This is a genomic window from Bradyrhizobium hereditatis (genome assembly GCF_020329435.1).
GTDB classification, from domain to species: Bacteria; Pseudomonadota; Alphaproteobacteria; order Rhizobiales; family Xanthobacteraceae; genus Bradyrhizobium; species Bradyrhizobium hereditatis.
In genome coordinates, this window is record NZ_JAGKJK010000001.1 from 54,743 (window position 1) to 111,460 (window position 56,718).

The 56,718-nt window shown below is 62.4% G+C and carries 57 protein-coding genes and 1 pseudogene (2 of these 58 only partly in view); 35 read left to right on the top strand and 23 right to left on the bottom strand.

What is annotated here, in order from left to right; translation table 11 throughout:
* Positions 1-266 (top strand): annotated as a pseudogene (locus tag J6524_RS00300) (glutathione S-transferase N-terminal domain-containing protein) (it extends 438 nt beyond the left edge of the window).
* Here J6524_RS00300 and J6524_RS00305 read toward each other — a convergent pair.
* Both J6524_RS00305 and J6524_RS00310 read right to left on the bottom strand, forming a co-directional pair.
* Positions 263-568, bottom strand: a complete 306-nt coding sequence (locus J6524_RS00305) for a hypothetical protein (protein ID WP_225668169.1) — start codon at positions 566-568, stop codon at positions 263-265. The pseudogene J6524_RS00300 and the gene J6524_RS00305 sit on opposite strands and share 4 nt — an antisense overlap.
* A gap of 246 nt (positions 569-814) precedes the next feature.
* Entirely contained in the window at positions 815-973 is a 159-nt protein-coding gene (locus J6524_RS00310; RefSeq protein ID WP_225668170.1) for a DUF5993 family protein, read from the bottom strand.
* Positions 974-1,072: 99 nt separating this feature from the next.
* Here J6524_RS00310 and J6524_RS00315 point away from each other — a divergent pair, with 99 nt between their 5' ends.
* Positions 1,073-1,444, top strand: coding sequence for an ArsC family reductase (locus J6524_RS00315; RefSeq protein WP_225668171.1), 372 nt, complete (start codon positions 1,073-1,075; stop codon positions 1,442-1,444).
* Here the strand turns inward: J6524_RS00315 and J6524_RS00320 are convergent.
* Positions 1,441-2,043 (bottom strand): PAS domain-containing protein, encoded by a 603-nt coding sequence (locus J6524_RS00320; protein ID WP_225668172.1) that lies wholly within the window; start codon positions 2,041-2,043, stop codon positions 1,441-1,443. The two genes, J6524_RS00315 and J6524_RS00320, sit on opposite strands and share 4 nt — an antisense overlap.
* Positions 2,044-2,411: 368 nt before the next feature.
* Between J6524_RS00320 and J6524_RS00325 the strand changes: the two genes are divergently transcribed.
* From J6524_RS00325 to J6524_RS00355, 7 genes are all read left to right on the top strand, one after another.
* On the top strand, positions 2,412-3,167 hold the full coding sequence (locus tag J6524_RS00325) for an ABC transporter ATP-binding protein (RefSeq protein WP_225668174.1): 756 nt from the start codon (positions 2,412-2,414) through the stop codon (positions 3,165-3,167).
* 7 nt (positions 3,168-3,174) lie between these two features.
* Positions 3,175-3,903 (top strand): ABC transporter ATP-binding protein, encoded by a 729-nt coding sequence (locus J6524_RS00330; RefSeq protein WP_376711976.1) that lies wholly within the window; start codon positions 3,175-3,177, stop codon positions 3,901-3,903.
* 38 nt (positions 3,904-3,941) lie between these two features.
* Positions 3,942-5,162 carry an ABC transporter substrate-binding protein gene (locus J6524_RS00335; RefSeq protein ID WP_225668177.1) on the top strand — a complete coding sequence of 407 codons (1,221 nt, stop codon included), beginning with the start codon at positions 3,942-3,944 and terminating at the stop codon, positions 5,160-5,162.
* 104 nt (positions 5,163-5,266) lie between these two features.
* On the top strand, positions 5,267-6,154 hold the full coding sequence (locus tag J6524_RS00340) for a branched-chain amino acid ABC transporter permease (RefSeq protein ID WP_225668178.1): 888 nt from the start codon (positions 5,267-5,269) through the stop codon (positions 6,152-6,154).
* Position 6,155: 1 nt separating this feature from the next.
* Complete coding sequence (locus tag J6524_RS00345; protein ID WP_225668180.1) at positions 6,156-7,124, top strand: branched-chain amino acid ABC transporter permease; 969 nt, start codon at positions 6,156-6,158, stop codon at positions 7,122-7,124.
* Between the two features lie 151 nt (positions 7,125-7,275).
* Entirely contained in the window at positions 7,276-7,920 is a 645-nt protein-coding gene (locus J6524_RS00350) for a DUF47 domain-containing protein (RefSeq protein WP_225668182.1), read from the top strand.
* A gap of 14 nt (positions 7,921-7,934) precedes the next feature.
* On the top strand, positions 7,935-8,939 hold the full coding sequence (locus tag J6524_RS00355; RefSeq protein ID WP_225668184.1) for an inorganic phosphate transporter: 1,005 nt from the start codon (positions 7,935-7,937) through the stop codon (positions 8,937-8,939).
* Here J6524_RS00355 and sugE read toward each other — a convergent pair.
* On the bottom strand, positions 8,931-9,254 hold the full coding sequence (gene sugE, locus J6524_RS00360) for a quaternary ammonium compound efflux SMR transporter SugE (protein WP_225668186.1): 324 nt from the start codon (positions 9,252-9,254) through the stop codon (positions 8,931-8,933). The two genes, J6524_RS00355 and sugE, sit on opposite strands and share 9 nt — an antisense overlap.
* Positions 9,255-9,407: 153 nt before the next feature.
* Between sugE and J6524_RS00365 the strand changes: the two genes are divergently transcribed.
* From J6524_RS00365 to J6524_RS00395, 7 genes are all read left to right on the top strand, one after another.
* Positions 9,408-11,027 (top strand): peptide chain release factor 3, encoded by a 1,620-nt coding sequence (locus J6524_RS00365; RefSeq protein WP_225668189.1) that lies wholly within the window; start codon positions 9,408-9,410, stop codon positions 11,025-11,027.
* Between the two features lie 274 nt (positions 11,028-11,301).
* Positions 11,302-12,027, top strand: coding sequence for a crotonase/enoyl-CoA hydratase family protein (locus J6524_RS00370; RefSeq protein WP_225668191.1), 726 nt, complete (start codon positions 11,302-11,304; stop codon positions 12,025-12,027).
* A 23-nt stretch (positions 12,028-12,050) separates the two neighbouring features.
* Entirely contained in the window at positions 12,051-12,644 is a 594-nt protein-coding gene (locus J6524_RS00375) for a TetR/AcrR family transcriptional regulator (RefSeq protein ID WP_225668192.1), read from the top strand.
* A 69-nt stretch (positions 12,645-12,713) separates the two neighbouring features.
* On the top strand, positions 12,714-13,316 hold the full coding sequence (locus J6524_RS00380) for a UCP034077 family protein (protein WP_225668194.1): 603 nt from the start codon (positions 12,714-12,716) through the stop codon (positions 13,314-13,316).
* 85 nt (positions 13,317-13,401) lie between these two features.
* Entirely contained in the window at positions 13,402-13,986 is a 585-nt protein-coding gene (locus tag J6524_RS00385) for an NnrU family protein (protein WP_225668195.1), read from the top strand.
* 2 nt (positions 13,987-13,988) lie between these two features.
* Positions 13,989-14,810 carry a 3-methyl-2-oxobutanoate hydroxymethyltransferase gene (gene panB, locus J6524_RS00390; RefSeq protein WP_225668196.1) on the top strand — a complete coding sequence of 274 codons (822 nt, stop codon included), beginning with the start codon at positions 13,989-13,991 and terminating at the stop codon, positions 14,808-14,810.
* A 12-nt stretch (positions 14,811-14,822) separates the two neighbouring features.
* Positions 14,823-16,418, top strand: a complete 1,596-nt coding sequence (locus J6524_RS00395; protein ID WP_225668197.1) for a class I adenylate-forming enzyme family protein — start codon at positions 14,823-14,825, stop codon at positions 16,416-16,418.
* Between the two features lie 8 nt (positions 16,419-16,426).
* Here the strand turns inward: J6524_RS00395 and J6524_RS00400 are convergent, their stop codons facing one another.
* Complete coding sequence (locus J6524_RS00400) at positions 16,427-17,287, bottom strand: hypothetical protein (RefSeq protein WP_225668198.1); 861 nt, start codon at positions 17,285-17,287, stop codon at positions 16,427-16,429.
* A gap of 241 nt (positions 17,288-17,528) precedes the next feature.
* Here J6524_RS00400 and J6524_RS00405 point away from each other — a divergent pair, with 241 nt between their 5' ends.
* Genes J6524_RS00405 through J6524_RS00420 form a run of 4 tightly spaced genes read left to right on the top strand, consistent with a single transcriptional unit; the run spans position 17,529 to position 21,417 of the window.
* The gene (locus tag J6524_RS00405) at positions 17,529-18,182 is read left to right on the top strand and encodes a tetratricopeptide repeat protein (RefSeq protein WP_225668199.1); all 654 of its coding nucleotides are present in this window, start codon (positions 17,529-17,531) and stop codon (positions 18,180-18,182) included.
* Positions 18,183-18,223: 41 nt separating this feature from the next.
* A complete protein-coding gene (locus tag J6524_RS00410) occupies positions 18,224-18,745 on the top strand; it encodes a hypothetical protein (RefSeq protein ID WP_225668200.1) in 522 nt (173 codons plus the stop codon).
* Between the two features lie 54 nt (positions 18,746-18,799).
* Positions 18,800-20,179, top strand: a complete 1,380-nt coding sequence (gene der, locus J6524_RS00415) for a ribosome biogenesis GTPase Der (protein ID WP_225668201.1) — start codon at positions 18,800-18,802, stop codon at positions 20,177-20,179.
* On the top strand, positions 20,176-21,417 hold the full coding sequence (locus tag J6524_RS00420; RefSeq protein ID WP_225668202.1) for a TCR/Tet family MFS transporter: 1,242 nt from the start codon (positions 20,176-20,178) through the stop codon (positions 21,415-21,417). The genes der and J6524_RS00420 overlap by 4 nt, the downstream gene beginning before the upstream one ends.
* An 81-nt stretch (positions 21,418-21,498) precedes the next feature.
* Here the strand turns inward: J6524_RS00420 and J6524_RS00425 are convergent, their stop codons facing one another.
* The 7 genes from J6524_RS00425 to J6524_RS00455 all read right to left on the bottom strand — a co-directional run bounded on the left by J6524_RS00425 (position 21,499) and on the right by J6524_RS00455 (position 30,207).
* Positions 21,499-22,725, bottom strand: coding sequence for an ABC transporter substrate-binding protein (locus J6524_RS00425; protein WP_225668204.1), 1,227 nt, complete (start codon positions 22,723-22,725; stop codon positions 21,499-21,501).
* A gap of 325 nt (positions 22,726-23,050) precedes the next feature.
* Positions 23,051-23,791 (bottom strand): SDR family NAD(P)-dependent oxidoreductase, encoded by a 741-nt coding sequence (locus tag J6524_RS00430; RefSeq protein WP_225668205.1) that lies wholly within the window; start codon positions 23,789-23,791, stop codon positions 23,051-23,053.
* 224 nt (positions 23,792-24,015) lie between these two features.
* Complete coding sequence (purF, locus tag J6524_RS00435; protein ID WP_376711962.1) at positions 24,016-25,530, bottom strand: amidophosphoribosyltransferase; 1,515 nt, start codon at positions 25,528-25,530, stop codon at positions 24,016-24,018.
* A gap of 25 nt (positions 25,531-25,555) precedes the next feature.
* Positions 25,556-26,185: a CvpA family protein gene (locus tag J6524_RS00440; protein ID WP_225668206.1), complete on the bottom strand. Its 630-nt coding sequence runs from the start codon at positions 26,183-26,185 to the stop codon at positions 25,556-25,558.
* Between the two features lie 166 nt (positions 26,186-26,351).
* A complete protein-coding gene (radA, locus tag J6524_RS00445; protein ID WP_225668207.1) occupies positions 26,352-27,815 on the bottom strand; it encodes a DNA repair protein RadA in 1,464 nt (487 codons plus the stop codon).
* 95 nt (positions 27,816-27,910) lie between these two features.
* A complete protein-coding gene (locus J6524_RS00450) occupies positions 27,911-29,308 on the bottom strand; it encodes an adenylate/guanylate cyclase domain-containing protein (RefSeq protein ID WP_225668208.1) in 1,398 nt (465 codons plus the stop codon).
* 176 nt (positions 29,309-29,484) lie between these two features.
* On the bottom strand, positions 29,485-30,207 hold the full coding sequence (locus J6524_RS00455) for a sulfite exporter TauE/SafE family protein (RefSeq protein ID WP_225668209.1): 723 nt from the start codon (positions 30,205-30,207) through the stop codon (positions 29,485-29,487).
* 237 nt (positions 30,208-30,444) lie between these two features.
* Here J6524_RS00455 and J6524_RS00460 point away from each other — a divergent pair, with 237 nt between their 5' ends.
* Positions 30,445-30,894, top strand: a complete 450-nt coding sequence (locus J6524_RS00460; RefSeq protein WP_225668210.1) for a hypothetical protein — start codon at positions 30,445-30,447, stop codon at positions 30,892-30,894.
* 183 nt (positions 30,895-31,077) lie between these two features.
* On the opposite strand, the gene J6524_RS00465 is transcribed toward J6524_RS00460, so the two are convergent.
* A complete protein-coding gene (locus tag J6524_RS00465) occupies positions 31,078-31,815 on the bottom strand; it encodes an adenylate/guanylate cyclase domain-containing protein (RefSeq protein ID WP_225668211.1) in 738 nt (245 codons plus the stop codon).
* Positions 31,816-31,970: 155 nt separating this feature from the next.
* Here J6524_RS00465 and J6524_RS00470 point away from each other — a divergent pair, with 155 nt between their 5' ends.
* On the top strand, positions 31,971-32,420 hold the full coding sequence (locus tag J6524_RS00470; protein ID WP_225668212.1) for a cupin domain-containing protein: 450 nt from the start codon (positions 31,971-31,973) through the stop codon (positions 32,418-32,420).
* A 105-nt stretch (positions 32,421-32,525) separates the two neighbouring features.
* Complete coding sequence (locus J6524_RS00475) at positions 32,526-34,793, top strand: spermidine synthase (protein WP_225668214.1); 2,268 nt, start codon at positions 32,526-32,528, stop codon at positions 34,791-34,793.
* A gap of 12 nt (positions 34,794-34,805) precedes the next feature.
* Here J6524_RS00475 and J6524_RS00480 read toward each other — a convergent pair whose 3' ends face one another.
* Positions 34,806-35,576, bottom strand: coding sequence for an exodeoxyribonuclease III (locus J6524_RS00480; protein ID WP_225668216.1), 771 nt, complete (start codon positions 35,574-35,576; stop codon positions 34,806-34,808).
* Between the two features lie 48 nt (positions 35,577-35,624).
* Here J6524_RS00480 and J6524_RS00485 point away from each other — a divergent pair, with 48 nt between their 5' ends.
* Positions 35,625-35,846, top strand: a complete 222-nt coding sequence (locus J6524_RS00485; protein ID WP_225668218.1) for a cysteine rich repeat-containing protein — start codon at positions 35,625-35,627, stop codon at positions 35,844-35,846.
* 201 nt (positions 35,847-36,047) lie between these two features.
* Here the strand turns inward: J6524_RS00485 and alr are convergent, their stop codons facing one another.
* The 3 genes from alr to J6524_RS00500 form a co-directional block, all read right to left on the bottom strand.
* On the bottom strand, positions 36,048-37,268 hold the full coding sequence (gene alr / locus J6524_RS00490) for an alanine racemase (protein WP_225668220.1): 1,221 nt from the start codon (positions 37,266-37,268) through the stop codon (positions 36,048-36,050).
* A gap of 48 nt (positions 37,269-37,316) precedes the next feature.
* A complete protein-coding gene (locus J6524_RS00495) occupies positions 37,317-38,819 on the bottom strand; it encodes a replicative DNA helicase (RefSeq protein WP_225668222.1) in 1,503 nt (500 codons plus the stop codon).
* A gap of 788 nt (positions 38,820-39,607) precedes the next feature.
* On the bottom strand, positions 39,608-40,858 hold the full coding sequence (locus J6524_RS00500; RefSeq protein ID WP_225668224.1) for a cyclopropane fatty acid synthase: 1,251 nt from the start codon (positions 40,856-40,858) through the stop codon (positions 39,608-39,610).
* A gap of 262 nt (positions 40,859-41,120) precedes the next feature.
* Between J6524_RS00500 and J6524_RS00505 the strand changes: the two genes are divergently transcribed.
* From J6524_RS00505 to J6524_RS00515, 3 genes are all read left to right on the top strand, one after another.
* Positions 41,121-42,155, top strand: coding sequence for a hypothetical protein (locus J6524_RS00505; RefSeq protein ID WP_225668226.1), 1,035 nt, complete (start codon positions 41,121-41,123; stop codon positions 42,153-42,155).
* 94 nt (positions 42,156-42,249) lie between these two features.
* Positions 42,250-42,855, top strand: coding sequence for a TetR/AcrR family transcriptional regulator (locus J6524_RS00510; protein ID WP_225668228.1), 606 nt, complete (start codon positions 42,250-42,252; stop codon positions 42,853-42,855).
* A complete protein-coding gene (locus J6524_RS00515; RefSeq protein WP_225668230.1) occupies positions 42,852-43,316 on the top strand; it encodes a PaaI family thioesterase in 465 nt (154 codons plus the stop codon). Before J6524_RS00510 ends, J6524_RS00515 begins: the two co-directional genes overlap by 4 nt.
* A gap of 39 nt (positions 43,317-43,355) precedes the next feature.
* Here the strand turns inward: J6524_RS00515 and rplI are convergent, their stop codons facing one another.
* The 6 genes from rplI to rpsF form a co-directional block, all read right to left on the bottom strand.
* Positions 43,356-43,955: a 50S ribosomal protein L9 gene (rplI, locus tag J6524_RS00520; RefSeq protein ID WP_225668231.1), complete on the bottom strand. Its 600-nt coding sequence runs from the start codon at positions 43,953-43,955 to the stop codon at positions 43,356-43,358.
* Between the two features lie 57 nt (positions 43,956-44,012).
* The gene (locus J6524_RS00525) at positions 44,013-44,981 is read right to left on the bottom strand and encodes a hypothetical protein (RefSeq protein ID WP_225668233.1); all 969 of its coding nucleotides are present in this window, start codon (positions 44,979-44,981) and stop codon (positions 44,013-44,015) included.
* Positions 44,982-45,279: 298 nt separating this feature from the next.
* Positions 45,280-47,166: a TRAP transporter permease gene (locus J6524_RS00530; protein WP_225668235.1), complete on the bottom strand. Its 1,887-nt coding sequence runs from the start codon at positions 47,164-47,166 to the stop codon at positions 45,280-45,282.
* Between the two features lie 10 nt (positions 47,167-47,176).
* Entirely contained in the window at positions 47,177-48,166 is a 990-nt protein-coding gene (locus tag J6524_RS00535; protein WP_225668237.1) for a TAXI family TRAP transporter solute-binding subunit, read from the bottom strand.
* A 388-nt stretch (positions 48,167-48,554) separates the two neighbouring features.
* Entirely contained in the window at positions 48,555-48,794 is a 240-nt protein-coding gene (rpsR, locus tag J6524_RS00540) for a 30S ribosomal protein S18 (RefSeq protein WP_011441353.1), read from the bottom strand.
* Positions 48,795-48,799: 5 nt separating this feature from the next.
* Positions 48,800-49,246, bottom strand: a complete 447-nt coding sequence (gene rpsF / locus J6524_RS00545; RefSeq protein WP_225668239.1) for a 30S ribosomal protein S6 — start codon at positions 49,244-49,246, stop codon at positions 48,800-48,802.
* Positions 49,247-49,540: 294 nt separating this feature from the next.
* On the opposite strand from rpsF, the gene J6524_RS00550 reads away from it, so the two are divergent.
* The 8 genes from J6524_RS00550 to mltG form a co-directional block, all read left to right on the top strand.
* Entirely contained in the window at positions 49,541-50,260 is a 720-nt protein-coding gene (locus tag J6524_RS00550; protein WP_225668240.1) for a TetR/AcrR family transcriptional regulator C-terminal domain-containing protein, read from the top strand.
* Positions 50,257-51,282, top strand: a complete 1,026-nt coding sequence (locus tag J6524_RS00555) for a fatty acid desaturase family protein (protein WP_225668241.1) — start codon at positions 50,257-50,259, stop codon at positions 51,280-51,282. Before J6524_RS00550 ends, J6524_RS00555 begins: the two co-directional genes overlap by 4 nt.
* A 63-nt stretch (positions 51,283-51,345) precedes the next feature.
* Complete coding sequence (locus J6524_RS00560) at positions 51,346-51,972, top strand: LysE family translocator (RefSeq protein WP_225668242.1); 627 nt, start codon at positions 51,346-51,348, stop codon at positions 51,970-51,972.
* Positions 51,973-52,083: 111 nt separating this feature from the next.
* Positions 52,084-53,037, top strand: a complete 954-nt coding sequence (gene fabD, locus J6524_RS00565) for an ACP S-malonyltransferase (RefSeq protein ID WP_225668243.1) — start codon at positions 52,084-52,086, stop codon at positions 53,035-53,037.
* A gap of 21 nt (positions 53,038-53,058) precedes the next feature.
* Positions 53,059-53,796 carry a 3-oxoacyl-[acyl-carrier-protein] reductase gene (gene fabG / locus J6524_RS00570; RefSeq protein ID WP_225668244.1) on the top strand — a complete coding sequence of 246 codons (738 nt, stop codon included), beginning with the start codon at positions 53,059-53,061 and terminating at the stop codon, positions 53,794-53,796.
* A gap of 303 nt (positions 53,797-54,099) precedes the next feature.
* Positions 54,100-54,339: an acyl carrier protein gene (locus tag J6524_RS00575; protein ID WP_002716125.1), complete on the top strand. Its 240-nt coding sequence runs from the start codon at positions 54,100-54,102 to the stop codon at positions 54,337-54,339.
* Between the two features lie 97 nt (positions 54,340-54,436).
* The gene (gene fabF / locus J6524_RS00580; RefSeq protein WP_225668245.1) at positions 54,437-55,702 is read left to right on the top strand and encodes a beta-ketoacyl-ACP synthase II; all 1,266 of its coding nucleotides are present in this window, start codon (positions 54,437-54,439) and stop codon (positions 55,700-55,702) included.
* A 127-nt stretch (positions 55,703-55,829) separates the two neighbouring features.
* On the top strand, positions 55,830-56,718 hold the 5' portion of the coding sequence (gene mltG, locus J6524_RS00585; RefSeq protein WP_225668247.1) for an endolytic transglycosylase MltG. 392 nt of this gene lie beyond the right edge of the window; only the first 889 of its 1,281 coding nucleotides appear in the window; its start codon is at positions 55,830-55,832; its stop codon lies beyond the right edge, outside the window.

The following is a 56,718-nucleotide window of genomic DNA, read 5'->3' on the forward strand; positions in this document are numbered from 1 at the left end:
AAGCGGCCGCTGGAGCGCTATGTCGCCGAATCGCGGCGCCTGCTTGATGTGATGGAGACGCGGCTCGCCGGGCGGCAATGGATCATGGACGATGAATATACCATCGCCGATATTTCCATGCTCGGCTGGGTGCGCAACCTGATCGGCTTCTATGGTGCGCGCGATCTCGTCGCGTTCGATACGCTGAAGCAGGTGCCGGCATGGCTGGAACGCGGCCTGGGCCGGCCGGCCGTGCAGCGCGACTTGACATTCCGAAGCGGTCTTAAGCCGCGCGCTTGAGCAGTTCATAAACGACGGGATTGTCGGCGCAGGCGCCGAAGCCGCATTCGAGCAGCGTCACTACATTGGCTGCCGTTAGCGCGATCACCAGCCACACGGCGGCCTGTGCGAAGGTGCCGCCGGTCGCCGGCAGCACCGCTTTATCTTCCTCGAACTGGCGATCGAACAGCAGCACGGCGGAAATCAGAACGATCGCGGCGATGAAGCCGATCAGCGCCCAGGTGTAATAATGATAGCCCAACAGCGCCGAACCATAGCCGGCGTCGCCGGGCAGGATGTGCAACAGCACCTGCCGGGTCGACGCGACAGCGCCCGCGACCGCCGCCAGCAGCGAGATTGCATAGTGGCTGGGACGGGGGCCGAAGCGGATATTGAGGATTGGCCCGACAGCCAGCGCCGCGAACAGGATGCGCTGTAGCAGGCAGAGCGCTCATTGAGGATGAACTGCGCCGCATAGGCCGCCGCCAGCGCCAGCGCCACCGCATAGAGGCTGAGTGCATTCAGCGTAATGGCGCGCGCTTGGGTCATACGTATCTCAGAACGACAGATTCAGCTTGTCGGTTGCGTGGTGCAGATAGGTTGCGACGCACGCGATCAGGACGGCGCCAAACAGGCCGAGCGCCAGCGGACGTGGCCCGCGCCAGGCGATCAGCATCGTGATGGCCGTGGCCAGAAACAAAAGGGTGAATTCCATCGGCGAGTCCCGGAAGAGATGCGCCAGTCTATGATAGATTCGCCGATCTGCTTAACTCTAATCCGGTCCGCAGGGCCGATACTCCGGAATACACCGAAAATGCCCATCACCATCTACGGCATCAAGAACTGCGACACGATGAAAAAGGCACGCGCCTGGCTTGACGATCATGGCGTGGCTTACGACTTTCACGACTACAAGCTTGCCGGGATCGCCAAGGACAAGCTCAAGCAATGGTCCGACGAAGTTGGCTGGGAAACGCTGCTCAATCGCGCGGGCACGACCTTCAAGAAGCTGCCGGACAGCGACAAGGAAGGCCTGAACGAGCGCAAGGCGTTGGCGCTGATGCTGGCGCAGCCCTCGATGATCAAGCGGCCCGTGCTGGAGCTCGGTGGCAAGCTGCTGGTCGGGTTCAAGCCTGACCTGTACGGCAAGGAGGTGCCGTCCAAATCGCGCGGGCGCCAAGCCTAGCTGAACTCGAGCTCATCACCGGGCGGAATGCGGCCGGGCGCGCGATGAAAGAGGTCGCGGTCGATGATGGTGCGCAGCGTCGGCACCGGCACCTTGTCGTTTCCGCGCATCAGGTTCTTGATCTCGAAACCGCCGTCCTCGCTGATGGTCTTCAGCGAAGCGATGATGTGGGTGACGCTGCCGTCATCGGAGAATGGCAGCAACAGCCGCTCATAGGCAACGATCCGCCCGTAGATGTCGTCGATATTGGCGATGGTATAGGCGGGGAGACGGCGGGCGATGCATTCGTGATAGACCGGCATCACGACCGGTGCGAGCCTTGCGCCGAGATACTCGTCGAGATAGCGCCCTTTGCCGGTGTTTCCATAGGCCGTCGACATTCGCGTGCCGTCGCTCTGGATGGTCAGGCGCGGCGGCTGTGCCTGCGTATCGACGCTATAGAATACCAGGTCTGGTAATTCGTCTTCGATCCGCTCTGGCTGGTATTCGGACATGCGCGGTATCGACTGGCTGCGGGCGTATAGCCGCAGCCAGGTGTTCAGCAGGTCGCGCTGCTTGATAGATTTGACGACCGACGGTCCGGCGCTCTCAAATTCCACGGCGGCAATTTCCGGCTATCCAAATGGCGTAATGATGGGATGCAGGCGGAAATATTCTATGAAACCGTCTGATTGCAGCAGAACACCGTTAATGATGGCTTGCCCGCGCGAGGGTCGCGCCGAAAGCCGACGATCGGCCGGTTGAGCACGGCGGGCGAGGCATACGACTTATGGCGCATCGGAACCGGCGCGCTTTTCCCCGCGGCAGCTTTCCGCCTTGCCTAATCCATCGCGTTGACGGCATATTCCGGCCGGAGGCGGCAGGCCCGGGACGGTTTTCCAAGGCGTCCAGGCGAGCCTGCCCGAACAGGGAAAAAGTGGCCGCGCGCGAAATGGCTTCGCGGAGACGGCTAACGGGGGAAATTTGTTTGGCTGATGAGTTTATTCTCGAAACCCACGGATTGACCAAGGAATTCGCGGGTTTCTTCGCCGTTCGAGATGTCGCCCTCAAGGTGCGTCGCGGCAGCATTCATGCGCTGATCGGGCCGAACGGTGCCGGTAAGACGACCTGCTTCAACCTGCTGACCAAGTTTCTGAAGCCCTCGGCGGGACAGATTCTGTACAAGGGGCAGGACATCACCGCGATGGCGCCGGCCGATGTGGCCCGCCTAGGGCTGGTGCGTTCGTTCCAGATTTCGGCGGTGTTTCCGCACCTGACCGCGTTGGAGAATGTTCGTGTCGCGCTACAGCGCCAGCATGGCTCTTCGTTCGATTTCTGGCGCTCCAAAAGCGTGCTGGATCGTTTCAACGGCCGCGCAATGGAGCTGTTGAGTGACGTGGGCTTGAGCGAGTTCGCCAATACGCCGGCGGTCGAGATGCCCTATGGGCGCAAGCGCGCCCTCGAGATCGCGACGACGCTGGCGCTCGATCCCGAAATGATGCTGCTCGACGAGCCGATGGCCGGCATGGGCCATGAGGACATCGACAAGATCGCGGCGCTGATCAAGCGCATCTCGGCAAAGCACACCATTCTGATGGTCGAACATAATCTTTCCGTGGTAGCCAACCTGTCCGACATCATCACGGTGCTGACGCGCGGTCAGGTGCTTGCGCAAGGCAACTACGCCGAGCTCTCAAAAGACGAGCGAGTCAAGGAAGCCTATTTGGGGGCCGGTCATGCCTGATGTGAAAATGGCCGAAGCCGCCACCAAGTCGACGAGCGCCGAAGTTCTTTCCGTTTCCGACCTGCAGGCCTGGTACGGCGAATCCCACATCCTTCACGGCATCAACTTCAATGTGAAGGCCGGCGAGGTGGTCACGTTGCTCGGCCGCAACGGCGCCGGCAAGACCACGACGCTGAAGTCGGTGATGGGCATTATCGGCAAACGCTCGGGCTCGATCCGCTTCAACAATGAAGAGATCATTCGCGCCTCGTCCGATCGGATTGCGCGGATGGGCATCGCGTTCTGTCCCGAGGAGCGGGGCATTTTCGCAAGCCTCGACGTGCGCGAAAACCTTTTGCTGCCGCCCGTCGTGCGCAGCGGCGGACTGTCGCTCGACCAGATCTTCGAGTTGTTTCCGAATCTGAAGGAGCGGCTGAACAGCCAGGGCACCAAGCTTTCGGGCGGCGAGCAGCAGATGCTGGCCATTGCGCGAATCCTGCGCACCGGCGCGCGCTTCCTGATGCTGGACGAGCCGACCGAGGGGCTAGCCCCCGTCATCATCCAGCAGATCGGTCACACCATTTCACGCCTGAAGTCGGAAGGCTTCACCATTCTGCTCGTGGAGCAGAATTTCCGCTTCGCCTCCACGGTGGCCGACCGCTACTACATCGTCGAGCACGGCAAGGTGATCGACGGTTTTGCGAATGCCGAGCTGTCGGCCAACATGGACAAACTCCACACCTATCTCGGTGTCTAATCGGTACTACGGCTGCACTCTGGATTAATGGAGATACTATGAAACAACGGATTTCAGCTCTCTTTCTCGGCACCACGCTGGCGCTCGCCGCAGGCGGTACCGCCTTGGCGCAGGACAAGACCGTCAAGATCGGCGTGCTTACCGACAATTCAGGACTTTACTCCGACCTCGGCGGCGCGGGATCGACGCTTGCCGCCCAGATGGCGGTCGAAGATTCCGGCCTTGCAGCCAAGGGCTGGAAGATCGACATCGTCTCCGCCGATCACCAGAACAAGCCGGACATCGGCACCACCATTGCGCGCCAGTGGATCGACGTCGACAAGGTCGACATCTTCGTGGACGTGCTGAATTCCGGCGTAGCGCTGGCGGTCAACAATCTGGTGAAGGAAAAGAACGCCATCATGATCAATACCGGCGCGGCGACGTCGGATCTCACAAATGCCCAGTGCTCGCCGAACACGATTCACTGGGTCTATGATACCTACATGCTCGCCAACTCTACCGGGCAGGCGCTGGTTAAAGCCGGCGGCGACACCTGGTACTTCCTGACCGCGGACTATGCGTTCGGCCACGCGTTGGAGCGCGACACCGCGGCGGTCGTGGTCAAGTCGGGCGGCAAGGTTATCGGCACCGTTAGACATCCTTTGAATTCGTCTGACTTCTCCTCGTTCCTGCTGCAAGCGCAGGCTTCCAAGGCCAAGATCATTGGCATGGCGAACGCCGGCGGCGACACTACCAACACCATCAAGCAGGCCGCCGAGTTCGGCATCGTCTCGGGCGGCCAGAAGCTCGCTGGACTGCTACTGTTCATCAACGACGTTCACTCGCTCGGCCTCAAAGTCGCGCAGGGGCTGAACTTCACCGAAACCTTCTACTGGGATCTGAACGACGGCACTCGCGCGTTTTCCAAGCGCTTCTCCGAACGCATGAAGAACAAGGCGATGCCCTCGATGGTGCAGGCCGGCGTCTATTCAGGCCTGATCCACTATTTCAAGACCATCGATGCCATGGGCGGCAATCCGCATGACGGCGTCAAGGTGGTGGCGAAGATGAAGGAGACGCCGACCGACGATCCGCTCTTCGGCAAGGGCACGATCCGTGCCGACGGGCGCAAGCTTCATCCGGCGTTCCTGTTTGAAGTCAAGAAACCCGCCGAATCGAAAGGGCCGTGGGACTATTACAAGCTGGTCGGAACGACCCCAGCAGATCAGGCCTTCCGGCCGCTTTCGGAGAGCGTCTGTCCGCTGGTAAAGAAATAACAATGACGGCCCGCCGGCGCGGTGCGGGCGGGCCGACTCTCGCGTCCCAACACGATTCCACTTCCTGGAATTCCGCTTCTTAAACGAGATCGAGTGCGAAACCGATGCAAGCCCTTTACGCCCAGCTTTTGGTGGGACTGATCAACGGATCGTTCTACGCGCTGCTCAGCCTCGGGCTCGCCGTGATCTTCGGCATGCTCAACATCATCAACTTCGCCCACGGCGCGCTTTACATGATGGGGGCGTTCACGGCGTATTTCCTCTTGAACCTCACAGGCATCGGATACTGGTGGGCGCTAATCATCGCGCCCATCGTGGTCGGCATTTTCGGCATGATCCTGGAGCGGACCATGCTGCAATGGCTGGCCGGCCTCGACCATCTCTATGGCCTGCTGCTGACCTTCGGCATCGCGCTGATCGTGCAGGGCGTGTTCCAGAACTACTTCGGCTCGTCCGGTCTGCCCTATGCGATTCCAGACTACCCACAGATCGGCGACTGGCGCGGCCTGCAGGGCGGGATCAATCTCGGATTTATGTTCCTACCGATCTATCGCGGTTGGGTGGTGATCTTCTCGCTGGTGGTGTGTCTTGCCACCTGGTTTCTGATCGAGAAGACGCAGCTCGGCGCTTACCTGCGCGCTGCGACCGAAAACCCGACACTGGTGCGCGCCTTCGGCATCAACGTGCCCCGGATGATCACGTTGACCTACGGCCTCGGCGTCGGCCTTGCCGCGCTCGCCGGCGTGCTATCGGCGCCGATCAACCAGGTGCGGCCGCTGATGGGCGCCGATCTGATCATCGTCGTTTTCGCGGTGGTGGTGATCGGCGGCATGGGATCGATCATGGGATCGATCATCACCGGCTTTGCGCTCGGCGTGATCGAGGGACTGACGAAGTATTTTTATCCCGAAGCTTCCAACACCGTGGTGTTCGTTCTGATGGTGCTGGTGTTGCTGGTGAAGCCGACGGGACTGACGGGACGGGCGGCCTGACATGAGCGCATTGACTGACGACACAATTCCCGTAACGCCGCGCGCGATGCGCGACGAGATGATGGTGTTCGGCGCCATGGCGGTGTTGCTCGCCCTGGTGCCGCTCACTGACATCTACCCTTTCTTCGTGATGCAGGCCTTGTGCTTTGCGCTGCTCGCCTGCGCCTTCAACCTCCTGATCGGCTACGGCGGCCTATTGTCGTTCGGCCACGCCATGTTCCTGGGAACGGCGGGTTACTGTTCTGCGCATGCCCTTAAGGTCTGGGGCGTGACGCCGGAACTCGGAATTGTGGTCGGCGTCGCCGCCGCTGCTGCGCTTTCGGTCGTGACCGGCTTCATCTCCATCCGACGGCAGGGCATCTACTTCTCAATGATCACTCTGGCGCTGTCGCAGCTCCTGTATTTCATCTATCTGCAGGCGCCGTTTACCCATGGTGAGGACGGCATTCAGGGCATTCCGCAGGGCTATCTGTTCGGGATTTTCAACCTGTCCAAGCCGACGGTGCTCTATTATGTCGTGCTGGCCGGCTTCCTTGGCGGCTTCCTGCTGATCTTCCGCACCATCAACTCGCCGTTCGGCGAGGTCTTGAAGTCGATCCGCGAGAACGAGCAGCGGGCGATCTCGCTGGGCTACAAGACCGACCAATACAAGCTGCTCGCCTTCATCCTGTCCGGCACGCTTGCGGGCTTTGCAGGCTCGCTAAAGGTGTTCGTGGCGCAGAACGCCTCGCTCACCGACGTGCACTGGACGATGTCGGGTGAAATCGTGCTGATGACGCTGGTCGGCGGTCTCGGTACCATCTTTGGACCCGTCGTTGGTGCGTTCGTCATTATCGCCATGCAGCAGTATCTGGCCGGCTTTGGTCAGTGGGTGACCGTGATCCAGGGGGTGATCTTTGTCGCCTGCGTGCTGACCTTCCGCCGGGGCATTATCGGCGAAATCGCGCATTATTTCCGCCGATCGCTGTAAGACGGCCGGTTTTGGCGCCGTTTTCGGCTTCACAAAGCGGTGCATTGACCTGGTTCCCGGGTCGCGCCGTGGCGCGTTTTCTCCCCGAATGTTCTATGACAGTTTTGTGACAGGTCGCGCCCGCGGCCGTTTCTGATGACGGAAAGAACCCATGCTCCGCTGGTTTCGCGCCTTCTTGCCAAAGGAGGAGCGGTTTTTTGACCTGTTCGCCCGGCATGCCGAGACGGTAGTGCAGGGCGCCTTGGCATTGCAGGACATGCTGCGCGGCGGCGAGAATACGCCGATATTCTGCCAACGCGTCAACCAGCTCGAAAGCGACGCCGACGGCATCACCCGCGAGGTGCTGACCGCCGTCCGCCGCACCTTTATCACCCCGTTCGACCGCGGCGATATCAAGAACCTGATCACGGCGATGGATGATGCCATCGACCAGATGCAGCAGACCGCGAAAGCGGTGGTGCTTTTCGAGGTCCGGACGTTCGAACCGCCGATGCGGGAAATAGCGACACTCCTGGTCGAATGCGCCAATCTCGTCAGCCGCGCGCTTCCTTTGATGCAGTCGATCGGCAGCAACATCGCAATGCTGACCGCCATCACCGAGGAAATCGGAAAGCTGGAGGGCCGTATCGATGACCTCCACGACATCGGGTTGAAGGAACTTTTCCTCAAGCACCGCAACGGCAATTCGATGGATTTCGTCGTCGGCGCCGAGATCTACAAGCACCTGGAAAAAGTGTCCGACCGCTTCGACGATGTCGCCAACGAAATCAACTCGATCGTGATCGAGCAGGTATAGGACAGGGCCAATCAGTGGACGCCACGCTTGGTCTTCCGATTCTGATCTTTCTGATCGCGGTCGCCCTGCTGTTCGACTTCCTCAACGGACTGCACGATGCTGCCAATTCGATCGCGACGATCGTGTCGACCCGCGTGCTGCGCCCGCATTATGCGGTGTTCTGGGCGGCTTTCTTTAATTTCATCGCCTTCACGGTCTTCGGGCTGCACGTCGCCAACACGATCGGGAAGGGGATCATCGAGCCAGATGTCGTCGATGCAGCGGTGATCTTCGCCGCGCTGGTCGGCGCCATCGTCTGGAATCTGATCACCTGGGCGCTCGGTATTCCCTCGTCGAGTTCGCACGCGTTGATCGGCGGATTGGTTGGCGCAGGCGTTGCCAAGGCCGGGATTGCCGCTGCGGTCTGGAGCGGCCTGTCGAAAACACTGCTGGCGATCGTGCTATCGCCGCTGGTCGGATTCCTGCTGGCGCTGATGCTGGTCGCGATCGTGTCCTGGCTGTCGGTGCGATCAACGCCGTTTGCGGTCGACCGTGCCTTCCGCATCCTGCAATTCGTCTCGGCATCACTCTATTCGCTCGGGCATGGCGGCAATGACGCGCAGAAGACCATGGGCATCATCGCCGTACTTTTGTATTCGCAGGGCCACCTCGGGTCGGATTTTGTCATCCCGTTCTGGGTCGTGATTTCCTGCCAGGCGGCCATGGGCCTCGGTACGCTAATGGGTGGCTGGCGGATTGTCCGCACTATGGGGCTTCGCATTACGAAGTTGACGCCGATGCAGGGCTTTTGCGCCGAGACCGGCGGGGCGGCGACCCTGTTCATGGCGACTTTTCTCGGGGTTCCCGTATCCACGACCCACACCATCACCGGCTCTATCGTCGGCGTCGGCGCGGCGCGCCGCATGTCGGCGGTGCGTTGGAACGTGGCGAGCTCGATCGTCTACGCCTGGGTGATCACCATTCCGGCGTCCGCGCTCATAGCGGCGCTCACTTATTGGGTGGTGCTGTTGCTACGCTGATCCGGTGACGAGCTTCAGCCCGATGATGCCGGCGACGATCAGTCCGATGCAGACGAGGCGCGCGGCGGTGGCAGGCTCGCCGAACAGGGCGATGCCCAGGATGGCGGTTCCGACCGCGCCGATGCCGGTCCAGACCGCGTAGGCGGTTCCGATCGGCAGCGCTTTCAGGGCAAGCCCGAGCAGGATGATGCTGCCCGCCATGCAGGCGAGCGTCAGGACGGATGGAACAAGCCGTGTAAAGCCCTCGGTATATTTGAGGCCGATCGCCCAGCCCACTTCCATGAGACCGGCGACAAACAACACGATCCAGGCCATGACAACCCTCCGAACCAGGCAGGGTCGTCCCCGCGGATGAGCTCTGAGTTGGAAGGCCGTCCTTCCGCAACCGATATGGGACTGGCCAGGGGCCTCTGCAACCACCAAATGAAGCTTGATTAGCCCGCCTTTCCCTGCCAAACGCTCAGCCCGATGTCCGACATTGTAATTACAGCCGAATCGCCGTCCCGCTCGCCGCTATCAGCTGAAGTAGCGCGCCGCCGCACATTTGCGATCATCTCCCACCCGGACGCCGGCAAGACCACGCTGACCGAAAAGCTCCTGCTGTTCGGCGGCGCCATCAATCTGGCGGGGCAGGTCAAGGCCAAGGGCGAGCGACGCAATACCCGCTCCGACTGGATGAAGATCGAGCGCGAGCGTGGCATCTCGGTCGTGACCTCAGTGATGACGTTCGAGTTCGATGGTCTCGTCTTCAACCTTCTGGATACGCCGGGCCACGAGGACTTTTCCGAAGACACCTATCGCACGCTGACCGCGGTCGATTCCGCCGTGATGGTGATTGACGCCGCCAAGGGCATCGAGGCGCGGACGCGAAAGCTGTTCGAGGTGTGCCGGCTGCGCGACATTCCGATCATCACCTTCATCAACAAGATGGACCGCGAGAGCCGCGATACGTTTGAGCTCCTTGATGAGATCGAAAAGACGCTGGCGCTCGACACCACCCCGATGACCTGGCCGGTCGGCCGCGGCCGCGACTTCCTCGGCACCTATGACGTCGTCAATGGCGGCGTGCGCCTGCTCGAAGGCGGCGGGGCCAAAACCGGGGCGACCGAGCAGATCGATATTGCAGATCTCGGCAAGCGCAACGCCAGTCTGGATGTCGGGCAGGTTAAGGAAGAGCTGGAACTGGTCTCGGAAGCCTGCAAGCCGTTCGAGCTGGAAGCATTTCGCGAAGGACATCTGACGCCGGTCTATTTCGGCAGTGCGCTGCGCAACTTCGGCGTCGGCGATTTGCTCGAGGGGCTCGGCAAGTTCGCGCCCGCGCCGCGCGCGCAGGACTCGAACGTCCGCAAGGTGGAGGCGGCGGAGCCGCGCATGAGCGCCTTCGTGTTCAAGATCCAGGCCAACATGGATCCGAACCACCGCGACCGCATCGCGTTCGCGCGGCTATGCTCCGGCAAGCTCAGCCGCGGCATGAAGGCGAAACTGGTGCGGACGGGCAAGAACATGTCGCTGTCGTCGCCACAATTCTTCTTCGCCCAGGACCGCTCAGTGGCGGACGAAGCCTTTGCCGGCGACGTCGTCGGCATTCCGAACCACGGTACACTGCGGATCGGCGATACGTTGACCGAAGGTGAGGACATCACCTTCGTCGGCGTGCCCAGCTTCGCGCCGGAAATCGTCCGCCGCGTTCGCCTGACGGATGCGATGAAGGCGAAGAAGCTGAAAGAAGCCCTGCAGCAGATGTCGGAAGAGGGCGTGGTGCAGGTGTTCCGGCCGCGCGATGGCGCGCCGGCGCTGGTCGGCGTCGTCGGTCCGCTGCAGCTCGATGTGCTGAAAGCGCGGCTCGATGCCGAATATTCGCTGCCGGTGGAATTCGAGGTCTCGGAATTCCAGCTCGCGCGCTGGATTTCCTCCGACGACCGCAAGAAGCTGGACGCCTTCATTGCCGCCAACAACTCCGGTATCGCCGATGACGTGGACGGCGATCCCGTTTTCATGGCCAAGAACGAGTTCTATCTCGGCTACACCCGCGAGCGGGCCGAGGGGATCAACTTCTCCAACGTCAAGGACGTGAAGAAGAAGGCGTAAGGGGCGAGCTGTCGCCCAGCCTACACCGTCGTCCTCCGCGAAAACGGGGGGACCAGTACGCCGCGGCTTATCCGTAAATCACTGACGTCTCTGGAATACTGTCATTGTCCGGTCAAGCCGGACGATGACAGCCGCGCAGGGGTGATCGATAGCCACCCACATATGCATCCAGTGGATGCCTGCATGCACCGTTAACGCAAGGGAAGCCCTTGCACAGTCTCTGCTTCCGTTAAAGTATCCACTGGATGCTTTTTAACAAAAGAGAGACCGCCCCATGACTGACCTCGCGACCTATTCCCGCTCGGGCCCCGTCGGCACCATCGTGATCGACGACGGCAAGGCCAACGTGATGTCGCTTGCCATGCTCAATGCCCTACATGCCGCGTTCGACCGGGCGGAGAAGGACAAGGCCGTCGTACTCCTGAAGGCCCGCGGAAAGCATTTTTCCGGCGGCTTCGATCTCAGTGTTTTCGCCAAGGGCAGCGCGGAGGACCAGTATCTGATGGTGAGAGCGGGCGCAGAGCTGGCGCTGCGCATCCTCTCGTTCCCGACGCCGGTGGTGGCGGCGTGCCAGGGCAACGCCTATCCGATGGGGGCCCTCCTCATCATGTCCAGCGACCATCGCATTGCCGCCGAGGGCGACTATCGGATCGGCATGAATGAGGTCGCGATCGGGCTCACCGTGCCTCGTTTTGCGATCGAGATCGCGCGGCAGCGGCTGACGCCGGCCTATTTCAGCAGGACGGTCATGACCGGAGAAATGTTCGGTCCCGCCGAGGCCGTCACCGCCGGCTTTTTTGACCGCCTCGTTCCGGCCGATGCGCTGGAGCGGAGCGCGGAGGAGGCCGCACAGGCGCTCGCCACCATCAACCTGGCCGCCCACGCCGCGACCAAGGCTCGGGCGCGGGGCGCCATCATCAAGACGATGCGCGAGGTGATCGACCAGGACATCACGCCGCAATATGGCGAGGACCGCGTTGCCAAACGGGCGTCTGCCTAGCAGAAATCCTCGGCGACCCGGCAGTGGCGCTGCGTCTCATGCCTTTGTATGAAGGGGACATGACCACAAAGCCGCGCCGGGCGACCTACCGCCATGGCAATCTGAAAACCGCCGCGCTGAAGGCGGCCACCCGCCTGGTGGCCTCGGCCGGACACGAGCAGCTGAGCCTGCGCGAAGTCGCGGATGCCGTCGGCGTCGCGCATCGCTCGCTGTATAACCATTTCGCCGACCGCGAGGCGCTATTGGACGCGGTGGCAACAGAGGCCTATACGAGGCTTGCCGCCATGCTCGTCAAGGCAGAGACGCCGGAGGACTACACCGCAAAGTATGTCCGCTTTGCGCTCGCCAATCGCGCGCTATACGCCCTGATGACCAGCCGCCCGCACCGCACGATGAAATTCAATCCGCCGCTGCAGGCCGCCGTCCATAAGGTCATAGCCCAGGCGATGCGGATATTCTGCCAGGATATCGAGAGCCCGGCCGAGCGCCGCCGCGCGGTGATGAAGGTGTACATCACGCTTTATGGCGGCATCTCGCTCTACACCGCCGGGGTCCTCGACCAGCCCAGCGAAAAGGCCCTGATTGCGGAACTGTCCGCCATGAACGCGGGGAAGTGAACGCGATCAGCCTTGATAGCGCCTGGAGCGCGCATCAGCTTAGTGGGATCGCTTCCAAGGACCCGTTGCATGTTTCGGTTCGCCATCGTGTGCCTGATCGGCCTGTCCGTTGGGATCGGCGCCGCCGATGCCCAGTCACGACGCCAGATCGATGCCACGCCGTTTTCGCATGCGCCATGCAGCGTGCTCGACGGCCAGCCTTGCACGCCGTCATTCTGCAGCGTGTTCAACGAGGGGCCGTGCATTCCCGAGATCGACTATCCCTACGGCCAGAATCTGCAACTCACGATCGAGAGTGTGCCGCCACAGGACCAGGTCGCGAAATACAGGAAGCCCAACCGTGATCTCGATACGATCGGCGATCTGTTCGCAGCGCTGCGCTCCTGCTGGACGCCGCCGCCTTCCGACGTCGCGCGCGGAGGGATGCAGATGTCGGTTCGTTTCAGCTTTAAGCGCTCGGGCGAGATCATCGCTACGCCCCGCATGACCTATGCCACGGCAGGCGTCTCAGCCGACACCCGCGCCACCTATCTGAAAGCGATCAACGCGTCGCTCGCGGCCTGCACGCCGCTCAAATTCACGTCTGGACTGGGCGGCGCGCTCGCCGGGCGGCCGATCGCGATCCGCTATGTCGACAACCGCGATCTGGGAAAGCAGGCGGAGAAGCCATGACGGAGCCGCGAGGCGCATTGCGTCCCAAGCCCGTAAAGTGATACGCGGATAATCCGGAAAACCAGCCGCATGACGGGAGGACATCATGGGACTGCTGGTGTTGGTCCTGGGCCTGATTCTGTTTTTCGGCGTCCACACGCTCACCATCCAGCGCAAGCTGCGCGCGCAGGTCATCGCCGCGACGGGCGAGGGCGGCTATAAGATCGGCTATGCGCTGGCCTCATTCGTTGGGCTTGCACTGATCATCTGGGGTTTTGCCAAATATCGTGCGACAGGTTGGATCGACGTCTGGTATCCACCGGTGGCGCTCAAGCACATCGCGGTGGCGCTGATGTTGCCCGCGATCATCATGGTGGTCGCTTCCTACATCCGAGGGCGGATCTATACGACGCTGAAACATCCGATGCTGGCGGGCATCAAGCTGTGGGCTGCGGCGCATCTGCTTGCCAACGGCGACCTCGGCTCGATCATCCTTTTCGGCTCGTTTCTCGCATGGGCGGTCTATGACCGCATTTCGCTGAAATATCGTTCCGACGCCGGCGCGCCGCCGATTCCCGTCGGTGGTCCCGGCAACGACCTGATCGCGATCGCGGTCGGGGTCGTCGCCTATCTGGCGCTCGCATTCGCGTTCCATCCGGCCGTGATCGGCGTCCCCGTAGTTGGAGCCTAACAATGTCGGTTCAGTCTGCCATCAAGCGCAAGACGGCGCCCGATATCCGCGCGCGCAAGAACGGCGAGCCGATCGTGATGCTGACGTCCTATCACGCGCATACTGCTGCGCTGGTGGACCGCCATTGCGATGTCATCCTGGTCGGCGATTCCCTCGGCAATGTCATGCATGGTTTCGAGACCACCGTTCCGGTGACGCTCGACATGATGATCCTGCAGGGACGTGCGGTGATGCGGGGCTCGAAGCACGCGCTGGTCGTGGTGGATATGCCGTTCGGCTCCTATGAAGCCTCGAAGGAGCAGGCGTTTCATTCCGCGGTGCGGATATTGAAGGAGACGCAGTGCGGCGCGGTGAAACTGGAAGGCGGCGAGCGGATGGCGGAAACCGTCGCGTTCCTGTCCGAGCGCGGCGTGCCGGTGATGGGTCATATCGGGCTAACGCCGCAATCGATCAACACGCTCGGCTCGTTTCGCGCACAGGGCCGTGACGAGGGTAGTTGGGATCCGATCCTGAAGGACGCCCAGGCGATCTCGGACGCCGGGGCATTTTCAGTTGTGATCGAGGCGGTCGCCGAGCCGCTGGCGCGAAAGATCACGGAAACAATCGCCATTCCGACCATCGGCATCGGCGCCAGCGCGGCCTGCGACGGGCAGGTGCTGGTGCTGGAGGATATGCTCGGGCTGTCGCCACGGACGCCGAAATTCGTGCGCCGCTATGGTGATCTCGGCCCCGCGATCGAAGCAGCGATTAAGGGCTATGCCGAGGACGTCCGCTCGCGCGCATTCCCAGGCCCCGAGCATGTCTACGAGATGAAGAAGAACTGACGAGGGGGCGCGATGGACTGGTCGCAACACTCCATTCCGGCGATGCGGCTCGAACCGCGCTTTGGCGATCGGATCGTTCCTGTGTTTTGCGAACGACCCAAGAGCATTGCGGCGATGGTCGCGGAGGCCGTGGCGCGAAACGGCGACGGTGAAGCGCTGGTTTGCGGCACCAGGCGAATGACGTGGCGCGAGGTCGCGAAACAATCAGCCCAAATCGCAGCGGGGTTTGAAAAACTCGGCCTGCAGCGGGGTGACCGTGTCGCGGTACTGCTCGGCAACCGGATCGAATTTGTGCTGACGATGCTGGGCGCGGCTCATGCTGGGCTGGTGACGGTCCTACTTTCGACCCGCCAGCAGAAGCCGGAAATTGCCTATGTGCTGACCGATTGCGGCGCAAAGCTGCTGATTCACGAGGCGGCGCTCGCCGACCGCGTGCCCGACGCGGGCGATATCCCGGAAGTCACGCGGCGGATCGCCGTCGACGACGATCCGCTTCTCTCGCGCTTTTCCGAACTGGCCGACAATGCGCCGCTGGCTGCGCCAGTCGAGGTCGGCGAAGAAGACACCGCGATGATCCTCTATACCTCGGGTACCACCGGCAAGCCGAAGGGCGCGATGCTTGCCCATTGCACCATCATTCATTCGGCCATGGTGTTCGCGTCGTGCCTGAAGCTCACCGAAGCGGATCGCTCGATCGCCGCGGTGCCGCTCGGCCATGTCACGGGCGTGGTCGCCAACGTCATGACCATGGTCCGGTGCGCCGGCGCGCTGATCATCATGCCGGAGTTCAAGGCGGCGGAATATCTAAAGATGGCGTCGCGCGAGCGCGTCACCTACACCGTGATGGTGCCGGCGATGTATAATCTCTGCCTGCTACAGCCGGATTTCGACAGCTACGATCTGTCGAGCTGGCGGATCGGCGGCTTTGGCGGCGCGCCGATGCCGATCGCCACCATCGAGAAGCTGGATGCGAAGATTCCCGGCCTCAAGCTGATGAATTGCTACGGTGCGACCGAGACCACCTCGCCATCGACCATGATGCCGGGTGAGCTGACCGCGAGCCATATCGACAGCGTCGGCTTGCCCTGTCCCGGCGCGCAGATCGTCGTGATGGATGCCGAGGGCCGCGAACTGCCGCGCGGCGAGATCGGTGAAATCTGGATTCACAGCGGCTCCGTCATCAAGGGCTACTGGAACAATCCCAAGGCGACGGCGGAGAGCTTTACGGCCGGCTTCTGGCACTCCGGCGACCTTGGCTCGATCGACAAAGAAAATTTCGTCCGCGTGTTCGATCGGCAGAAGGACATGATCAACCGCGGCGGCCTTAAGATCTATTCCGCCGAGGTCGAGTCGGTGCTGGCCGGCCACCCCGACGTGGTCGAGAGCGCAATCATCGCCAAGCCATGCCCGGTGCTGGGTGAGCGTGTGCATGCGGTCGTCGTGACGCGCAATCCCGTCGGCGCCGAGGCGCTGCGCGCCTGGTGCGCCGAACGGTTGTCCGACTACAAGGTGCCGGAAACGATGGATCTCTGGACGGAGCCGTTGCCGCGCAACGCCAATGGCAAGGTCATGAAACGGCAGCTGCGCGACGCCCTCACCGCGGCCTGAAACAGCGGCTAAAGTTTTGGTGCGCTGCCTCTAGGCATCGCGCCGTCGTTTTGCCCGGCGGCGAGCGCGGCACTGTCAATGGCGGCGGCGCTGATGAGCTGCTTGACATCCAAAAGCGTGAATTGCGCGATAGCGACACGGTCGCCTGGCGTGCCCGGAACCAGCTGCACACTCAGCACGCCGTCGCAGTTCGCGCCCTTGGCCTCTGTCAGCATGCCGCCGGGATCCTTGGCCTTGGCCTGCGCGCGCTTGACGACGGCCACGCAACTGCCGCGGACGGTGTCGCCGTTGAGCTTGACGGCAGCCCTCGGATCGAGCGGCTTGTCGATGGCTTCGAGCGCAGTCGCTTCCTTGTATTTGCCGCCGACCGATATAATCGAGCCCTTGCGGTAGATGTAGTACAAATGCTGATCGCCGACGATGGTGGGCACGCCGTATTTGCCCATCACCTGCTTGATCATGTCCGCCTTCGACGGTTGCTGGTCCTGCGCGAAAGTCAGGTTGCGGGCGACGAAATAGGCGCGGTTGGCGCTCGCCGGTGAGGTGAAGCTGGTCGAGAGCATCTCGCCGTTCTGTTTCGGACCGGCGGGAAGGTTGAAGTTCAGCGCCGTGACGTAGCTGGTTCCGCCGTCGCCGAACTTCTGCTGCTGGATGTCGGTCCTGGTGTCGGTGCGGCCCTTGAACAGCGAATCAAAGATGGCGCGTGCGGATTCGGCGTTTGATTCGGTGGAGATGCCCAAAATGTCGGGCCGCAACTTTCCTGAGAATGCCGTTTCGGGAGCTTTCGGCTTGACGTCGTCGGCGAGTAGCGCTGCGGGCGCGGGTACCAGGCCCATGGCGAGGATCAAAACCAGCGCATGGCGAGGCATGAAACACCTGAAAAATCGGGTACGAGTTGAGAATGGAGTGGGCGGGATTACGCAAACTTTGAACCGCGATGTCAACATTCCCGGCCGGTTTTGCAGGGGATCGGAGGCGCTGTTAACGCTTTGATCCACCTCGCTTTGCCTTGCCACCGCCATATCGATAGGGTACGCCCCAGCCTTGCGGGGATCGGGTGCACAATAGGGCTGCCACAATCGCGGTTCCCCGGCGATGGGATATCCTTAAGTGTCTGAATTATTTGATGAAGTCGACGAGGAAGTACGTCGCGAACAGCTCAAGAAGCTGTGGAACAAATATTCGATCTACATCATCGCCGGCCTGATTTTGATCATCGCCGCCGTCGCCGGCTGGCGCGGCTACCAATACCTGGAAGCCAAGAAAGCGGCCGAGGCGGGCGCTGCCTTCGACAAGGCGGTCGAGCTCTCGGAAGCCAACAAGCATGCCGAGGCCGAAGCGGCCTTCGCCGATCTCATCGCGAAAGCGCCGTTCGGCTATCGCACGCTGTCGCGATTGCGCTTGGCGGCGGAGATTGCCAACCGCGATGCGCAGGCGGCGGCTAAGATGTACGACGAAATCGCCGCCGATCGCAGCGTCGGCGTCGCCGACCAGGATCTGGCGCGGATTCGCGCGGCCCAATTGCTACTGGAAAGCACCAGTTATCCGAACATGAAAGAACGCCTTGAGTCGGCCGCTGCGCCGGGCGCGACCTTCCGCCATACCGCGCGCGAATTGCTGGCGCTGTCGGCCTGGCGCGCCAACGATGCCGCGGCGACGCGGCAATGGCTGGACATGATTGCCAATGACGGCGAAACGCCGCCTAGCCTGCGCTCGCGTGCCGAAGCGCTGCAGGCCCTGCTGCCGCCGGTCGCCAAGAGCTGACACGAGAGCTGAAACCGGCAAAACGAGTTGGGAAATCCAATATGCGCCGCCCGCAACGAATGATCGCAACCGCCGTCCTCATCGCGCTGTCAGGCGCGCTGGCAGGCTGTGGCAGCACGGGCAGTTTCGATCCGACCGATCTGCTCGACTTCCTCGATACCAAGAAGAAGCTTCCCGGTGAGCGCAAACCGGTGTTCCCGGAAGGCGTGCCGGGCCTCGAGCAGGGCGTGCCGCGGGATCTCTACAAGGGGGCCCGCCAGCAGGTCGACGATCCGAATGCGCAGGCTGCTGTTGCAGCTCCGCCGCCGGAAGAACCGAAATCCAAGCGTGGCGCAAAATCCAGGGGCAAGCAGGCTGCCGCACCCGCCGCTGCGGATCCCGACGCCGCTCCCGAGGAAGAGGGCAGCACCGCCGCTGCGCCGCCGGCGCCCAAGCCGGCCAAGATCGTGCGCAAGCGCACCACCGCGCCGCCCCCCGATCAGTCGGCCGCGCCCGCACAATCTTCGCAACAACAGGCCTCGCCGTTCCCGGCGCCGATGCCGAGCGGCTCTTTCACGCGCTGATTTGTTCTTTTCGTTCGATTGACACGCCCTTCAAAAAGGGCGTTTGGATCATTTATGTCCTTTACGATCGCCATCATCGGCCGGCCGAATGTCGGCAAGTCGACGCTGTTCAACCGGCTGGTCGGGCAAAAGCTCGCGCTGGTTGACGACGAACCCGGCGTGACCCGCGACCGCCGGGAGGGAAGTGCGCGTCTCGGCGATCTCGAATTCACCGTGATCGACACCGCCGGCCTCGACGAGGGCGCCAAGGGCTCGCTGACCGCGCGGATGCAGGAGCAGACCGAAACCGCGATTGGCCTTGCCGACGCGCTGATGTTCGTGATCGACGCGCGCGCGGGGCTGACGCCGAACGATCGCGCCTTCGCCGATTTCGCGCGCCGCGCCAACAAGCCGGTGGTGCTGGTCGCCAACAAGAGCGAGGGCAAGCACGGCGAGATCGGCGCGATGGAATCCTATGCGCTGGGGCTCGGCGACCCCGTGCAGATATCGGCCGAGCATGGCGAGGGTATGAGCGAGCTCTATGACGCGCTCGCCGCGCTGATGCCGGAGCCGGCGGAAGAGGCCGAAGAGCTCGACGATGATGCCGTATCGGACGAGGATCTCGCGCAACGCCCGATCCGCGTCGCCATTGTCGGCCGCCCCAATGCTGGCAAATCCACGTTGATCAACTACTTGCTCGGCGAGGAGAGGCTGCTCACCAGCGCCGAGGCCGGCACCACGCGCGATTCCATTTCGGTGGAGATCACCTGGCAGGGCCGCGATTTCCGCGTGTTCGATACTGCGGGCTTGAGGCGCCGCTCGCGGATCGAGGAGAAACTGGAAAAGCTCTCGGTGGCGGACGCGCTGCGCGCGATACGTTTTGCCGAAGTCGTGGTGCTGGTGATGGACGCGCAGAACCGGTTCGAGGAACAGGACCTGCGCATCGCCGATCTGATCGAGCGCGAGGGGCGAGCGATCGTGCTCGCGGTCAACAAATGGGATCTGATGGAGCGCAAGCCGCATCTCATTTCTGCCCTGCGCAGCGATGCTGATCATTGGCTGCCGCAGGTCAAGGGCGCGCCCATCGTCGCCGTATCAGGCCTGATGGGCGAGGGCATCGACCGCTTGATGGCGGCGATACAGGATGCCTACGCGATCTGGAACAAGCGCGTGCCGACGGCCGCGCTCAATCGCTGGTTCGAGCAGGCGATCCAAGCCAATCCGCCGCCTGCCGTATCAGGCCGCAGGCTGAAGCTGAACTACATTACGCAAACCAAGGGACGTCCGCCGAGCTTCGTGCTGTTCTGCTCACGCGCGGACGCGGTACCGCAGTCGTACCTGCGTTACCTCACCAACGGCCTGCGCGAAGCTTTTGAGCTGCCGGGCACGCCGATCCGGATCACGCTGCGCGAAAAGGCCAATCCATTCGCCCACAAGCGCAAGCGGCCGTCATGAGCGAGCAAGCATCCACCATTGCGGTCGAGGGGAGGCCGCCGGTGCGCAGTGGCGCGGCGGCCTTCATCTTCGTCACGATCCTGCTCGACATGCTTGCGCTCGGCCTGATTCTGCCGATCCTGCCCAAGCTCGTGGAGAGTTTTGTCGACAACGACACGGCGACTGCTGCGCGGATTTTCGGCCTGTTCGGCACGGCCTGGGCACTGATGCAGTTCCTGTTCTCGCCGATCCTTGGCGCGCTCTCGGACCGCTTCGGCCGGCGGCCGGTGGTGCTCCTGTCAAATTTCGGGCTGGCGCTGGATTACGTGCTGATGGCGCTCGCGCCGTCGCTGGTCTGGCTGTTCATCGGCCGCGTGATCTCGGGCATCACGTCAGCAAGCATCTCGACGGCGTTTGCCTATATCGCCGACGTGACGCCGCCGGAACGGCGCGCGGCGGTGTTCGGCAAGATAGGCGCGGCCTTCGGCGCCGGCTTCATTCTCGGACCGGCGGTTGGCGGCCTCCTCGGCGACACGGACCCGCGACTGCCGTTCTGGATCGCGGCGGGCCTAAGCTTTGCGAACACGCTCTATGGCTGGCTGATCCTGCCGGAGTCGCTGCCGCCGGAACGTCGTGCGCCATTTCGGTGGAAGAGCGCCAGCCCGATCGGCGCGCTGCACCTGTTGCGCTCGAACCGGACTCTCGCCGGCTTGTCGCTGGCAAATTTCTTCGGCCAGGTCGCGCATGTGGTACTGCCTTCCACTTTCGTGCTCTATGCGACCTACCGCTATGGCTGGGACACGAAGACGGTCGGCCTCACGCTAGCTTTGGTTGGCATTTGCGCCATGGTGGTGCAGGGTGCGGGCGTCGGTCCGATCGTCAAATGGCTCGGCGAGCGCCGGGCGCTGTTGCTCGGGCTTGCCTCTGGCGGCTTGGGATTCTTCATCTATGGCGCGGCGCCGACCGGGCCGCTGTTCTGGGTCGGCATTCCCGTGATGGCGCTGTGGGGCGTATCGGGCGCGGCGATCCAGGCGCTGACGACACAACTGGTCGCACCGGATCAGCAAGGCCAGTTGCAGGGCGCAACCAACAGCGTCAACAGCATCGCCCAGATGGCGGGGCCATTCCTGTTCACGCTGATCTTTGCCTATTTCATCAGCGATCAGGCGCCGATGAAAATGCCGGGCGCACCGTTCCTGCTCGCCGCGGCGTTGCTTGCGCTTGCGCTCGTGATCGCGTGGCGCACGCTGAAAAAGTAAGGTGGGTTAGCCGAAGGCGTAACCCACCGCTCGCTTGCGTGAAAGAGGTGGGTTACGCTTCGCTCACCCATCCCACGATTCTTACTTCTTCACCAACGGACAATCGCTGGCCTCGAGCGGCTTGGCAGCGTCCTCCGGAGCGATCGTGGCGATCAGCTTGTAATAGTCCCACAGTCCCTTCGACTCTTCCGGCTTCTTCACTTCAAACAGATAGGCCGGAATGAGACGGCGACCGTCGGCGCGCAGCGGGCCCTTGCCGAACAGCGGATCGTCGGTCGGCAATTCCTTCATCTTGGCGACGACCTTGGCGCCGTCACGCGGATTGCTGCCGAGTGCTTCCATCGCCTTCAGGTAATGCAGGATCTCGGCATAGAGGCCCGCCACCGTCATCGAGGGCATCGAGCCCTTTGGCGAGGCCTTCTGGAAACGCTTCGACCATTCGCGGGTCTTGTCGTTGAGATCCCAATAGAATGATTCAGTGAAGGTCAGGCCCTGCGCCGTCTTCAGGCCGAGCGCATGCACGTCGTTGATGAAAAGCAGCAGCGCGGCAAGCTTCTGGCCGCCCTGCACGATGCCGAATTCGGCCGCCTGCTTGATCGAGTTGGTGGTATCGCCGCCGGCATTGGCGAGGCCGATGACCTTGGCCTTCGAGGACTGCGCCTGCAGCAGGAAGGACGAGAAGTCCGAGGTGTTGAGCGGATGCCTGACCGCGCCCAGCACCTTGCCGCCGGTTTGAGTGACGACGTTGCCGGTGTCGCGCTCGAGCGCGTGGCCGAAGGCGTAATCGGCGGTGAGGAAGAACCAGGTGTCGCCGCCGGCCTTGGTCAGCGCCTTGCCGGTGCCGTTGGCGAGCATGTAGGTGTCGTAGGTGAAGGAGATGGTGTTGGGATTGCAGGCTTTGCCGGTGAGGTCGGCGGTGGCCGCGCCCGAATTGAGCAACACCGAGTTCTTTTCCTTCACGAGATTACTCACCGCGAGCGCGACGCCGGAGTTCGGCGTATCGGCGATAGCGTCGACCTTATCGGCATCGATCCACTGCCGCGCGATGTTGACGCCAATGTCGGGCTTGTTCTGGTGGTCGCCGCTCAGCACCTCGATCGTCCAGCCCTTGGCTTTGAGGCCGGAATCCTCGACGGCCATCTTGACTGCAGCGACCGAGTTCGGGCCGCCGATATCGGCGTAAAGGCTCGACATGTCGTTGAGCACGCCGATCTTGACAGTCTTGTCCTGGGCCAGTGCTGGCGTTGCGAGGCCGAGTGCGGCAAGCGCCACGGAGACGGCGAAGCGCCGCGCAATTCTTGTCGTCATTGTATTCCTCCTGAATGGTTGTTCGCCGGCTCTCTTTTCGGAACCTGCCAGCAGTCCTGCGATAGTCGTTCTCGAAAGCGCGGGCAATGCACCTATCGTCGCGCGTCCGATTAGCTTGAACTTCTGGATCTGCTTACCGTTCTCAATTTCGACGATTTAAACATCGCCTCCGGCATTCACCGCCATGCGCGAGTGCTGGAAAACGCCCGCCATTGCGGCCGCTGTGGCCAAAACGGCTACTGGATACCATCGTCCACTGCCCCGCGTTTTTCCCGCAGAGCCATTCCTTAACGAAGGTTCCATCTTTCCTGGAAGCTGCGTACACCTACGCTGGCGGATGAAAGCTCATCAGCTTACGGCTCCTGTAGTCGTACAGCTTGCCGGTCTCGGTCCACTCGGGCGCGCACATCGGTACGATGAATTCCGCGGCCTGTTCGGGCGTATCCAGCGTCATCGGGTCTTCGCCGGGAAATACGGCGGCGCGCATGCGGGTGCGGATCGGGCCAGGGCTGAACAGGTTCACGCGCAGCTTCGTGCTCACGGTCTCGTTGGCCCATGAGCGCACCAGCGTGTCGAGTGCGGCCTTCGAGGCGGCGTAGGGACCCTGATAGGCGTTGGCTTTGCTGGCGGCGCCAGAAGTGACGAACACAGCGCGGCCTGCGTCTGAGACCCTGAGCAGCGGATCCATGCAGCGGATGAGCTGGAAGTTCGCGGTGACGTTCACCGCAAAGACGTCGTTCCACGGCTTCAGCTCGATGTGCCCGAGCGGCGAGGAGGGTCCGGCGACGCCGGCATTGCCGACGAGAATGTCGAGCTTGCCGTGGCGTTCGTGCAGCGCCGCGCCGAGCCGCGCGATGCCATCGAAATCGGTGAGATTGAGCGGCACCAGCGTGGCGCTGCCGCCCTCTTTCCGGATCTCGTCGTCGAGCTCCTCAAGGCCACCTTGCGTGCGTGCGACGGCAACAATGTGTGCGCCGGCGCGGGCGAGCGCGCGCGCCGTGGCAAAGCCGATGCCGCGAGAGGCGCCGGTGACAAGCGCGATGCGGGAGGCGAGGGGTTTGGTCATGATCTAAGCCTTCGTCATGCCTGGCGTGTGCCAGGCATCTACGTCTTGGCGGCGGGTTTTACAGACGTGGATGGCCGGGACAAGCCCGGCCGCCATGAAAACGTCGTCATTCCGGGATGGCCCGAAGGGCCAGACCCGGAATCTGGAGATTAGGGAAACGGAAGTCGTGCCACATCGAGATTCCGGGTTCGATGCTTCGCATCGCCCCGGAATGACGGCACGTATCAGCTCGCTTCCGCCAGCAGCGACAACTGCCGTGGCTGCGGCTCGACCTGGTTCTGATCGGTGAGATTGGTCGGATAGGCTCCGGTGAAGCAGTGGTCGGAGAACTTTGGATTTGCGGGATCGCGGCTGGCATAGCCCATCGCGCGGTACATGCCATCGATCGACAGGAACGCGAGCGAATCCGCGCCGATGATATCGCGCATCTCTTCGAGTGAATGGGTCGCGGCCAGCAGGCCGCCGCGGTCCGGCAGGTCGATGCCGTAATAGTCGGGATACAGGATCGGCGGCGAGGCGAGACGGAAATGCACCTCGCGCGCGCCGGCGTCGCGCATCATGCGGACGATCTTCTTCGACGTGGTGCCGCGCACCAGCGAGTCGTCGATCAGGATGATGCGCTTGCCTTCGATTGCGGCGCGGTTGGCCGAATGTTTCATGCGCACGCCGAGCTCGCGCACGCTCTGCGTCGGCTGGATGAAGGTGCGGCCGACATAGTGGTTTCGGATGATGCCAAGCTCGAACGGCACGCCGGAATACTGGCTATAACCGACGGCGGCGGGCACGCCAGAATCGGGCACCGGCACCACGACATCAACGTCGGGATGGCTCTCGCGCGCGAGCTCTGCACCGAAGGCCTTCCGAACGTCATAGACCGAGCGGCCGCCAACGATGGAATCCGGCCGCGAGAAATAGATGTATTCGAAGATGCAGGGCCGTGGTGGCTTCGGCGGGAACGGCTTGTGGCTGTGCGCGCCGTCCTCATCGAACACGATGATCTCGCCCGGTTCGATGTCGCGAACATACCTGGCGCCGATCATGTCGAGCGCGCAGGTCTCCGAGGTCAGGATCGGACGGCCATCGAGATCACCGAGCACCAGCGGGCGGATGCCGAGCGGATCGCGGGCGCCGATCAGCTTCTTGTTGGTCAGCGCGACCAGCGCATAAGCGCCTTCGATCGCGCGCAACGCCTCGATGAAGCGGTCAATGAAGCGGTTGCGCTTGGACTGCGCGACCAGGTGCAGGATCACTTCGGTGTCGGTGGTCGACTGCATCATCGCGCCGCCCTTCACGAGCTCGCGGCGCAAGGTCAGGCCATTGGTGAGGTTGCCGTTGTGGCCGACCGCAAAACCGCCGGCGCTGAGCTCGGCGAACAGCGGCTGCACGTTGCGCAGGATGGTCCCGCCGGTCGTGGAGTAGCGCACATGCCCGACCGACATGCCGCCGGGCAGGCGCTCGATCACCTCACGCCGGGAGAAGGTGTCGCCGACGAGACCGAGACGGCGTTCGGAATGGAAGCGGCTGCCGTCGAAGGAGACGATGCCGGCGGCTTCCTGGCCGCGGTGCTGGAGAGCGTGTAGCCCGAGGGCTGTGATCGCAGCGGCCTCGGGGTGGCCGAAGATACCGAACACACCACATTCTTCGCGTAGCGTGTCGCCTTCGACATCGTCCTGCAACTCGATACCGAGGTTCGGCTCGAGTTCGCCGGCGTGATCGGAAGGGTTTTGCATCTCGTCCATCGCGCCTCTCTTTTTTGGCCAGACCTTAGCGACCCGCGGGTTTCTCGATCAGCTTTTTAAGGCTGTCGCGAGCAGGTTTGCTGTAGCCATCGCCGGATCCAGGTGCCGCCTGGTCGGCGTCAGTTTGATCGTCTTCCGGTTTATTCTTCTTGAATCTCTTTAAGATGGTGTTCTCGGGATCATCCGGCAAGAGCGACATTAACCAATCCCCGGTTCCCTGCAGGACGACCCGGGACTTCGCACCGGTGATCCAGTCCGGCCGCTGCTTGTCGGGGACCAGCCAGCTGAAGAACAGGAAGGCGACCACGACGATCAAGAGGCCACGGCCGAGCCCGAACAGGAAACCGAGCGTGCGATCCAGCGCACCGATCCGGGAATCCAGGATCATGTCCGAAATCCGCACCGTGATGACGGAGACGACGATCAGGGTCCCGATGAAGGTACCGGCCACAACCGCGACGGCTGCCACCGTGTCGTTGTTGAAATAGGTTTTGGCGGTCGGGAGCAGCTTCGAGAAGGCGTACAGCGTCACCAGTGCCGCCGCGCCCCAGGCCGCGATCGACAGGATTTCGCGCATAAAACCGCGCACCATCGCGAGCAGCCCCGAGATCAGCATCACTCCGAGCAGGACGAGATCGAGTATCGTAATCGGCATCAGCTGGTCAGGTCCGCTCGTAAATCCCTCAAGCAGCGAATCGGCGGGGGCAGGCTCACCCCAAGTGAGGGGCAGACGGCCCATCCCGCAAGGCCGGATATCGCGCCATCCCGCCTGCCTTTCGCGCGCGTTGTATAGCGGCGAGGGCCGGGCGCGTCACGCCGCTTTAGCCGTTTTCACGACGGAATCGCGCTGGTGTGGCATTTTTCTCCACTGCACCCTCGCGATTGTTATTTCGGTTGCCTCTCGGGGTGCCGCGTGCCGCGATTTCGGCCACAAGGGTCGTCAGCCCGCCGATGGCATTCAGCGCCAGACCGCCATCGCCTCCGACCTCGCCTCGGGCCGATTCGGGCAGGACGGCGCGGCCAAAGCCGAGTTTGGCGGCCTCTTTCAGCCGCGCCGAGGTCTGCGCCACCGGCCGCACCGCGCCCGACAGCGAAATCTCGCCGAAATAAACCGCATCCGTCGGTAACGGTGCATTCACCAAAGACGACACCAGGGCGGCAGCGGCGGCAAGGTCCGCTGCGGGCTCCTGGATCCGCAGGCCACCCGCGACATTCAGATAGACGTCGTAACCGGATAATTTCACCCCGCAATGGGCCTCCAGCACTGCCAGCACCATCGATAGCCGGCTCGGGTCCCAGCCCACCACCGCGCGCCGGGGGGTGCCGAGCGTGGTCGGCGCCACCAATGCCTGCAATTCCACCAGAACCGGGCGGGTGCCCTCGATGCCGGCAAACACCGCCGTTCCCGGGCTGCCGAGATCGCGTTCAGAAAGGAACAGTTCGGATGGGTTGGAAACCTCGCGCAGGCCGAGGCCGGTCATCTCGAACACGCCGATTTCATCGGTTGGGCCGAAGCGGTTCTTGACCGCGCGCAGGATGCGGAACTGCTGCGAGCCTTCGCCCTCGAACGACAGCACCGCGTCGACCATGTGCTCGACCACGCGGGGACCCGCAATCTGGCCGTCCTTGGTGACGTGGCCGACCAGGATGATCGCAGCTCCGGATTTCTTGGCGAAACGGATTAGCGCCTGTGCCGACGCGCGGACCTGCGTCACCGTTCCCGGCGCCGATTCCACCGTGTCGGTCCACATGGTCTGGATCGAATCGATCACGATCAGACGCGGCACCGCGCCCTCTGACAGCGTCGAGACGATGTCCTCCACCGAGGTTTCGGAAGCGAGCTGCACCGGCGCATCAGCCAGTCCCAGCCGTTCGGCACGTATCCGCACCTGCGCCACTGCCTCTTCGCCGGAAATATAGACCGCGCGATGCCCGGCGCGGGCCAGCATGCTGGTCGCCTGCGTCAGCAATGTCGACTTGCCGATACCGGGATCGCCACCGACCAGAAGCACCGAGCCGCGCACGAAGCCGCCGCCGGTGACACGATCGAGCTCCGTCATGCCCGAGGGCAGGCGCGGGGCGTCGTTGCTTTTGCCGGTCAGCGATTCCAGCGCAAACGTCCGGCCCTTGCGGCGGGAGCGGACCGAGACGGGCATCGAGGTCGCGCCGGTCGTATCCTCCTCGCTCAGCGTGTTCCACTCGCCGCAGGAATCGCACTTGCCCTGCCAGCGGTTATAGGCCGCGCCGCAATTCTGGCAGACGAAGGAGAGAGTGGATTTGGCCATGATGGGAAATAGCAGACTCGGTGGAACGGGCGGCACTACTTAGCACGGAAAGACGCCGTGTGGCGCGCCGGGTGCCGATGCATCCATCGCGCGTATCACGGAGCCAAGTTGGCACATGTCCAGATGCCGACCGGTTGCTCAAGCCCGCGAATGGTCTGCGCCGGCTGCTCGACGAGCGACGCGAAGTCGGCGCTCGAACCGTTCGTTTCGGTGCGGGCCCGCTGCACCAGTGCGTCGCTGACGACGATGGCGCATCCGAATTCGCGGGTCAGCGCCTCGAGCCGGCTCGCCGCATTCACGGTGGTGCCGATCACGGCGAATTCGAGCCGGTTGAGGCCGATATCGCCGAGCACGACCTGCCCGTAATGCAATCCGACGCTGACCCGGATCGGCGGCTCACCGCGATCCTTCCGTTCCCTGTTCAATTCGGCGATCGAGGCGATCATGCCCCGCGCGCAACGCAAGGCGTTCAGCGCGTCGGAATCGCCGGCGAACGGCGTGCCAAACGTCGCCATCAGGCCGTCCCCGAGATATTTATCGAGCGTTCCGCCGTGCTGGAACACTTCTCTTTCCATTCGCTCATGGAATTGTCGCAGTGTGCCGATGACTTCTTTCGGGTCTCGTCCATCGCTGTAGGCGGTGAATCCTACGATATCGGCAAACAACACTGCGACGTCTTGCGTGCGAACCCGCGTGAGCGGTTCGTCATTTCCGGACAGTTCGTTCACGACATTGGGTGAAAAATAGCGTGCAAGGTTCGCGCGCTCGCGCTCGATTCCGGCGTGACTGATCAGGAGTGCATTCGAACGGCGCACCGCCAGCGCCAGGATCACGGCCACGATGACAAACACGGTGACCTGCTGGAAGCGGGCGCCGAAGCCGATCGACGATGGATCGAGAATCTCGAACATGCGAATATCTGCGCCGATAGCTTCCTTGACCCGCGCCGACAGCGCGGCATGGCTGTCCGGCTGAAGGTAGGCCCAGCCAACAGCAATGGCCCACAAGGCGGCGGTCCATCCGCCCATTGCGACCACCGTTCGCCACGAATAGGCGAGGGTGGCGGTGGCAAGAAAGATGAAGAAATAGATGAAGCTGTCGAACCGGAATTGCATTCCGATCGGCCAGTGAACGTCGCTCCATGGATTGGGAACGACGCTGAGGAAGGTGAGTAGCGCAAGGTCGCAAATGATGAGGAACACTTCGAGCGGCGAACGGCCGACCTTGCCGACCTTGAGCTGCGCCCAGCCGATCAAGGCAAAGAAGCCGAGCATCAGGACGTAATAGATCACGTCCCAGTTCGGATTGATGATCGGTAGCGTAACAGCGGTGACCGCCAGCGCGACCCAGCGGGCGCGGACGGCGAGCAGCAGGCCTTCACGCTTGCTGTCGGTAAGGGCGGCTTCCGCGAATTTCAGGGCGTCTTGCCGGGCTTCCGTTCGTCCCGTTCGCTGGTCGCCCAGATAGGAGACATCAGCTGCTTCTGCCACCATGCTCAAGACACGTTCTCCCAGTCGACAATCAGACCGTGCAAGCTTGCACGGCGCCGCCGATCAGAATGGCACGTCTGAGAACCTGCTACCACCGATGGACGGCCTCATATCTGATAAACGCCGCGGCAGTGAGGCTGTCGAGCAAATGTGAACATCAGTCGTGCCGTCCACGGTTCTCACGAAAATGCAGTCCACAGCAGGCTGAGACCGGCGGTCAGCATGATGCCGTCCATCACCAGCCGAAACACATCGGGCTTCAGGCGCAGCACAAAGCCCCTGGCGACGAAGGCGCCGAACATAAGGGACGAGCCTGCAATCAGGCCTTTCAGCGCAATGTCAGGCGTCAACGCGCCAAAGCGTTCGAAGGTGACCGACTTGCTGAAGTAGAGCCCAAGCGAACTTGCGGCTTCGGTGGCGAGGAAGGCGCCTTTGTTCAACCCGTAAAACAAAAACAGCGGCACGCTGAGCGGACCGGTCGAAACCACGATGCCCGTGAGATAGCCAATGATCGCACCACCGATCGCCAGATGCCAGAGCTGTGCTTTGAGCTGATGTCGGGCTAGCCAGTGCCGAACCGGTACCATCGCGATAAGAAAGAGGCCAATCGCGATATCGACAGCATGCGAGGGTAGGGCGAGTAACGTCCGGGCGCCAAGTGCGGCGGCCGGAATCCCTGTCGCCGAATAGGCAAGGCAGGCGCGCCAATCAACCTCGCGCCACCAGGCGAGAATCCGCGACAGGTTCGCCATCACCGCCGCGACAGCCATGATCGGGACGGCTTCCTTCGGCCCGTATTGATAGACCAATACCGGCATCAGCATGATCGACGCGCCCGTGCCGACGATGCCCGAGATGGTACCGGCGATCAGCCCGACAATGAGGACGAAAAGGAAGCCCAAGAATCACAACTCCGGGACCGGATGACATGCCGGGAATCATGCTGGCGAGGGTAGCGCAATCGCAAGTGCGGAACATGGGCGTCCGTCTGGCAAATGTCACCTTCGGTTGTGACCTGGCTCACACTCGCGCCGTTCGTTTTCTGCAAGGTTAATGTCGTGGACGGGATCTTGGCTGGTAGAGCGATCAGCGGCGCAGAATTCGTCAGTACTGGTCGCCGGATGAGGGAGACCGCAGTCATGGAGAAAGCACGCACTACCTTCTTTGCGACCTATCTGAGCGGGTTGAAGCCATTGGCTATGCTTTTCGGCGGTGTGACCACAGCGACCGCAGTGTTCGCAATGGTCAGCCAGGCGGGCAACGCCATTCCGATAATTCTCAAGACGCTTGATATTCCCAGTTGCCGCACCTCAGACGTCTATCACGGTACGCAGACAAACTTCAAAAAGGAGGGCGCTGTGTGGCGTGAGTACCCAGTGGGTGCCGTCACCTACCGGTACGAATTCAAGGAGATCAAACGCGCACACAACGAAATCATCCTGCGCAACCTGACGCCTCGCGACACGGCGGATTGGGCGACCCTGACCGTTCACCTGCCGCCTTGCGATGGTACCGCCAAGCTGAGTGAGGGACTTCCCGAGCGCTGGACAGACCTGCAGCAGGTCTGGCGCGCGCCGCGGGAGAGCTGACGCTGATTTTCGGCATACCTGTGTTTGGCTACTGACAGTATGCTGGCACGATCAAACATCATTTCTGTGCCGCTTGCGGCTGCGGCACCTACTCGGAATCGGCCATACCGACGATTTCGACCTCGGCGCGTGCCGGTGATCGACGGCAAAAATCTGTGGTGAGCGGTGGCTGCCGGCCTCGCGTCAGGCCGCGTAAAGCTCGACCGGGGAATCAAATCCCTTGAGCTGAAATGCCTGCGAACGGCTGTCCTTCAAATCCGGTTGGGCGCGGTCGAACACCGCCTTCGTCACCAGGATCTGACCGGCTTCCGCGACCGATTGGGCGCGCGAGGCGGTGTTGACCACCGTGCCGATCGCGGTCAGGTCGCGGTGTGAGCGGCCGAATTCGCCAAAGCTGAGCTCGCCCGTATGGATGCCGATCCCGATCCCCAGTTCGTCTGCGGTGAGACCGTGTGCTTCAGCGAGACTCTGGCACCGATCACGCCAGTTCGCCTGGATTTCACGGGCGACAAGCACGGCGTTTCGGGCGTGCGTTTCCCGCCGCAGCGGAAAATTGAAGATCGCCATTACGGCGTCGCCGATCGTCTTGTTCAGCAGCCCGTCATGCTGCCAGATCGCGTTGGCGCATTCATCGTAGAACGCATCGAGCAGTCCCGAGACCGCATCGGCCGATTGCGACTGCGACAGGCTGGTGTAGCCGCGCAGATCGGCAAACATGATGGTCGCGTCGATGGTGATCTTGCGGGCTCGCATCACCTTCGTGAACATAAGTTCGCAAATGGTGCAGGTGTTCGGATTCATCCGGCTCGGCCGAATGCCGAATGCGCGAAACGGCGCCGAGGCCACGCCGCGAAGCAGCACCGGCACATGCATCTGCTCCCAGCACCCTTTGCAGATGAGCGAGTGTTGCGGAGCTGCCATTTTTCAATCGTGCTCCACGAGAGCGGTTGCTGCGACGATCCTATAACCGGGGGAGGAGGCGAGCAAGGCAGCGTTCCGCAGCGCACACCTGCCGGCTGGTGGCGCAAGTCAAAGCTGCTAGGATCGCGTCAAAACACGCAAAACGGAGGATCGCCATGGACGCTGTGCCGCCGACCAACGCGCAGACCGCAGACAAGCATTCGCATCTGGTTCGTCCCGACAGTATGGAATGGCAGAAGACCCGTTTCCCTGGTTGCGAAGCCAAGACGTTGCTGTTCGATCGCAAGACCGGCCTGATGACGGCGCTGATGCGGTTCGCGCCGGGCGCGGTGCTGCCGGACCATGAGCACGTCAACATCGAGCAGACCTACGTGCTTGAAGGATCGCTGGTCGACAAGGAAGGCCCGGCGAAGGGTATCGAATGCAAGGCCGGCGAATTCATTTGGCGCGAGGAGGGTAGCCGTCACGTCGCCTGGTGCCCGCAAGGTGGATTGATGCTCGCGATCTTCCAGGTACCGAACAAGTTCTTCGAGGCGGACGGCCGCGTCATTGACGCCGCGGGCGAGGACTGGGACGCGGCTTGGGGACATATCCGCAAAGGTTGATCTATCCGGGTCAAGGTGACGTTTACTATAACGTTTTCGCCACCGTTTAAGCCTTGTTTAGAGGTGGCTTGGTACCGTGCCGGCATTGACGCGCCGGGGATATCGATGTCGCTCTTCCAAGCCTCAGACCGGATTTCGCCTGCCCTCGATCGGCAGGCGGCAGACATCCGGCATTTGCCATTGCTCTACGGGATGACGCTGTTCGTCTCGGCGCTGCTCCTGTTCTCGATCCAGCCGATGTTTGCGAAGATGGTGCTGCCGAAACTCGGCGGCGCGCCGGCGGTGTGGTCGGTCGCAATGGTATTCTTCCAAACGACCTTGCTGGCGGGCTATGCCTACGCGCATCTGCTGAACCACCCGTTGCGGTCTCGCCGTGGTGCAATGCTCCATCTGGCACTCGTCGCATTAGCGGCGATGGCATTGCCGATCGCCGTTGCGCCGGGATGGTCTGCGCCGCCTCTGGATGGGACGGCGCTCTGGCTGTTCGGATTGTTCGCGGTCTCGATCGGTCTGCCATTCTTTGTACTTTCGGCCACCGCGCCATTGCTGCAAAGCTGGTTTGCCGCGAGTGGACACCGGCAGGCGGGCAATCCTTACGTGCTCTACGCCGCGTCCAATCTCGGCTCGTTTGCTGCCCTGTTCGCCTATCCTGTCGTCGTCGAGCCGTTCCTGACGTTGAAGGCGCAAACCGCGATCTGGTCGCTCGGATTTGGGCTGTTTGCTGTTATGCTAGCCGTCGCCAGCCTGTTCACCTCAGGCGCAGCTCCGGTCGTCGCGCCGGTCACGCCATCGGATGAAGTTCGTGCAAATGCCATGGAGCGCGCGCGCTGGATCGCGCTCGCGGCGGTGCCATCAGGCCTCGTTATTGCTGTCACGGCGCATCTGACGACCGATGTCGCTGCCGCACCATTCCTGTGGGTGCTTCCGCTGGCGATCTACCTGCTCACTTTCGTCGCCGCGTTTCGCGAAAGGCCGTGGATCGCCCACGCGAATGTGGTGCGGTTTGCTCCTTTCGTCGTGGCGCCGCTCGCGGTGAGCCTGATCGGCGGCGACAAGGTGTTCTGGGTGACGATGATTGCCCTCAACCTCGTCGCGTTCGCGCTCTTGACGCTGATGTGCCATGGCGAACTCTATGGACGTCGTCCAAGCCCGCAGCGGCTGACGGAGTTCTACCTCTGCACTTCGTTCGGTGGGGTGATCGGCGGGGTGTTCGCAGGACTGCTGGCGCCGCAGATCTTCAATGGCAATTACGAATATCCGATCCTGGTCGCGCTGGCGGTGCTGTGCATGCCCGGATTTTTCGCCGGTGGTATCCGCAAGACGATGACGGGACTTCTGCCGTGGCTTCTGCCCAGCGCGATCCTCGTACTGGTCTGGTTTGTCTGCCGGCCGTCGTTACCCGCGACCCTGGAGCTGCCGTTTCAGGTGGTGCTCGCGCTGCTGGCGGCCGCGATGCTGTTTCAGCGGCAGGAACTGGTGCGTTTCTTCGCTCTCGTGGTCTTGAGCTTCACCATCACCGGCCTGTGGCGTCCCGGAATAGCGCCGATCGAAACAGTCCGCAGTTTCTTCGGCGTGCACAAGGTGGCAGAAGTTGCCAATGGCAAAGTTCATGTTCTCTATCACGGCACCACGATCCACGGCGCTCAGCGCGTGCGCAATGACAATGGTACGCCGGTCGGTGGATCGCCGAGCCTGCTGAGTTACTATTACCCCGGAGGTCCGATGGCCGAAGCGATCGACGCCGCCCGCGCTGCCCACCATGGTGCTTTCGGGCGCGTCGCGGTAGTCGGGCTCGGTACGGGGACGCTGGCCTGCCATAGCAAATCCGGCGAGAACTGGACGTTTTTTGAGATCGATCCGGAAGTGATCCGCATCGCCCGGGATCCGCGTCTCTTTACGTTCATGTCGGGTTGTGCAGCCGATGCTCCGGTCGTGGCTGGCGATGCGCGACTGACGCTGGAAGCCTCTCCCGGCCTGTATGACCTGATCGTTTTGGATGCCTTCTCGTCCGACAGCATCCCGGTTCATCTTCTGACGCGCGAAGCGCTGGCGGGATATCTCGCGAAACTCTCGCCTCGCGGCGTGATCATCGCGAATATTTCCAACCGCCACCTCGATGTCGCCTCCGTGGTGGCCAACGTCGCCCGGTCTCAAGGACTGGTCAGCTTCCTTCGCGAGGACGACCGTGCGGGCGATTTCATGAAGACATTCCAGGCCAATGCCCGGCTCGTCGTGATGGCGCGCGCGGCCGATGATGTGGGAAGCGTCGCGGGAAAATGGACGCCGCTGTACCCCGATCCCACAAGTTCGTTGTGGACGGATGACTATTCGAACATTCTGGGCGTCATGCTGCGCAAAAAACTCGGCTGGTAGAGGCGGGAGCAGCTACTTTAACACGATCCACACCGGCGCATGATCGCTGGCGCCTTCCTCGCCGCGTATCTCGCGGTTGATGCCGGCCTTGATCAGGCGCGGCGCTATTGCGGGGCTCAGCAGCAGGTGATCGAGCCGCAAGCCGGCGTCGCGTGGCCAGCGGTTGCGCTTGTAGTCCCAGAACGTGAACATCGGCTGCGACGGATGCAGGGTGCGGATCGCATCGGTCCAGCCTTGGTCCACCAGCGCCTTGAACGCAGCGCGGCTTTTCGGCTGGATCAATGCATCATTGTCCCAGGATTTGGTCGGATAGATATCTGATGCGGTCGGCGCGACGTTGTAGTCGCCCGCCAGCACCACCGGGATGTTTTGCTTGAGCAGCTTGCCAGCGTGCGAGCGCAGCCGCTTGAACCAGTCGAGCTTGTAGTCGAATTTCGGTCCCGGCTGCGGATTGCCGTTCGGCAGATAGATGCTGGTGACGAGGATGCCGTTGACCGCCGCCTCGATATAGCGCGCTTCATTATCATCGGGCTTCCCGGGCAGGGCAGACCGGGTCAATACCGGCTCGACATTGCGCGCCAGGATGGCGACGCCGTTCCAGGTCTTCTGTCCGCGCCACACCGCGCCATAGCCAGCTTTCTCGATCGCAGCAGCCGGAAAATCGGCGTCGGCCGATTTCAACTCTTGCAAGGCAACGACATCCGGTTTCGCGGCGCGCAGCCAGCGCAACAGGTTCGGCAGGCGGCGGTTGATATTGTTAATGTTGAACGTCGCAATCTTCATGTAGAGGTAGCTGGCATCACTGTGCTTTGCCTGACACGTGGAGAATCCATGTCGAAACTACGCTTCGCCATTCTCGTGCTCGCCATCGGATGTTCCGGGTCCGCAGTTGCTCAAACCGCCGACGGGCGCGGCGCCTGCAAGGCGGACTATGACAAATATTGCGCCGGTACGCTGCCCGGTGGCGGCCGTGTCGTCGCATGTCTGAACAAGCAGCATCACCAACTCAGCGACGCCTGCAAGCAAGTATTGGCCAGCCGGAAGAAACAGTAGGACAGGGCAACATGCGGGTGTTTCGCGATGATCGCTTTTGAGTGTCGCGGCCCCGGCAACTCGGAGCTCGCAAGCCTGACTTGAAGTGGTGTTCGGCGGCCGGGTTCCGACTGCCGAGCGTCGCCTTTGCGCGTCTGCTCGGTGATGCCGGCTGTGGACAGTTCGACAAGAACCGCGAAGCAGTACTGAAAAACGAAGACTCTAGGCGGAAGCCGCGGCGGGCTCCGCTGGAGGCAGAGAAGGAGGTTCTGTGATGGCGTTGCCACCCTTGTAGACCCGCGCGTAACGCCTGCCGAGGCTGGTCATCACCTCATAGCCGATAGTGCCATAATGGTGGGCGAGTTCGTCGACCGTGATGCCTTCGCCGATCAGCGTTGCCATGTGACCACGCCGCACGGCGTTCTTATCGAGATCGGTGATGTCGACCGCCATCAGGTCCATCGAAATCCGCCCGGCAACCGGGCAACGCTTGCCGGCGACCACCACCTCGGCGCCACGGGTGCCGTCATTGGCACTCGCTGCACGGAAATAGCCGTCGGCATACCCTGCGGCGACGATCGCTATCCGGGTCGGACGCCGCGCTGTCCAGGTCCCGCCATAGCCGACAGTATCGCCGCGTTCGACGTTACGGATCTGCACGATGCGGGCCTTCAATTCGACGACCGGCTGCATCGGATTGTCGGCTTCGGGCGTCGGATTGATGCCGTAAAGGGCACAGCCCGGCCGCACCATGTCGAACTGAAATTGCGGCCCTAAGAAAATACCGGACGAATTTGCAAGCGACGCCGGCACACCGGAAAACAGGCTGGCGATCTCGCGGAAGGCCGTGAGCTGCCGGGCGTTGGCGGGATTGTTGAGGAGTTCAGCGGAGGCAAGGTGACTCATCACCAGCGTGATGCCGTGGTCGCCGGCATTGATGCGCGGGATGATGCCTTGGGCCTCCGTTACGGTGAGGCCGAGACGGTTCATGCCGGTATCGATGTGAATGGCTGCGCCGCCCGACCAGCCTGAACGGCGACAGAACACATCCCATTCGGCGAGTTCGTTGAGGTCGCCGATTACAGGCTTGCAGTCGATTTCGGCGTAGGCGGCGCCGGTGTTCTGGAAGAAGCCGCCGAGCACATAGAGCGCCGCCCCCGGCACCGCGGGGCGGACGACCCGCGCTTCATCGAGCGTGGCAACGAAGAACGTCTTGCAGCCGGCGGCAGCAAGGGCGCGCGCGACCTGCGCGGCGCCGCAGCCATAGGCATCCGCCTTGACGACCCCTGCACATTCGGCCGGCACCGCCGTTTTCTCGAGCTTGCGCCAGTTGGCGACGATGGCATCCAGATCGACGGTGAGGATACCGGTGGCGGCCGGATGGGCCGCCAACAGGTTCGCCTCGGGCGAAAGCTGCGATTTCGGGTCGGTTGCGATGTTCATCCCACCGTTGTACGCGCGACGAGGGAACCGTTCAACCGGATCGACACATCAGTAGTGGCGATCTGGAACCTGGCCGTCGTGGACGAGATCGCCGAACCGGGTGACGCTGGCGTCGAAATGCAGCTCGACGGTGCCGGTCGGGCCGTGGCGCTGCTTGCCGATGATCACCTCGGCCTTGCCGAGCGCGCGGTCCATTTCCAATTGCCATGTGGCGTGCTCTTGCGTTCCTTCGCGCGGCTGCTTCATCGCGAGATAATATTCCTCGCGATAGACGAACAGCACTACGTCAGCGTCCTGCTCGATTGAGCCGGATTCACGAAGGTCGGAGAGCTGCGGACGCTTGTCATCGCGGTTTTCGACCTGACGCGAGAGCTGCGACAGCGCGATCACCGGGACGTTCAATTCCTTTGCCAGCGCCTTCAGGCTGGTGGTGATTTCGGTAATTTCCTGTACGCGGTTGTCGTTGCCACGCTTGCCCGAGCCCTGCAGCAGCTGGATGTAGTCGATAACGATCAGATCGAGGCCCTTCTGTCGCTTGAGCCGGCGCGCGCGCGCGGTGAGTTGCGAGATCGACAGACCGCCGGTTTCGTCGACATAGAACGGTAGCGAATCCAGCTCGATCGAGCAGTCGCGGATTTTTTCGAAATCTGCGTCGGTGATGCCGCCGCGGCGGATCAGGCTGGAGGGGATGCCGGTGCGCTCCGCGAGAATACGGGTCGCCAGCTGCTCGCCGGACATTTCGCAGGAGAAGAAGCCGACCGCACCGCCGTGGGCTGCCTTGACGGTGCCGTCTGCCTGCACCTCCGGCACATAGGCCTTGGCGATGTTATAGGCGATGTTGGTGGCCAGCGACGTTTTGCCCATGCCGGGGCGGCCGGCGACGATGATGAGATCGGACGGCTGCAGCCCACCCATCTTTGCGTCGAGGTCGCGCAGGCCGGTTGAGATGCCCGACAGCTTGCCGTCGCGCTGGAATGCCTTGGCCGCCATATCGACCGCAACGGTCAGCGCCTGCGAGAAGCGCTGAAAACCGCCGTCATAGCGGCCGGTCTCGGCAAGTGCGTAGAGCTGACGTTCGGCATCCTCGATCTGCGCACGCGGGGCAAAGTCGACCGGTGCATCGAAGGCGACGTTGACGATGTCTTCGCCGATCTTGATCAGATCACGGCGCAGGCTGAGGTCGTAGATGGTACGACCGTAGTCCTGGGCGTTGATGATGGTTGTCGCCTCCGCAGCGAGCCGCGCGAGGTATTGGCCCGGCGTCAAACCGAGAATGTCGGCGTCAGCGGGCAGGAATGTCTTGAGCGTGACGGGCGTTGCGACCTTGCCCATCCGGATCAAGCTACCCGCAATCTCATAAATCTGCTGATGGATGGCTTCGAAGAAGTGCTTCGGCTCCAGGAAGTCGGAGACCCGGTAGAACGCGTCGTTGTTGACCAGAATGGCGCCCAGCAGGCTCTGTTCCGCCTCGATATTGTGCGGCGCGCTCCGGTAGGCCGGAGTTCCCGCGTCGGGAGCGAGCTTGAGAACATTCGAATCAGTCAGTGCCATGGCGTCAGGTTATGCTCCTGGTTTTTGACGTTGCCAGTATTTCCGCGAGGGGGGCCGCGATAAAGCGCCTGCCACGGGGAAAGCGGAAGCAAAAGCTGTCCGCTATGCACCGTTCTTCAAAAATGTGGATGAATCCGGCGCGAGCGAGCGGCCATGCTTGACGCCCCTTTCAGCCGAAACCGGGCGGCACGAGGCCTGTTTTCCAGAAAATGCCAGGTAAAATCTTAGGAGAGCCTGAACCTTATCGCGACTTGGACAGACTTAAGCTGATGCAACGGCGGCTTTCGAGCGGACGTCTTAAACGTTGATCAAGCCAAGATCAGGTAGGCGAACGCGAACAGCGCGGCAGCCACGCCGATTGCGATCAAGGCGTAGTCGATCCTGATGTCGGAATCGAATGGGGCTGGGTAGGTCTGCCGGTCCATGTCGGAGATCTACGACGGCTTGGCAAGGCCTTCTGTGAAGTAGATCACATCGGGTGTGATTTTCTTCGCCGCAGAATGGATTGGTTACGGAATCGGGAACGGGCTGGCGATTTTCGAGTTGCCAGCTGTAACGGACCGGAAGGACAGGCGATGGGTCAGCAAGTTCGGGAATGGCGATCGGCAAGCGGCCAGCGCTTGTGGTTGTCGATGCTGATCGACACCATGGAAGAGATCTCACGCCCCGAGCGGCGCGCTGTGCCGTGCGATGCCCAGTCGCTTGCCGCCTTGCGTGCCCAACTCGCTCGCCCGACGGTGACGCCTGCGTCTTATGCGTCGGCTTACAGCCTGCGAAACTGACGCCCCTTATTCGCCGGCCAGTTGCAGCCGCGGCGGCCTTCCGAGCTCCACCCCGCGCAGCCTCGCTTCTTCCCGCGTGATGTAATCGCGCGTCATTGGCACGATTCCCTGACGCTTGGTGAGCTGGATCTGGAAATTCATCAGGTTTTGCTTGCGGAACGACATTTCCGACGCCGCCAGATAAAACTCCCACATCCGGGCAAACCGCTCATCATAGAGGCGAACCGCCTCTTCGCGCCGCGCCATGAAGCGGTCACGCCAGGCCTTCAGCGTTTCCGCATAATGCAGCCGCAGGATTTCGATGTCGCAGACCAGAAGGCCGGCCTTTTCGATCGCCGGGATGACCTCCGACAGGGCGGGGATATAGCCGCCCGGGAAAATGTATTTCGTGATCCACGGGTTCGTTACGTCGGGCCCGGTGGAGCGGCCGATCGAGTGCAGCAACATAACACCGTCGTTGCTGAGAAGCTCGGCGCAGCGCCGGAAAAAGGTCTCATAGAAGTCGATGCCGACATGTTCGAACATGCCGACTGATACGATCCGGTCGAACGGGCCGCCAATGTCACGGTAGTCGCTCAGCAGGAATCTCGCCGAAGATGTCAGGTTCCTTTCGGCAGCCCGGGCATTCGATATCTGCAATTGCTCCGTGGAGAGCGTAATGCCGGTGACATCAGCGCCGGTCATTTCGGCCAGATACAGGCCAAGACCGCCCCAACCCGAGCCGATATCGAGCACGCGGTTGCCGCGCCCGATCAGAAGCTTGGCCGCAAGATGACGTTTCTTGGCGAGCTGGGCATCGTCGAGCGTCGTGTCCGCCGTTTCGAAATAGGCGCAGCTATATTGCTTGTCGGCGTCGAGGAAGAGGGAATAGAGGTGTCCATCAAGATCGTAGTGATGGGCGACATTGTTCTTCGCCCGACCGCGCCAATTGAATTGCCTGAAGTGCCTGCCGAAATAGCGTAGCCACCATTGCAGCTTGGCCCAGTGCGGCAGCATTTCGGGTTGATCGAGCAGGATGGCCAGCACATCCGCGATGCTGCCGTCCTCGACGACGAACGTGCCGTCCATAAAGGCTTCGCCAAGCGCCAGCTCGGGATTGAGGAGAATGCGGCGCTCTGCGCGTTCGGTCAGGAATCGCGCCGATACCGGCCGCCCAGTTCCGTCTCCACAGGTAAATCTAGCCCCACTCGCGGTCGTAAAGATTATCGTACCGCGGCGAATGAACTGGCTCAGGAAATAACGCAACAACCGGTCCATCGAAACACCAATGGAGCGAGCGACCGTTACACATCGACGCATCTTGGAACGGTTGGTTCCAGAGATGGATCCATATTATGATAAGTATAATGATGCCGTAGCGCTAGTCCGTTGGAGTCAAAGCGGATATTCTCAAATGTCACAGTCACACAGATGCGTAATAAGCGCGCTTCCATTCGCGTCATAATCGGCTAAAAGGTGACCCCTCCGCTGGCCACCTTGTGCGTCGCGGACAGCGAATCCACGTCTGGAGAAGCAGGGAATGTTGAGCCGAGCGCTCAGTTTGGCGACGGTGACGCTCCTGATCGGCTGCTTCACAGCAGGCGTGGTCTGGGCGGTCGAAAATCTCGACGCTGGCAAGAGCCCCTCTCAGATCTTCTCCAGCACCTGCAGCGCCTGCCACAGGAGCCCGCGCGGCCTCTTGAAAAACACGCCGGCTTCGTCGCTGCCGGGTTTCCTGCGCCAGCACTATACGACGGGCACCGACATGGCCGCGCTGCTCTCCGCCTACCTGATCTCCAACGGGGCGGCCGATCCCCGCTATCAGGGCAAGGATCAATCCAAAAAGGACGCCAAGCAAAAGGACGCCAAGCAGGACGCAAGGCCGGATCAGGCCGAGCGGGCTGGCCGGCGACAGCCGCCGGCCGCTCACGCCCAGGAGGCTTCCCGGCCAGATGCCGACGGCGCTGCGGCGCAAGGCGAGGGCGCGCGTCCAGACCGGGGTGCGAAGCGGTTCTCACGGCGACACGCGGCGCCTGAAGCCACGCCTTTCGACGGGCAGGCTCCGGCTCCGGCACAGGCCACCACCGACAGCAAATCGGGCTCCAGGCAGAAGCAGGGCAGGCGTTCCAAGCCTGCCGCCGAAGAGCCGCCGAAAGCCGAGCAGGCGGGCCGCGGCGACCCCTCCAAGGAGCAGGTTCCGCAGGATTCCGCCAGGCCTGAAACCTCCGCGGTCGATCCGGCCAAGACCGACGCGATAAAGGGCGAGGCCGACAAGCCGGACAGCGAGGCAACGAAGCCCTCGAGCGATTCGGAGCCAGCGCGCGAGGGCAAATCCGATACCGCCAAGGTCGATGCTCCCAAGGAAAGCGTTGACAGCGAGCCGGCGCCGCATCGGCCTGACCCGGTGCCGCCGGTCACGCCAGCGCCGCCAGCTTCTGCAACGACCGCGCCTGAGCCGGCCGCGAGCCCCTCAGCAGCGCCGGCACCCGCGACGCCGCCGTCGGTAGAGGCAACCGCCCCCACACCGGCTCCAGCCGCGCCCGCCGGCCCGCCGACGCCGCCTGTTTCCCGCTAAAAGTTCCGGTTCGAAGGCCGTGCGCCGGGCGACACTTGACCGTTTCTAGAGTATCACTCTAGAGTAATCGTCTAGCTGGATCGTGGAGGCATGAGTGACCACGGCACGCGAGGATCTGCTGGCGGCGGGATTGGCGGTGTTCGATCGCGACGGTTTCGAGGGCGCGACCGTGGCGGCCATCCGGAGTCACGCCCGGGCGTCCAATGGCAGCTTCTTTCACTTCTTCGGCTCGAAGAAAGAACTCGCCGGCACGCTGTTCCTGGAAATTCTTGGGCGCTACCACGCTGCCATCATCGCGGCGGTCGATGAATCCTGCGACGCGCGGGAAGGGGTGGCGCGCCTGATCCGCGCACATCTGGAATGGGTCGTGAGTTCCCGGCGCGAGGCGCGCTACCTGTTCGAGATTTCCCGCAGCGAGTGGACGGAGGAGGTTCGCGGTGCGCAGCGCGCCCAGAATTCGCGCCTTGCTGAATCCGTCGAGCGATGGCGCGCCCCGCTGGTCGCGCGCGGCGAATTGCTGCCGATGACGTCATTGGTGTTCTTCAGCCAGATCATCGGGCCGGCACAGATTTTCTGCCGTGCCTGGCTTTCGGGCCGCGACCGCGCCGATCCACGGGAGCAAGCCGAAATCCTGATCGCCTGTGCCGTCCGCGCCGTGGTCGCATCAGATGCGATCCAAAAACCGGGAGAACCCGCATGAATGCCAATGCCGACCCAGACTTCGCGCCAATCGCCACACGCATTCGCGACAATGTCGGCCGCCAAGGCTTTATGAATCATGTCGGGGCAGAGCTGTCCGAACTGACGCGCGGCACGTGCACGCTTGCAGTCGACCGCCGGCCGGAACTGTTGCAGCAGCACGGCCTTTTTCATGGCGGTGTCACGGCGTTCCTGGTCGACAACGCCACCACGATTGCTGCCGCGACGTCGCGTGGCCAGCCGGCGCTGACGGCAGAATATAAATTGAACCTGCTGTCGCCTGCGATGGGTGAGCGCTTGATCTGCCGGGCGCGCGTGATCAAGCCCGGACGTCAGGTCGCCGTGGTTGCGGCCGATGTGTTCTGCGTGACTGATGGCGTGGAGAAGCACACCGCAACCGCGCTCGCCTCGATCGCGATGCTGGAGGAGAAGGCGGCCGCCAAAATCCCAAGCCCGGCCTGAAGGGCCGGGCTTGAAGTTTATTGTAATGAGATAGGCGCGTTACTTCTCGGTCGCAGCGGGCGCCGGCGCGAGCTCCTCGTGCTGGGCTTCCGGATCGAAGAACTCGCCGGCGGCGGCAAGCGCCTCGGCAGCGGCATCCTGGTCTTCCTGGCGGGTCGAAATGTCTTCGCCGCGGTTGATGCGCTCGGCTTCATCGGCGCTGCGCGCCACCGTGACGCTGACGCTGACTTCGACTTCCGGATGCACGGCGATGGCGATTTCGTGCTTGCCGATGGTCTTGATCGGCGCATCGAGCAGCACCTGGCTGCGGCTGATGGTGACGCCGTCGGCCTCGAAGGACGCGATGATGTCGCGGACGCTGACCGAGCCGAACAGCTGGCCGGATTCGGAGGCCTGACGCAGCACGATCACGTTGCGCCCGTTGATCTTCTCAGCGACCTTTTCCGCTTCGCCCTTGGCCTTGAGGTTATTGGCCTCGAGTTCGGCCTTCATGCCGTCGAACTTGGCGCGGTTGTCGGCGGTGGCGCGCAGCGCTTTGCCGCGCTTGAGCAGAAAGTTGCGGGCATAGCCGTCCCGGACGCGGACGACTTCGCCCATCTGACCGAGCTTGGCAACACGTTCGAGCAAGATGACTTCCATTTCGTTCTCCTTTTGAGTGTTCACAGTATCGGTTGAAGTGGATGTTGCAGTCTTAGATTAGGAGGCGGGCAGGGGTGGAGGCTTGCCACGCCTATAGCGTTGACGAAGTCCGAACATGGCGTCTGCAAGCCCGAGCGCGATGATGGCGAGAACAGGCCAGCCGAACGTGATGACCATCGCGTAGGTGCAGCAGAGCCAAAAGACGCGGCTCTTGAGCGCGAGCGTCAGGGTGTGCAGCACCGCAAAGCCGATGAGGCCATAGGCCATCATCAGCGCGGTCGTTGCGATCTGTGCGAACATCGCGACAAGGCCGCCGACAAAGCAAAAGGCGAGCGCGACCGACAATGCCACCAGCGTCATTGGGGGCAATTCCGCGCTCTTCAGCTCAGGCCAAGGCCGCTGCAAGCGTCCCGAAGTCGCCGTAATCTTCCCGGCAAGCCAGAGATTGAGTGTCAGCGTCATCATAGCGATGATTGTGGCCGCGGCAGGCGCGATGATGGAAAATACGGTGACCCAGCGTTCAATGTCGCCCGATGATGCCGAACCGCGCTGTCCCAGCATTCGCATGAGGCCACCGCGCAGCGAATTGGTGATGGTCTCGGCGTCATTGCCAAGCGTTAGCATTGCCGCAATCGTGGTCAGCGCTGCAAAGCCCGCGATCCAGAGCAGGATGCGGCCGATCGGATACCATTCGAGCTGAACCGCAGCCGGCGCCGAACCGTCTTCAGACGCGGCAGGTAGCGGCCGACCCAGCAGGGCGAGATGGCCGAGCCACCACGCCGGCACTGCAACGGTGATTGCAAAGGCGATACAATACGGCAGTCCGAAGATCGCCCCGAGCCCGGTTGCAGCGGCGATGCCGCCGATCGTTGCCGCAAGCGGACCCCACCCGAGTGCCGCCACCATCAGCGGCAGCGGAGCCAGATAGAACAGCAGCAATGAGATCAGCGCGCCCGAGATGATCGAGGCGAACATCAATGCCGACGCGCAGCCGGCCGCAAGAGCAATGAGGATAACCGCCATCATAAGCTGTCCCGCCCCTTTCGAGCGGTTAGATAGAGGTCAGCAAAAATGCCGCCTTTACCAACTAGTTAGAGATCCAAGGCGATCGGTGCCATCATACCATATCGCCCGCAAAAACGTTCACGGCCCCAATCGGGGCCGTGATGCCGGGCCTTTTAGATCAGTACGGTCAGCCGATCAAGGGTGTGTCACCGGTTCCGGCCGATCTGGCCCTAGGCATATATCCGCAAAACACCAAAGACCACCGTGCCAACGATCAGAGCAGCGGCGATAACGGTCAGCGCGGCCAATTGTGTGCGGGTCATGTGCTGGTTTCCGGCGCTATCCTTGCTCGCATCGTCCGTACCTTCTGTACCAATAGCCCGATGGCAAGCAGGCCTAAGCCGATAACATCGGTGATGGCATTGGGGTCGATCAGCAGCATGGCAGCCACCAAGAAAAGTGCCCGCTCGAACCACGTAGCGGTACGCAGGAAGTAGCCTTCGAGACTGGCTGCGAGCACAATCACGCCGATCGTGCCGGTCATCACCGCACGAAGGATTTCGGGCCATGGGCCCTCAAACAGCAGTGCCGGGTTATAGACGAAGAAAAACGGCACGATGAAGCCGGCGGCAGCGAATTTCACCGCCTGCACGCCTGATGCCCACAGGCCGGCCCCGCCGATCGATGCAGCAGCATACACGGCCAATGCTACCGGGGGCGTCACCGCCGACAGGCACGAGAAGTAGAACGCGAACATGTGCGCCGCCATGGGCTCCACGCCGAGCTTCATGATCGCGGGTACGAGCAGTGCCGCCTGCATGATGTAGGCGGGAGTGGTCGGCATGCCCATGCCGAGAACGACGCCGGCGATCATCGTGATGAGCAGCGCAGGCAGCAGGGAGCCGTAGGTGAAGTCGATGAGAAAGGCCGTGAACCGCAGCGCCAGCCCTGTTTGCAGCACGATGCCGATCACGATGCCGGCGGATGCACAGGCCATCGCCACCGGCACGGTCTGTACGGCTCCGTCGCGCAGGCCCTCAAGGCATGCGCGCCAACCCAATGCGGTTGAAGGACGCATCCAGGAGATCGCGACCAGTGCGAACGTGGCAATGATCGCGCCATAGGTCGGCGTGAAGCCGAACAGAAGCAGCGCCAAGAGCACAATCACCGGCAGGAATAAATGGCCCTGGCGCAGCATGATATGGCCAAGGACGGGCAGTTCCTCGCGCGGCAAGCCTTTGAGCCCGGAGCGCACGGCGTTGAAGTGGATCGCAGCAAACAGCGCGCCATAGTAGAAGAGCGCGGGTATCACCGCAGCGATCATCACCTGCGTGTAGCTCACGCCCTGGAATTCGGCCATGACGAAAGCCGCCGCGCCCATGATCGGCGGCATGATCTGTCCGCCTGTGGAGGCGACCGCCTCGATGGCTGCAGCCGCCTCCGGCTTGAAGCCGGTCTTCTTCATCATCGGAATGGTCAGCCAGCCGTCGACCATCACGTTGGCGACTGCGGAGCCGGAGATCGTACCGAACAGGCTGGAGGAGACGACCGAAACCTTGCCGGGACCGCCGCGCGCGCCGCCGGCGATCGCGTTTGCGAAGTTCATGAAAAACTGACCGGCCCCGGATTTCTCGAGGAAGGTGCCGAAGATGATGAAAAGAATGACGTAGGTCGCGGCCACCGTCATCGGCACCCCAAAAATGCCCTCCGTGGTGAAGAAGGTCTGGTCGACGGTGATCTCGAGGTTGAGGCCCCTGTGGTAAAGCCAGCCGTACAGCCAGGGGCCCGCGAAACCGTAGAGCAGGAACACGATTGCCACGATCGGCAGTGACGCGCCGATCGTGCGTCGCGTTGCCTCCAAAACCAAGAGGGTGGCGGTTATTCCCACCGCCATGTCCATTCGGGTCAGGGAATCGGCGGTCGGAAAGCGGTTCACGATGTAGTCGTAGTTCGCGAACATGTAGCCAATGCAGGCGAGCGAAAGGCCCGCCAGGGCGAGATCCTCCCACGGCACGCGATCGGGTCTCGCATCCCTGCTGCGAGGCCACAGCAGGAACGATAGCACCAGGCTGAAAGCCAGTGTTATGTAGAGCAGGGCCTGTTGATCGGGAGCATAGACCGTCAGCCGGGCGTAGACGTGGTACACGGACATTGCGACCGCAACCACCCCGACGACTAGGCCCGCATAGCCGGAGAGCTTGCGCACGGCACGCCTCCTACTTCTTGAGCAATCCGGCTTCGCGGTAGTATCTCTCTGCGCCGGGATGGTACGGCATGCCAAGGCTCTCAGCCATGTCGGACGCCTTCACACCCTTCATCTCGCTGGTGACATTGCCGAACTCGTCTCGACCTTCGACGATGGCTTTGGTGATCTTGTAGATTACCTCGGGAGAGGTCTTGGAGGACGCAATTAGCACGGTGGGCGACTGGAAGGTTTGAACGGCTTCGGTCACGCCCTGGTCCTTGTAGGTGCCGGCCTTGATGGTGTAGCGGACAAAGCCCGAATTGAGCTTGCGCAGCGCGTCGAATTCCTCGTCGCTAACCGGAAGCACCCGCAGCGGCATCGCCGAGCCAAGGTCCAGGACGAAGGATGCCGGCACCACGGTGAACCATCCGGCTGCCATCGCCTGCCGGTTCTTCACAGCCTCTGCATTCGACGATACCGGCCCGTAGCTCTTTGCGCCCAGGTCGCTCAGCGTCATGCCGTTGACCTTGAGCAGGTACTCCCAGCCGGCTGCCAGGCTGGTATTGCCGCGTGCTGGTAGCGCCACCGGCTGCCCCTTCAGATCCTTGACGCTCTTGATGTCGCTGTTCGCCGGCACCACCAACTGCCAGACGTTGGGATAGAAATTGGCGACGAATAGGCCCTTGTCGGTCGCCTTGCCGGCAAACTGACCCTCGCCCTTCTGCGCATCAACCATGACGGTCGTCATGGACCAGCCGATATCGGCCTTGTCGTTGCGAATTTTCTCCATGTTGACGAGGGCCGCACCCGGCTCGACCTGAACGTTCAACTCGGGATATCGCTTGTTCACGATCTGCGACGCTGCGGCCGCCATCGGTGTCCAACTGCCGCCGGTCGGACCGGCGCTGAAGATGACATCGGTTTTCTGTTGAGCTTGGGCAGCGGCGGCGGCTGCCACAGTCAGTGTGAAAATAACGGCCAAGCATACGACTGGCCGCAGACCACGGATGTGGACGGACATCGTTTGCACTCCCTCTGGCGGTTGCGCTCGTTGGCGCCGCTTATTGGGGCTCGTGTCCGCACGTGATCGGCGACGACTTCGACACCCGTAGCATCCGGGAATTGGTCATCCGTCCTGCTGGCAAGCACCGTACGAGTTCGCCGCAGCGATTGTCAACGACGCGCCATTGCGGCTACGGCGGCGTGGCCGTTGCCGCGCTAGTCAGGACGACTTCAGGCGACCGATATTTCGAGGAGGTACGCCGGTGAAGCGATGCAGGCGGCGGCGCCGGATGCAATAAGAAACCGGGGCAAACTTCTGCAGTCAGAGATCGTTTCGAGCCACGATCGACGCCCGGCGTGTCATGAAAAGTAGCGGCCGGCGGCGCGGACGCCGCCGGTCGCAGGTATTAGCGGATGACGTAGGGCAGCAGACCGAGGAAACGTGCGCGCTTGATAGCGCGCGCGAGCTCACGCTGCTTCTTGGCGGAGACGGCGGTGATGCGGCTCGGCACGATCTTGCCGCGCTCGGAGACGTAACGCATCAACAGCTTGGAATCCTTGTAGTCGATCTTCGGCGCATTCGGACCCGTGAACGGGCAGGTCTTGCGGCGACGGAAAAACGGACGGCGTGCTCCAGCTTCAGCCATGATTCTTACTCCTCTTCCGCCGCTTCAGCAGCGTCTTCGCGCCCACGGCGCGGACCGCGGTCGCCGCGGAATCCACCTTCACGATCGCCACGGAAACCGCCGCCGCGTTCGTCGCGCTCGCGGTCACGATCGGCCTTGCGCATCATGGCCGAGGGGCCTTCCTCGTGCTCTTCGACGCGGACGGTGAGGTAGCGGATGACGTCTTCAGAGATGCGCTCCTGACGCTCGATCTCGGTGACCGCAGCGGCGGGCGCATCGATGTTCATCAGCACGAAGTGAGCCTTGCGGTTCTTGTTCATGCGGTAGGTGAGGGAGCGCACGCCCCAGTTCTCGGTCTTGGTGACCTTGCCGCCGAGCCCTTCGACGATGCCCGTCATCTGGGTGGTCAGCTCTTCGACCTGCTGGGTGCTCGCGTCCTGGCGCGCGAGAAAAACATGCTCGTAAAGAGGCATGGGTGTCCTTTCCTGGTGTTGGCGCATCTCCCGGCGGCAAGCCCTTCGAGGCCTTCGGAAAGGACTCGATAATGCTCAGAAGGCGGAAGCACGGGACGACGGGCCGACTGGCCCTGCCACATCAAAAACGCCTGGAAAGGTGTGATTGCTGAGACCGTCCGTTCAGCTCCCGGCCGGGATCTGCGGATGCGCGGGTTATAAGGATTTTCGCTGCGCTGGCAAGGCTTCCGGATGGAGGCGTTTCGCTCTTGCTTTATTTGTTTGTATATCATACAATTAACGATCGGAGGTAAAATGGCCCCTAAGTCCGTTCAGACGCCCTCTGAGCCGTCGGCCGATGATCCTCGGCACGCCGCCCGCGCGACCCGGACCGCGGGCCGCCAGATGCGCTCGCGTCTCCTTGATGCGGCCAGCCGACTGTTCCGGGAGCGGGGCCTGGCCGGCACGTCGATCTCGGACATTGCCGCGGCGGCCGACGCCTTTCCCAGCCAGATCACCTATTACTTCCGCACCAAGGAAGCCCTGTTCGTCGAGGCCGCCTGTCGCGAGATGCTTTACGTGGCGCGTGCGGCCGAGGAGGCGGCGTTAGAGGCCCATACGCCGCAGGACTACACGCGCGCACTGGTCGAGACCGTCACGGCGACGGATTCGGTTGCCTTCTTTACCGAGGCGTTGACGCTCACTCGCCGCCGCCAGGATCTCGCCCCGCTGGTGGAACGCACGATCGAGCGGCTGCATGGCGAGGGAATGCGGGCCTATGCCGCTCAGATCGAGCGGCACGGATGGAAGAGCCTGCGTGACCCCGACGTCAGTTCGCGGCGGTTCTGGGCGCTCGCAGTCGGCGTCATGGTCGAGGGCTACGCGATGGGCCGTTCGGCCGAGGATCTCTCCGAAGAGATGCTGCGCGTGCTCGGCGACCAGGCGACGACAAGGCAGGCCGGCGACACAACGAGACTGCATCTCGTCAGTGGCCGCGACGTTTCCGAATCATCCGACGCGGAGAAATCGCCATGACCGCGCTCCGCATGCGTGCCCGCGACTTTCTAAACGAGGATCAACTGATCGCCGTCCGCCAGCGCGTGACGTGGAAAGGCGTCGCCCTGATAGCCCATGCCTGGGCGCTGATTCTGGGTTCGATTGCGCTCGTGGCATGGTGGCCTAATCCGCTGACCTTTCTGCTCGCGGTCGGCATCATCGGTTCGCGCCAGCTCGGGCTTGCCATCCTGATGCATGACGGCGCGCATGGATGTTTGTCGGCGGACGAAAAGGTCAATCTCGCGCTCAGCCAATGGTTTTGCGCCTATCCTGTCTTCGCCGAGACCCGCGCCTATCGCCGCTATCACCTGCAGCATCATGCGCGCACGCAGCAGGAAGACGATCCGGACCTGGTGCTATCGGCGCCGTTCCCGATCACGAAGATGAGCTATCGCCGCAAGTTCTTCCGCGACATCACGGGACAGACCGGCTACCAGCAGCGTAAGGCGCAGTTCCTGAATGCACTTGGGCCAAAGGAATGGCCGCTGGCGCGGCGCGCCGCACATTTCTGGGAAAAGCTCGGCCCGCAATTTGCTGTCAATGCCGTGCTGTTTGCCGGCCTTGCTGCCGCTGGTGTGTGGTGGGCCTATCCGCTGCTGTGGCTATTGCCACTGCTTACCTGGCAGATGGTGATTACCCGCATCCGCAACATCGCGGAGCATGCGGTCGTCCCCGACTCGAACGATCCCCTGCGCAACACCCGCACCACGCTCGCGAACTTCCTCGAACGGCTGTTCATCGCGCCGTATTACGTCAACTATCACCTCGAGCATCACCTGCTGTTCTATGTGCCCTGCTACAACCTGCCGCGCGTCCACCGCATCCTGTCTGAAAGCCGGTTTGCCGAACGGATGGAGGTTCAGCCGAGTTACGCTGCCGTGCTGCGGCTGGCGACCGCGAGGCCAAACCATGAAGATCGCCCGGGCAAGCTGGTGAGCATCGCGCGCCGGGCGCGGGCCGGGGCGGCGCTTGATGGAGACCAGGCCGCGGGCGGGTTCTAGATTGCACCTTGCTTGCCATAGGTGACGTCGTTGAGTGACGACGGTCGTGAAGGGGACATGCGAATGATCGATCTGACCACCTTGGTTGCCTATGCGGCGGTTGTGCTCGGCTTTGTATTCATTCCGGGCCCCGCCACGCTTCTCACGGTTGCGCGGGCGACGAGTTCGGGCACGAAGGCGGGAATCGCAACCAGCGTCGGGATCGCGGCTGGCGACTTGATTCACACCTTCATGGCGATCGTTGGCATCTCGGCAATCATTGCTACTTCCGCGATGCTGTTCAGCATCATCAAATACATTGGCGCGGCGTATCTCGTTTATCTCGGCATCCGGGCGATTCTTGAAAGGGCGCCGATCAATCAGACGGCTGGCGCACTCCCGATCTCGGCCGGCAAGGCGTTCAGGCAGGCCATCGTGGCGGAGGTGCTGAACCCAAAGACCGCGCTTTTTTTCCTCGCCTTCCTCCCCCAGTTCGTGGCGCCTGAAAATGGATCGGTGGCGCTTCAGCTGACGATCCTCGGGATCCTTTTTGTCCTGTTGGGGCTCGTCAGCACGGTGGTCTTCGCGGTTTGCGCGGGACGCTTGGGCAGCTTTCTGCGTCGCAACCCAATAGTGTTGAAATGGCAGGGTAAGGTCGTTGGCGGCATCTATTGCGTCTTGGGTGCCCGCTTGGCGCTGCAAGAACGCTAGGCCTGTCCGATCCAATTCCCGATTTCCCACGGGCGTGCGCCATCCCGCAGCGCGGCTTGACATCCCGGCCTCGGTCAGTGTCTTACGGCCCATTCTAACGAGGGAGTGCCGATGACGGCTGCATTTACGTTTCCGGGGCAGGGTTCCCAGGCGGTTGGCATGGGTAAAGCCCTGGCGGAGGCCTTTCCGGCTGCGCGGGCCGTGTTCGACGAAGTTGATTCGGCGCTCGGCGAGAAGCTGACGGCCATCATCTGGGACGGGCCGGCCGAAACCCTCCAACTCACAGAAAATGCCCAGCCGGCCCTGATGGCGGTCTCGATCGCCACGCTGAGAGTGCTCGAGACCGAGGCGGGGTTTTCCGTTGGACGGGATGCGGCGTTCGTGGCCGGCCATTCGCTCGGCGAGTATTCCGCGCTGGCCGCAGCCGGCAGCCTCAGCGTCAGCGATACTGCGCGCCTGCTGCGTACCCGCGGTCTTGCGATGCAAAAAGCGGTGCCGGTCGGCGCGGGCGCCATGGCGGCGCTGCTCGGGCTAGATTATGACGCCGCTATGGCGGTCGCCAACGAGGCCGCGCAGGGGCAGGTCTGCCAGGCCGCCAACGACAATGGCGGCGGGCAGGTTGTGGTGTCCGGCGACAAAGCGGCCGTCGATCGCGCCGTGGAAATTGCCAAGGCCAAGGGCGCGAAACGTGCAATGCTGTTGCCGGTGTCCGCGCCGTTCCATTGCAAGCTGATGCAGCCCGCGGCTGACGCGATGGCGCAGGCGCTGTCCGGCGTGACGATCAAGTCGCCAGCCTCGCCGTTGGTGTCGAACGTGCTGGCGGCTCCGATTACCGATCCGGATGAGATTCGCCGCCGCTTGGTCGAGCAGGTCACGGGCACTGTGCGCTGGCGCGAGTCGGTGGCCTATATGGCGGGGCAAGGTGTCACGCGGTTCTTCGAAATCGGCGCCGGCAAGGTGCTGAGCGGGCTGGTCAAGCGCATCGCCGATGGCGCGGTCGGCGTGTCGGTTGGAGGACCCAATGATATTGCCGCCGCAAAGGACGCATTGGCGGCTTCGGCCTGAAGCTGCCGGAAGGAGACATTAATGTTCGATTTGACAGGCAGGACGGCGCTGGTCACCGGCGCTACCGGCGGTATTGGCGGAGCGATCGCGCAAGCGCTGCATGCGCAAGGCGCGACGGTGGCGATATCAGGCACGCGTCGCGAGGTGCTGGATTCCTTTGCCGCCAAGCTTGGCGAGCGCGTCCACGTGCTGCCATGCAACCTCTCAGACAGCGCCCAAGTCGAGGGCCTAGTGCCGGCGGCAGAGGCTGCAATGGGGCAGGTCGACATTCTGATCGCCAATGCCGGCATCACGCGCGACAATCTTTTCGTGCAGTTGCGCGATGAGGATTGGGACGACGTCATCCAGGTCAATCTAACCGCGACCTTCCGTCTCGCTCGGGCTGCAACCAAACTGATGATGCGCAAGCGCTTCGGCCGGATCATTGCAATCACCTCGATCGTCGGCGTGACCGGCAATCCGGGTCAGGCCAACTACACCGCGTCGAAGGCCGGCATCATCGGCCTGATCAAGACGCTGGGTGCGGAATATGCCAAGCGCAACGTAACCGCCAATTGCATTGCACCAGGATTCATCAAGACGCCGATGACGGACGCGCTCAACGATAAGCAGCGCGAGACCATCCTGGCAAAGGTTCCTGCGGCGCGGCTGGGGACACCGGAAGACATCGCCGCGGCTGCGGTCTATCTTGCCTCGAATGAGGCGGCCTACGTCACCGGCCAGACGATTCACGTCAACGGTGGTATGGCCATGATTTGAGCGAGTTATTGCCCTGATCAATGCGGCCAAAGGCCGTTTTCCGGGGAGGCTGAGGCTTATAGTCAAGGCTTGGGAAGTATGATAACCGAACCCTCGACGGATGGGCAAACAATGCCATTGCAGGATGTTGAAACCCTGTATATTGGCGTGGCAACGCCTGCCGTTCGCCGGGGCTTTGTCGGCTTCCATCGGGCCGAACCAAGACTATGCGCGATAGCGAAGGAAGTTTAACGACCACGATAGCTCGTAGCGTCTTTGTAGCGTCTTGGGGTCGGGTCCAAAGGAACAAGCACGAGGTTGAAGATGAGTGAGATTGGCGAGCGGGTTAAGAAGATTGTGGTCGAACACCTCGGTGTTGAACCCGAGAAGGTTGTCGACAGCGCAAGTTTCATCGACGATCTCGGCGCCGACAGTCTCGACACCGTCGAGCTCGTGATGGCATTTGAAGAAGAGTTCGGTTGCGAGATTCCCGATGACGCCGCCGAGACGATTTTGACCGTCGGCGACGCGACGAAGTTTCTCGAGAAGAACGCGAAAAGCTGACGTCCCGGGCGGGTAGAGACAGAGCCGGACGGGCCGTCGTCGAACGGTCCCCCGGTTTCTTGTTTTGGGCAACCGGTTTCCGGCTGGAGTTTTTGACATGAGGCGGGTTGTCGTCACGGGGCTGGGCATGGTTACGCCGCTCGGCTGCGGCGTTGACACAACGTGGACACGCATCCTCAACGGCCAGAGCGGCGCCAAGAAGATCGACACGTTCGAAGTGGCCGATCTTGCGAGCCAGATCGCCTGCGTGATTCCGCGCGGTGACGGCAGTGACGGTACCTTCAATCCCGATCAGTGGATGGAGCCGAAGGAGCAGCGCAAGGTCGACGACTTCATCATCTTTGCGATGGCCGCGGCGCGCCAGGCGCTCGATGACGCGAACTGGCATCCCTCCACCGAAGAAGACAAATGCGCCACCGGCACCCTGATCGGCTCGGGGATCGGCGGCCTCTCCGGAATCGCCGAAACGTCGCTGCTGCTGAAGGAACGCGGGCCGCGCAGGGTATCGCCGTTCTTTATCCCCGGGCGGCTGATCAATCTCGCGTCCGGCTACGTCTCTATTGAGCACGGCCTCAAGGGCCCCAACCATTCCGTGGTGACGGCCTGTTCGACCGGCGCACATGCGATCGGCGATGGCGCCCGACTCATTGCGCTTGGCGACGCCGACGTGATGGTGGCAGGCGGAACGGAATCGCCGATCTGCCGGCTGGGAATGGCGGGCTTCTGCGCCGCACGCGCGCTCTCGACCAGCTACAACGACGCGCCGCAGAAGGCTTCGCGACCCTATGACAAGGATCGCGATGGATTCGTGATGGGTGAAGGCGCAGGAGTCGTGGTGCTCGAGGAATATGAGCACGCGAAAAAACGCGGCGCGCGAATCTATTGTGAAGTCATCGGCTATGGCCTGTCGGGCGACGCCTATCACATCACCTCGCCATCGCCCGATGGCGACGGTGGCTTCCGCAGCATGAGCGCGGCGATCAAGCGTGCCGGCATTGCGGTATCCGATATCGACTACATCAACGCACACGGAACTTCGACGCAGATCGGCGACGAGATCGAACTCGGCGCCGTCGAGCGGCTGCTCGGCAACGCCGCCTCCAAGGTGTCGATGTCGTCGACGAAATCGTCGACCGGGCACCTGCTCGGCGCTGCCGGTGCGATCGAGGCCATTTTCAGTATCCTTGCGATTCGCGATAATATTGCTCCGCCCACCATCAATTTGGAAAATCCGTCGGTGGAAACGGCGATCGATCTGGTGCCGCTGACGGCGCGCAAGCGCGAGATTAATGTCGCACTGTCGAATTCCTTCGGTTTTGGGGGGACCAACGCCTCGGTAATCATTCGGCGTGTGGCTGACTAGCAAGTGTTTAGAACTACTCCACCGTTTTGCCGCATTCGGCGATGACTTCTACATGTGGGCGTATGCTATCGGCTGGGTGGGGGAATCGCCGGGCCGCGATTGAACCGGCAGGATTCAGGTTGCATCGATGAGTGAGAGGCCGCCCATTTCACCGCGAAGTCCGCGCGCCGCGTTGGAGCCCGAGCAGGTGCCGCCGCCGCCGAAGCGGTCGGAGCGCGCCCGCAATCCATTCGTGGTGGTCGGCAATGCCATCTTCACCATCCTGATCATTCTGATGATCGGGGCCGGGGCGGGCTATTATTATGGCAGGCAGATCCTGGAAACGCCGGGACCGCTACAGGAAGACAAGATCGTCAACATTCCCTCGCGGGCCGGCAAGCGCGACATCGCTGATGTGTTGCTCCGCGAAGGAGTGATCAACGTCAATCCCTGGATCTTCATCGGCGGCGTGTTTGCGCTGAAGGCGAGCTCCGACCTCAAGCCGGGTGAATATTCGTTCCAGAAGAATGCCAGTTTGCGCGAGGTCATCGCCACCATCGTCGAGGGCAAGGTGGTGCAGCACGCCGTCACGATTCCCGAAGGCCTGACGTCCGAACAGATTGTGGCGCGGCTGATCGACTACGATATCTTCTCGGGCTCGGTGCGTGAAGTGCCGCGCGAAGGCACGCTGTTGCCGGAAACCTACAAATTCCCGCGGGGCACCACGCGCGAGCAGGTGATCCAGCGCATGCAGCAGACCCAGAAGCGGGTGCTCGCGGAAATCTGGGAGCGCCGCAATCCGGACGTTCCGGTCAGGTCGCCGGAGCAGCTTATTACGCTGGCGTCGATCATCGAGAAGGAAACCGGCCGCGCCGACGAGCGCAGCCGTGTGGCGGCGGTATTCACCAATCGATTGCGGCAGCGGATCAAGCTGCAGTCGGATCCGACCATCATCTATGGCCTGGTCGGCGGCAAGGGAACGTTGGGACGACCGATCAAGCGCAGCGAGATCACCCAGCCGTCACCCTACAACACCT

Bases quoted from the DNA above. Each gene is read 5' to 3' on its own strand.
- J6524_RS00410 (WP_225668200.1), top strand. From the start codon at position 18,224: ATGCGCCGCCCGCAACGAATGATCGCAACCGCCGTCCTCATCGCGCTG.
- J6524_RS00310 (WP_225668170.1), bottom strand. From the start codon at position 973: ATGGAATTCACCCTTTTGTTTCTGGCCACGGCCATCACGATGCTGATC.
- J6524_RS00550 (WP_225668240.1), top strand. From the start codon at position 49,541: ATGGCCCCTAAGTCCGTTCAGACGCCCTCTGAGCCGTCGGCCGATGAT.
- J6524_RS00370 (WP_225668191.1), top strand. From the start codon at position 11,302: ATGACTGACCTCGCGACCTATTCCCGCTCGGGCCCCGTCGGCACCATC.
- J6524_RS00400 (WP_225668198.1), bottom strand. From the start codon at position 17,287: ATGCCTCGCCATGCGCTGGTTTTGATCCTCGCCATGGGCCTGGTACCC.
- J6524_RS00465 (WP_225668211.1), bottom strand. From the start codon at position 31,815: ATGGCAGCTCCGCAACACTCGCTCATCTGCAAAGGGTGCTGGGAGCAG.
- J6524_RS00560 (WP_225668242.1), top strand. From the start codon at position 51,346: ATGATCGATCTGACCACCTTGGTTGCCTATGCGGCGGTTGTGCTCGGC.
- J6524_RS00385 (WP_225668195.1), top strand. From the start codon at position 13,402: ATGGGACTGCTGGTGTTGGTCCTGGGCCTGATTCTGTTTTTCGGCGTC.
- panB (WP_225668196.1), top strand. From the start codon at position 13,989: ATGTCGGTTCAGTCTGCCATCAAGCGCAAGACGGCGCCCGATATCCGC.
- rplI (WP_225668231.1), bottom strand. From the start codon at position 43,955: ATGGAAGTCATCTTGCTCGAACGTGTTGCCAAGCTCGGTCAGATGGGC.
- fabD (WP_225668243.1), top strand. From the start codon at position 52,084: ATGACGGCTGCATTTACGTTTCCGGGGCAGGGTTCCCAGGCGGTTGGC.
- J6524_RS00575 (WP_002716125.1), top strand. From the start codon at position 54,100: ATGAGTGAGATTGGCGAGCGGGTTAAGAAGATTGTGGTCGAACACCTC.
- J6524_RS00555 (WP_225668241.1), top strand. From the start codon at position 50,257: ATGACCGCGCTCCGCATGCGTGCCCGCGACTTTCTAAACGAGGATCAA.
- J6524_RS00315 (WP_225668171.1), top strand. From the start codon at position 1,073: ATGCCCATCACCATCTACGGCATCAAGAACTGCGACACGATGAAAAAG.
- J6524_RS00450 (WP_225668208.1), bottom strand. From the start codon at position 29,308: ATGGTGGCAGAAGCAGCTGATGTCTCCTATCTGGGCGACCAGCGAACG.
- J6524_RS00440 (WP_225668206.1), bottom strand. From the start codon at position 26,185: ATGCCGATTACGATACTCGATCTCGTCCTGCTCGGAGTGATGCTGATC.
- J6524_RS00380 (WP_225668194.1), top strand. From the start codon at position 12,714: ATGTTTCGGTTCGCCATCGTGTGCCTGATCGGCCTGTCCGTTGGGATC.
- J6524_RS00395 (WP_225668197.1), top strand. From the start codon at position 14,823: ATGGACTGGTCGCAACACTCCATTCCGGCGATGCGGCTCGAACCGCGC.
- J6524_RS00505 (WP_225668226.1), top strand. From the start codon at position 41,121: ATGTTGAGCCGAGCGCTCAGTTTGGCGACGGTGACGCTCCTGATCGGC.
- J6524_RS00340 (WP_225668178.1), top strand. From the start codon at position 5,267: ATGCAAGCCCTTTACGCCCAGCTTTTGGTGGGACTGATCAACGGATCG.
- J6524_RS00480 (WP_225668216.1), bottom strand. From the start codon at position 35,576: ATGAAGATTGCGACGTTCAACATTAACAATATCAACCGCCGCCTGCCG.
- J6524_RS00330 (WP_376711976.1), top strand. From the start codon at position 3,175: ATGGCCGAAGCCGCCACCAAGTCGACGAGCGCCGAAGTTCTTTCCGTT.
- J6524_RS00515 (WP_225668230.1), top strand. From the start codon at position 42,852: ATGAATGCCAATGCCGACCCAGACTTCGCGCCAATCGCCACACGCATT.
- rpsR (WP_011441353.1), bottom strand. From the start codon at position 48,794: ATGGCTGAAGCTGGAGCACGCCGTCCGTTTTTCCGTCGCCGCAAGACC.
- J6524_RS00420 (WP_225668202.1), top strand. From the start codon at position 20,176: ATGAGCGAGCAAGCATCCACCATTGCGGTCGAGGGGAGGCCGCCGGTG.
- alr (WP_225668220.1), bottom strand. From the start codon at position 37,268: ATGAACATCGCAACCGACCCGAAATCGCAGCTTTCGCCCGAGGCGAAC.
- purF (WP_376711962.1), bottom strand. From the start codon at position 25,530: ATGGACGAGATGCAAAACCCTTCCGATCACGCCGGCGAACTCGAGCCG.
- J6524_RS00350 (WP_225668182.1), top strand. From the start codon at position 7,276: ATGCTCCGCTGGTTTCGCGCCTTCTTGCCAAAGGAGGAGCGGTTTTTT.
- rpsF (WP_225668239.1), bottom strand. From the start codon at position 49,246: ATGCCTCTTTACGAGCATGTTTTTCTCGCGCGCCAGGACGCGAGCACC.
- J6524_RS00365 (WP_225668189.1), top strand. From the start codon at position 9,408: ATGTCCGACATTGTAATTACAGCCGAATCGCCGTCCCGCTCGCCGCTA.
- fabF (WP_225668245.1), top strand. From the start codon at position 54,437: ATGAGGCGGGTTGTCGTCACGGGGCTGGGCATGGTTACGCCGCTCGGC.
- sugE (WP_225668186.1), bottom strand. From the start codon at position 9,254: ATGGCCTGGATCGTGTTGTTTGTCGCCGGTCTCATGGAAGTGGGCTGG.
- J6524_RS00345 (WP_225668180.1), top strand. From the start codon at position 6,156: ATGAGCGCATTGACTGACGACACAATTCCCGTAACGCCGCGCGCGATG.
- fabG (WP_225668244.1), top strand. From the start codon at position 53,059: ATGTTCGATTTGACAGGCAGGACGGCGCTGGTCACCGGCGCTACCGGC.
- J6524_RS00485 (WP_225668218.1), top strand. From the start codon at position 35,625: ATGTCGAAACTACGCTTCGCCATTCTCGTGCTCGCCATCGGATGTTCC.
- J6524_RS00425 (WP_225668204.1), bottom strand. From the start codon at position 22,725: ATGACGACAAGAATTGCGCGGCGCTTCGCCGTCTCCGTGGCGCTTGCC.
- der (WP_225668201.1), top strand. From the start codon at position 18,800: ATGTCCTTTACGATCGCCATCATCGGCCGGCCGAATGTCGGCAAGTCG.
- J6524_RS00335 (WP_225668177.1), top strand. From the start codon at position 3,942: ATGAAACAACGGATTTCAGCTCTCTTTCTCGGCACCACGCTGGCGCTC.
- J6524_RS00430 (WP_225668205.1), bottom strand. From the start codon at position 23,791: ATGACCAAACCCCTCGCCTCCCGCATCGCGCTTGTCACCGGCGCCTCT.
- J6524_RS00495 (WP_225668222.1), bottom strand. From the start codon at position 38,819: ATGGCACTGACTGATTCGAATGTTCTCAAGCTCGCTCCCGACGCGGGA.
- J6524_RS00470 (WP_225668212.1), top strand. From the start codon at position 31,971: ATGGACGCTGTGCCGCCGACCAACGCGCAGACCGCAGACAAGCATTCG.
- J6524_RS00525 (WP_225668233.1), bottom strand. From the start codon at position 44,981: ATGATGGCGGTTATCCTCATTGCTCTTGCGGCCGGCTGCGCGTCGGCA.
- J6524_RS00475 (WP_225668214.1), top strand. From the start codon at position 32,526: ATGTCGCTCTTCCAAGCCTCAGACCGGATTTCGCCTGCCCTCGATCGG.
- J6524_RS00460 (WP_225668210.1), top strand. From the start codon at position 30,445: ATGGAGAAAGCACGCACTACCTTCTTTGCGACCTATCTGAGCGGGTTG.
- J6524_RS00535 (WP_225668237.1), bottom strand. From the start codon at position 48,166: ATGTCCGTCCACATCCGTGGTCTGCGGCCAGTCGTATGCTTGGCCGTT.
- radA (WP_225668207.1), bottom strand. From the start codon at position 27,815: ATGGCCAAATCCACTCTCTCCTTCGTCTGCCAGAATTGCGGCGCGGCC.
- J6524_RS00500 (WP_225668224.1), bottom strand. From the start codon at position 40,858: ATGGACCGGTTGTTGCGTTATTTCCTGAGCCAGTTCATTCGCCGCGGT.